Here is a 54,235-nt window from a genome sequence, read left to right as displayed (position 1 = left end):
CGGCGTAGGGCCGGCCGTCCTCGGACATGAAGACGTCGTAGCGCTGGCGGGCGAGGGCGACGAGCTGAGACGCCTGCGAGGGGCCTTTGCCCTTCCCATCCTCATTGATCAGGGCGGGCGGAGGCTCGATGGCCTCGCAGCCGGCGGGGAGCTCGCTGACAGGCAGGGGCATCAGGTTGCGCACGGTGGCATCGGGCGTCACGCCGCCGCCTCCGTGTCGCCCTCGTAGGTGAGGCAGCGGCCGCCACCACCGGGGATCCGGATCGGGGGCCACCCCGGTGTGGCCTTCTGTTCGCGGATGCGGCCGGTGTCCACGCGGCGAGCGTTGAGCTCAGCGACAGTTGGCGTACGAGCGAGGGTTCCGGCGATCTTGCATGCATACGCGTCGGCGTCCGCGGTGACCTCTGCGAACCAGCGGTCGGGGTCATCCTCGGCGAGCCGGTCGAGCCGGGCCTGTTCGGTGACGTGGCGGCGCCACTGCTCGGCCGCCTCGATGATGGCGGCCGCCCGGCGGGGGTCGTCAGCGGAGAGCTGCAGCCACTCGGTACAGCCGTACTCGGGGACGGTCCAGTCCTTGATGTTCGCGGCGAGCGCGGTGACCTGCGCGCTCGCCCACAACGCGGTGGCGTCGGGTGCATCAGGTTCGGGATAGGGCATGCTGGGGGTCTCCTGTTTCTTTGATCGGGACTGGAGACCGGGGCGGGCGGAATTCCTTGGCCGGAGACGCCCGCCCCGGGTGTATCTACTGGTCGGCGAGCCAGCGGGCGTAGGCCTGGCGGACGTAGCCGCGGTAGGACGCCTCGCCCTCATGCCCCATCGGCTGTTCGCCGCATCCCGGCTCGTGGTCTGCTCGGGCGAAGGCAAGGGCAGCGGCTTCGGCGGCCTCCACCGCGTTGGCAGCCACGTCCGGCGCGTAGGTGGCAGCCTCGTCCAGGGCGATGCGGTCGAGCAGCGCCGCTTTACGAAGTCGCTGTTCGCGTTCGGCGGCGGGGGTGCGGCCGCCGGGCCGACCGAGCTGCAGGGACAGCTCCAGGACGTTGTTCATCTCCTTGAGGACCGGCGGGGCGCCCTTGTAGGCGGTCTCGGCGTCCGGCCAGTCCTGGGCGCCTGATGCGGCCGGTGTGCGGTCGATCGTGACGCACTGGCTGTGGTCGGCCGTGATGTACAGGCGGACCCGGTCACCCCCGCGAGCGGGGTAGGGGCGGCTCATGGCGCTGATGTCGAATGCGCCGGACAGGCGCCGGGTGATGGCATCGACGTCGCGGCTGTCGCAGATGATGCGGATGTCGAACACGTCTCTCCTCTTGGGGGTCAGAACGGCAGCTGGTCGTGGGCGCAGGCCGGGCCGGTGCACCAGGGGTCGTGCGCGGCCGGGCGCCGGCGGCGGGTGAAACGTGGGAGCTTGGGGAGCCAGATGAAGGCCAGGGGCTGGAACGGTGCGCAGTGGCAGTCGTCGTAGCCCGGTTCGTCCACGTCGGGGCCGGCGCACGTCACTTCGCCCAGGCCGCCGCAGGTCGTGCAGTCCGGGTCGGGTAAGCGGTGGAGAGCCAGGACGGGCCAGGGGCCAGCCGTCCGGCCGCTCCGGCTGGTGGAGACCCAGGCGGCCCAGTAGTGGATGGCCAGCCGGTGGCGGGCCAGCAGGACCCGGATCGCGTGGTGCAGATGGCGGTGAGCAGGGATGTTCGTCATGCGGCCCTCCGGGTCCTGCGGCGGTGGGCGTCGAGGTGGACGACGGCCGCCAGGGGGTGCGGTTCGCCGGGGGAGGGCGGGACCGGGGCGGGCGTGGGCGGTGTGGGGCGGAAGGCGGCGATGGCGGCCGCGGCGGCTTCGTCGTGTCGGCGGGCCAGGCGGTGTCCGAACAGGCAGACCGGGCCGAGGATCAGGCCGGGGCCGAGGAGGATGCCGGCGGCGAGGAGGTCGGGGTTCACGGACGTAGCTCCCTCATGGTGTGGAGGAGATCGGCGGTGGTTGCGCCGAGGCGGGCGAGGCGGTGTTCGATGGCCTGCCAGGACTCGGGGTCGATGCTCATCAGCGCGCTGATGGCCGCGGGGACGTCGCCGCAGGCGTGGGCGGCCAGGGCGTCGCGGAGGTTGCCTGCAGCCATGAGACTGATGGCGCCGGGCGGCGGAGTGGTGCCGGGTGCGGGCATGGAGGCCTCTTCTCGGGTCAGAGGTTGCCCAGGGCGTTGACGACAGCCGCGGTCAGCTGGTTCACCGGTCCGGCCGCGCCGGTGGAGGCGAGGTAGAAGCCGAACATGATGGCGATGAAGGCGGAGCCGTAGCCGAGGGACTTGGAGCGCAGGAGGAAGCAGAGCACGAGGCCGAACAGGAAGACCATGGAGACGGTCAGGGCCACGGCGGGCCTCCTTTCACGGGAGTTGGGCTGTGGTGGCGGGTGGCGGGGCGGCCGGGCCGGTGTCCTGGCCGGAGCAGTTGCCGGCGGCGAGACCGAGCAGGACGGCGATGAGAGCGAGGTAGAGCGGGCGGCGGATCACCGGGTGCCGTCGCGGTGGAGGCGTGCGGCAGCGTTGTAGAGGTGGCGGCCGACGCGGATGCGGATGCCGTGGCCGTCGCAGCGGCGGCAGGGGCGGCCGCGTCGGGGGCGGCCTTTGCGGTCGGCCTTCATGGCGAAGCCGAGTCCGCGGCACTTGCGGCAGCGGCCGAACGGGCTGGCAGCGCACATCGCCGCGTAACCAAGTGTGACGATGATCAGGCAGGTGACAGCGAGGAGCGTGGGGGTCATCGGGGGCCCTCCAGGGCGGTTTCCGGGGTTTGCGCAGGTGGGGTGCTATGCGCTAGATCGCTGATGGCGGGCGGTGTGGGGTGCTAGCGGGGGTGCTACCGGTAGCAGGTGGCCCTGCTACCGGTAGCGGCGATCGAGGGCTATGCGGTGCCCGGATTTCCGTCACGCTCTGCAATGGCTTTGGTGAGGTCGGCTCGGACGATGCCGCGCCGTGTGGTGCGGGCTCCGTCGTCCGTCGTTCCAGCCACGCCGGTGGTCTTGATGCCGTGCGGCTTCAGCGCGGAGGTGACGTTCTCGCCCTTCCATCCGGCGTAGACGTCCGGCCGTAGCTCGGCGAGACGGGCAGCGATCCGCTCGTTCCACACCCGCTCCTCGCTCGCGGGGACGACGGCTGCGATGTCGGCGAGCAGGTCGTACGACGGCCCCGCAGTTGTCTCGCTCTCCTCCCCGAGGGCGAACCCGGACAGGGTGCCCGCGCCCTTGCGCAGCGCGAGGGCGCGCTGGGCGATGGCGTTGGTGGCCGGGTCGTCCAGGTAGGCGGTGCGCACTACGGTCGGCAGCGGTGCGGCGCCGGCGAGGTAGCCGTTACCGGCGTCGATCTCCGGGCGGAAGGCAGTGGCGCGCACGCCGTTCTTGTAGGCGGAGGTGCCGAGGATCATGTCGTTCTCCACCTGGCCCGCGACCCTCAGGCAGAAGCGGATGGAGACGTTGCCGCTGATGCCGGTAGGCAGCGATTCCTTGTCCGGCCGTTGGGTGGCCAGCACGAGGATCACACCCAGGGCCCGCCCGAGCTTGATGACGAACTCGGCGTCCTCGCCCGCCTGTTTGCCGTAGGCGGAGTGGGCGAAGACGTTCTGGCACTCATCGAAGACGGCGAGCAAGGGCCAGAGCTTCAGGGAGCGCTTGTCGGCGATCTCGCGGGTGATGCGCTTGTCCGGGCACAGGTCCCGCGGCAGCTTCTTGATGGCCGCAGCCCGGCGCATGACCTCCTCGCGCAGCAGCTTGAGGGAGTCGGCCGCGTACTTGACCGACTCGTCGTCAATGCCGGAGACGAACCGGTGTGAGACGCAGGCAAGGGCGTCCAGATCGCCGGTGCCCTTGTTCTCGTGCAGCCATAGCTCCACGCTCGGGTCCAGAGCCGCCCCGCAGGCGAGCACACGCACCGAGGCAGTCTTGCCCTGGCCGGGCTGTGAGCCGATCAGCACGTTGTGCTGGATCAGCGGCACCGACTGACTGCGCCCCCGCGGGTCCAGGCCGAACGGGACACGCTTGAACACATCGTGACGGCGCGCGTTCGCGAGCTGCCATTTCACGATGCCGGTCTTGGACAGGTCCCGGTCGCCGACCCACAGGATCAGCCGCCCCTCGTGCTCGGCCGGGTCGGCCTCCGGCCACACGCAGCCCAGCGGGCGACGCAGACCGGAGGCGAGCCGGGCTCGCCGGTCGGCCACATCGCCGACGGTGACACCGAGCGGGAGGTCGATATCGGCGCGCCAGCCCGGGCCTTCCCGGGTAATTGGGGCGACGAACTTGATGCCGTCCAGGCCCTTGGCGACTGCTGAGGCGATCTGGCCAATGCCGATGGAGGCCATGGCCTTGACCACCATGTCGCTGGTGAGCTTCTGCACCTCAGGCTTGATGACGGCCCGGCTGGAGAGCGGCTTGTCCGCCGGCGCGCCCAGGATGCCGCACCAGCACACCGTCACTGCCAGTACCGCCAGCTGAAGCCATAACGAGGCCCCGTAGACCAGATACAGGGTCAGGGCCAGGAGCACGGGGAGGGTAGCGACGGCAACCGCGCCACGCCAGCGCACCCTACGGTCCCGCTGCCGGGTCAGCTTCAGGTACTCCTCAGCGTTCTCCGCGCTCGCGGCAGCCTGCCGCAGCGGCTCGCTCTCGATGTCGGCGACCCACCGCATCCGCCCGCCGATGATGCGCGCAGCACCCGCCGGGGACCGCCCGATGAGCTTCGCCGCATACAGCGGGGAACGCACCGCGTGGAAAGCAACGGTGTGGCCCACATGCCCGGCCAGCCAGCCCGCGGCATCCGTGAACTCCGCCCGGGACTTCAGCCAGCCAGGCAGAACGTCCAGTCGCTTGGAGTCCCTGATCCGGTCCAGCAGCCCCGGACCCGAGGAGACCGGCGCCAACCGGTCGACCAGCATGGGGCCGGAGTCGTTCGCCTCTTGGGCACCCGGCGCGGCCACCTGCTCCGGCTCGGTAACCCCGGCCGAAGCGCGCGCCCCGCCCTCGTGCTCGTCCGTTTCTGCCGATGGGGCAGGTGCGGATGCTTCGACCGGGGCGGGAGCCGGAGCGGCGGGGCGTTTGGTGGTGATGTCGACGACTTCCGCCGTCTTCTCCTCCGGCGCCTCAACAGGCAGACCGGAAACGTCTATCTCCGTCACGATGGAACTGCTCCTTGAAGTGGGAGTCAGGGGTCCGGCCGGCGCTATGGCAGGCAGGCGGCCGGGCCCCGCGAGTGCAGGGAGGGGCTGATCAGCCCTGGGCCCGCCGGACGCGGAAGCTGCCCACGACGTGCTCCATGCCGCGCTGGGCCATGGCCGCGCAGAAGTCCCGGTAGGCGTCATCCACGCTGTAGCCGCGAGGCCCGCTGACGGTGCCGTGAGCCGCGACGGCCCTACCGTGCACGTAGAGCTCAGCACTCCACTTGTACGTAACGGTGCGCATGACAGATCTCCTTGGATGAACCGAAGGTGGTCAGAGAACGCGCTGGTCTTCGGGATAGGCGCAGGTCACGCACTCCCCGAGCGAGGTGGGGATGCAGTAGCCGGCGTCCTGGCGGCAGGTGGGGCAGGTGCGGCGGGCGAGCATCGCCGCCGCCAGCGCCGCGGCCCGGCCCGGGGTCATAGGACGTACGGGCAGGGCGCGGTCGACGCGGTAGAGGTAGCCCACCTGCACCCCGGTCTTCCGGCGGCGGGAGTGGAACATCACCTGCGCGACAACCGGCTGCCCGCCGGGACGCAGTCCGTGAGCGCGGAGCTGTCGGCGGGTGGCCAGCCCGTCCGGGGCCAGGCGCCACGGGTACGTGGGTATCCCGTGCCGGGCCCCGGTCGGGTCGTAGCACTCGGCGAACGCGGCGGGCATCAGCGGTCTCCGCCGGACGGCACCAAGAGGTCCTGCAGGCCGGCGGGCATGGTGGCCGCGTCGTCGGTGACGAGGTGCAGGCCGTGCCGTCGGTCGGTCTCGTCGTCCTGGAACTGGGCGGTGATCTCGGCACGCTCGGCCTGGAGGATGTCGCGCAGATACCGGGCCTTCGCCGCACCGATCCGCAACGTGGTCCGCAACCGCTCCGCGTTCAGCTCGTCATCGGGCCACGCCGCGGTCTGCTTACGCGCGGTGTCGAGCAGCTCGTCGTCGGTCCGTCGACCGGCTGCCTCATACCGGGCAGCGACCGGTACCCGACCGGTTGCCCGCCGGGGCGCCGACCCAGTCGACTCCGCGACGGCCCGACTCCGCGGCTTCCCAGCGGGGCCGTCGGCCGCCTTGCGTACCGGTCGGACCGGCAGCGGTGCCAGCGGCCGGGCGGCCGAAGAGTCGGCCGACCCGTCGAGCGGCACAGGCGCGGAAACCCGCAGGCCAGCCATCGACCGATCCGCCACGGAGTCGGGCCGGTTCTCTTGCCTCTTGAGGGGTACGGGGCAGGTACGGCCGAGGACCGGGAGCCCCTCGTCGCCGACGGTCCACAGTCGGGCGGTGACCCGTTGCGGGCCGCTGTCGGCGGCCTGCTCGACGACCTCGCCCAGCCCCGCTTCCGCTGCGAGCCGGTCGGCCAGGAGTTGAGCGGTCAGCCCCGGGTTGGCGCCGTGGAGGACGCGCCACGCGGCGACGAACGCCTCCTCCGCGGTGAGCGTCCCGTGAGGGGCTGCGGTGATGAGCCGGTCGGCAACCTGGCACACCTTCCGGTGATGCCGCCGGCGGTGGCGCTCGTGCCGGGCCCGCTCACGCTCCTCCCGGGAGGGTGCGTGGGAGCCGTTCAGGTGCAGCTCCCACATCCCCACCGCGAACAACGACGCGACAGCCAGCACAACACCGAGCCATAGGCCGTAGTCGTGGCTGCCGTGCGCAAAGTTGATCGCCGCGGCCACCACTGCACAGGCCCATGTGGCAGCCCGGTAGCGGCCGGTCGGGCGGTCCTGCCGGGCCGCCTCCGCGGCCCCGAACGTCGCCGCCCACGCCCCGCCTTCGAGCATCGCCGCCAGCAACGCGGCCAGCAGCGGCCCCACACCGGCGGTCGACAGCGCGGTGAACTGCGCGGCCAGAGCCGGAACGATGGCGCAGGCCATAACGATGCCCGTGCACATCAGCGCCCCGTGACCGACGATCCACGCCCGCCAGCCGCGCCACCGCTCAGCGCGGCCGGCCTTGTCCTGCCGCTTCTCACTCCTGGCGGCCGCCCGGTCCGCCCGGTCCTGCTCACGCTCCAGCCGACGGTCTTCGCGCCGCTCCGCCGCCCGCGCGGCCTTGTCGGCCCGATCCTGCTCCCGATCGGCCAGCCGGTCTCGGCGGCGCTGCTCCTGCCAGCTGCTCAGGTCGCTCATGCCGCCACCGCCTCGTGCTCGTCGCACGGGATGGCGACACCGGTCATGTCGGCGTGGTGCGCGGCCTGGAGGCCGGTGAGGTGACCGTGCTCGTCTACCGCGGCGGCGAGGCGAAGGACCCGGTCCCACAGGTGGGCCAGGGCCGCGTCGGCGACTGCCTGAACGGTGGCGTAGTGCATGCCACCCGCCGTCCCGTTCCCGTCCCCGAAGTGCAGTTCCATACCTCGCGCCGTACGCAGGCTGTCGGCGATGAGTTCACGGTCGCTGCTTGCGCAGCGTTCGACTACCCAGGCACGTTCAGGGGTCCACAGGCCCAGCTCGCGCATCCACCGTTCCTGGGCCCGCTCCCCCGCCGCGCACATCGCGAGATAGCGCACGTAGGGAACGCTCCAGTTCCCACAAGTCCTCACCCACGCTGCGAACCCGTCGCCGGGGACTTTGCCGAGGTCATCGCGCACGCCGATTTCGGCGATCGGGATGCCGAACGCCATGTTCAGCACTGCGTGCCCCGCCTCATGGACAGCGAGGGACCGGCGCAGCATCGCGTCGGAGAAGTCCAGGAAGCTGTAGAGGGACTCGGCGACGCCGGTCCACCAGTCGCGGGGTTCGGGCTGGCGGGTGTAGAGCGGGCGGTCGGAGTTGAGGAACCACTCACTCATCGCGCACCCCCGGCGGTGCCGTGTCGCCCGTCCCCGCCGTACGGTGCGGGCTGCGTGTAGTCGGCGCGCACGAGGTCGGGGTCCAGGTCGAGGAACTGGTGTCGCTGCTCGGCCAGCTCGTCGCCGGCCTGCGCGGCCCGCAGCTCCTGCAGCACCTGCTCAAGCGGCACGTCCAGCGCGCTGATCCCGGCGGGCCTTCCGATGGTGGGCTTCATGCCGCCGCCCCCTCGGCCGTGCCGGCGGTGAGACGGCGACGCCCGCCCACGGCGTGGTTCAGGCACGCCTCGCACGCGTTCTCGCCCTCGCGGCGGTGTCGCAAGTAGCCGCGGCGCGTACCGCACGGAGCGGGCTTGCGCTCCGGAACCGTCGAGACCTCAACCGGACGCGAAGCGGCCTCTGAGGAGCTAGCGGACTGGCGCATGCGCCGAGAGAGCTGGTAGCGCTGGTTCGGGGTCAAACCGCCACGGATGCCGAATCGGCTGCTGTGGCTGCGGCCGCCCTCCATCTTGAGGGCGTCAGCCAGGCAGGCCTCGATCACCGGGCAGCGGGCGCAGATCTCCCGCGCCAGGTTGGCGGTCTTGTGGTCCCCCTTCTCGGGGAAGAACAGCTCCGGCTCGACCGCGACGCACAAGGCGCCGGCCAAGCCGGGGTCCGGCGCCAGCTCGAACGCCAGAGTCGCTCCGGAGGGACGCGCCACCAAATGAGCGGTACGCGTACCCCCGATTAATGACGTAGCCATCACCACTCCTGTTCTTGATCGGGACAGGTCTTGGTGCAGCGCGGCCGGAATTCTCTTGGCCGGAGACGACCGCGCGCAGCTAGCTTGAACTACCTCAAGCTATATCACAACCCCTTCGGGGGACCTCGCTCTAGTTCGAGCTGCTGGATACGCTTGCGAGCATGAGCATCGACCCGGATGACCCCCGCCTGCCGTCCGTGCAGATTGCCGACGCGATCCGCAAGGACATCGCTGATGAAGTGCTCAAGCCGGGCCGGAAGCTGCCCACTCACAAGCAGCTGGCGGAGCGATTCGGTGTCGCTACTCAGACCGTGCAGAACGGCCTTCGCATCCTGCGCGAGGAGGGGCTCATCGAGTCCGCCGGCGCGAGAGGAAGCTTCGTCGCAGACAAGGCCCGCCAGCCTGACCGACCGGGCGACCTTGATGCGATCCGAGCCGAAGTCGCGCAGTTGAAGGAGCGCGTTGCCGTGCTTGAGGAGCTTGTACGTCACAAGTGAGGCGCCTGCACGCCTTCCCTCATCCCGCATCAGAAGTGCCTGACTCATCGTCGATTCCTCCCGCCGACAACTCTCAGATGAGTCACCATGACCACACGAGGGCCTGACCCGGACCACTGCCGGACCAACGGCGGACCCCTGCCGGACCAGGCGCGGACACACCCCCACTACTCGTTGCACCCTGAAGGCATGTAGGACACGGGGACACAGGGAGGGCACCGTGGCTGACACCGCGAGCAGGAACGGCCGAGAACCCCGGACAGTGCTTGAACACCTGCTCTGGCAGCAGGACCGCACCTACGAGGAGATCGCCGCGGAGTTCGGCCGCATCGCCGACGGTCTCAACGAAGACGCCACCCTCAGCACCCGCCACTTGCGGCGTCTCGCCAGTGGCGAGCGGGGCAACACCACCCCTGTAACCCGCCGCGTCCTGCAGGCAATGTTCGGCAAGCCGCTGAACGAGTTACTCCGACCGTGGGAAGCAGCAACCTCTGCGGTGGAGCGCACGCCTTCGGGACTGGTGATCGCAGCTGGCCAGCCCGACCCAGACAAGGAGCTGATCACGTTGGCAGCGCGACGGGCAAAAGCATTCGCCCTCACGGCGAACCAGGGGAACCTCACCGGCGAAGTGATGGAGCAGATCCACGAGGATGTTCGCCAACTGGCGACCGACTATCCCCAGCGTCCTCTCTCAGAACTCCTCGGCGACCTGGTCCAGACCCAGGAGACGCTGTACACCCTCCTGGACAGCCGGCAGCGTCCCGAGCAGGCCCGGCAGCTGTACTTCTTGACGGGTGTGACCAGTGGGCTACTCGCGAAGGCATCCCACGATCTCGCCGACCCTCACGCGGCAATGACCCAGGCTCGGGCTGCCTACCTCTGCGCCGAGAACGCCGACCATAACGGCCTCCGCGCATGGATCCGCGGGCTCCAGGCCCTCATCGCCTACTGGGCCGGACGGCTCCACGAGTCCGTGAAGTACGCACAATCCGGAGCCGAATTCGCTGTCCTCAGCCACAGCACAACCTCTGTGTGGCTCCCGATCAGCGAGGCCCGTGCCTGGGCAGCCCTCGGCAACGTCAACCAGACCCACGCAGCAATCCGTCGAGCCGAGGACGCCTGGAACGAGGTCCGCTCGGACGAGGTCGACGAGCTCGGCGGGCTGTGCTCGTTCGGTCGCACGCGCCAGATCTACTACGCGGCGGACGCACTCGCTTGGCTCCCCTCGGAGGCCGGCACCGCTCAGGACTACGCCGCCCAGGCGGTTGACATCTACGCCGACACGAGCGGTCCGGAATGGGCCTTCGGAGACGCGGCCGGCAGCCGGGCCGACCTCGCCATCGCGCATATCCACCTAGGGCAGTTGGAGGGCGCCGACGAGGCGGTGAGCCCGATCCTGGAGCTGGCGCCCGAGAACCGGATCAACGGCATCATCAACAGTGCCATGCGGGTGCACAAGGCCCTCAGCCGCTCGCCGCTCGCCCCCTCCGGAAGCGACCTCCAAGAGCGGATCGAGATGTTCACCCGGACCCCTCTCAGGTCGCTGCCCCGCTGAAGGAGAACCTACGTGCCGTACCCCATCCGACTCGCAGGTGATGCCGTCGTCCTCCGTGACTTCACGATGGACGACGTCGACGATGCCCTGAAAATCGTGGGCGATGACCGGGTGACCACCTGGCTCTCCTTCGATAGCAGAGACCGCCAGGGGACTCAGGCCATGCTCGAAGGCGCCATAAGCCGGGCCCAGGAAGAGCCTCGCAATGAGTACTACCTGGCGATCGTCGCCCCACCGAGCGACCACGTCATCGGCTTCTGCCGCATCGGCCTCAGCGGCGTCCGCGCCGGCAAGCTCGGCTACGCGGTCGCAGCGTCCGAGTGGGGCAAGGGCTACGCAACGGACGCGGCCCGCACGATGATTGACTTCGGCTTCCGCACGCTCGGCCTGCACCGCATCAGCGCCGCCATCGGCCCCGACAACTTTGCATCGATCAAGCTGATCGAACGCCTGGGCTTCACACGCGAGGGAGTCCTCCGCGACCACGTACACACCAATGGAACATGGCGGGACAGCGCCCTCTTCTCCCTCCTTGACGAAGAGTGGGACCAAGCACAGACCCCAACGACCATCAAGGCGTAAGTCACCAAAAGCCAAAAGATCGGGGTGCCTTCTCTTCAGGAGGCACCCGCACGGTTCAGGTGCTCACCAAGCGGTACACCCACCGTCACAACACGGAACGAGTGGGACTGGCAGCAGCTAGACCGGCCCGCGAAAAAATCGTGATGGCACCAACGGACAAGGTTGAGCCGTCTTCATCAATAGATGCCGCCCGCCCAAATACGCTGGCCCTGATTTCAACCCCCGCACGGAGTCGCTGCAACCCTTGGGGGGTCACCAACTCCCCAACGGACGGCTGCTTAATTGGCACACGCACAACCAAAGCAACGCTTGACGGCATAGGCACGACATCATCCGAGGCCGCCAATTGCGCAAGATTCAAAAGCGCAGCGCCATCCTCCAACGCCACCCTCCAAGTTGCGTCAATTAGCAAGAACTCTGCACCAGAAGCAACCTTCTTGAACTGCTCCCTCTTACTTACCGATAGCAGTTCATCCAACAGGCTTTCAGCCGAGGCCAGACTTTTACCCTTCCCTGCAGCCATGAGGGATTTTATCTCAGGGAGCCCTATAGGTGGCGTAGCCGCCAAGTCAGTTCTCACGCTCTCGCGATTGGCAATGGCGTCGATGACCTGCTGGGTGAGAACATTAAGGTCTGCGGGAATGTTATAAAGGAGCTTCTGACTCTCACTCGCCTCCCTTTGCGTAGAAATCTCAGGCGAACCCTTGAAGCCGAGCTTCGCCCCGAGAGACTTCTTCCTCTCAGAGGCTGTTTCTATACTGTCAGGAGATCGCCCTACTCCGTACTGGGCCGCCAAAGTTTGCAGACCTACGGAGTCTACATAGTCACAGATGACTGCCCCAACGCGTGAGGTTGTCCTTTCTCGCAAGAATTCGATCTGTACATCACGCAGACGCATCCTAGCGTTGCGGGACGTAGTCAAAACACCAAACAGCGCAGCCGCGAATCCTGCGACGATAGCAGCGATCAGTGAACTGTCCATATATCGAGCCTAGCTAGTTCACATCAGAGCGGCATCTTGTCCCACCTTGGTGTACGTTCACTCGCCTCTGCGGGATGAACCTCATGAAGTAATTACGGCGCTTCAGCCTGCACTGACGCGAAGCGACTCCGTACACAAGTGCCTTCCCACTCACCCACTCAGGCATCCTTTACGGAGCCTCGCAGGCAGCCCGGTCAGGGCCCACGGACGACTACACGACCCTCAGCGCCGAGCCGCGGAATTGAACCTTCCCATGGATGCGCGGAGGCATTGCCCTCCACAGTCATCTCCCCAGCCTCTCCCCCGCAGGTCAAGGGCATGGTGACGTTGCATCAACCAAGGGCCTTGAGGCCGTGCACCCAGCGGGTGGGATCATCCCCGCGTGTGCAGGGAACAGGACGCCTTCTCGCGGTCGTACGGAACGTCGTTGGGTCCATCCCCGCATACGCGGGAGCAGTCCCGGGGCAGGACGCGTTCGAGCTCGGCGACGGGTCCATCCCCGCGTGCGCGGGGAGCAGACGTTGCCGAACTGGACGCAGGCGTCTTCGTGGGGTTCATCCCCGCATGCGCGGGGAGCAGAGGTTACGACCTCGGCATCTTCCCACGCCCCTCCCGGCTTTCGGCCAACTCCCCAGAGATTCCAACGTAGCGCGCGTCAAGCTGATAGCGGGATGGAGTGAGTATCGGAGGCATCATCGAACAGACTTCGTTCCACGGAACGGAGGCTTCCGGTGCGTGGGCGGTGGGCCCGGTCAACCGGTCACGCCACCCGCCTCTCCCACAAAGGTCAGAGCCACGATCGCGTCTCACTGGCCCAGCCCCTTCTAAGCGCTTGGCCGCAGGTTCGAGTCCTGCCGGGGGCGCTCGTTCAACGTTCTGCGCCTCTCCTCGTCAGGAGGGGCGTTTTTGCTGTTCAGGGGCCTTTTGGCGGGTGTGCCGGGAGGGGTCGGGCCGGGAAGGACCGGGAGGATTCTGCTCAGCCCGCTGACTTTCAGTGCCTGGGTGACGGCGGGACACGGCGCGACGAGGCAGAGGTCGCCGCCGGAGGACCGGGCGCGGCGGGCGGCGGCGACGAGCATTCCGAGGCCCAGGGCGTCACAGGAGGTGACGCCGGACAAGTCGAGGACCAGCCGGCTTCCGGGGCCGGGGGATACGTGCAGAAGGCGCTCACGCAGTCCCGGAACCCCGGCGAGGTTCAGTATTCCGCGGACCGTGAGCACGTGGTCTCGCGGCTCGCCGAAGGGCGGGGAGCGACGGCGCGGTGCGGACACGCGCGCGCCTGCCCCTCGGGGAGCTCCGTCGGGGGTGAGAACGGTTCTGCGCTCTACGGGCACCACGCGCCTCCTCGGAGCCGATCACATCTCGATGCTGCCGAGGGCCGGGGCCTCATGGCACACCCTAGTCCTGCCCCCGCGCCACGAACAGGGCTGGACAGAGCGGCCCTTGAGGCTTGCCGGGCGGTGGGGCGGCTTCGGCGGTCCCGGCGAGAGGATCTGTTCGGCCCGCGCGACGTCGCCGGCCCGTACGGGCCTGGCCATGGTGGCCCGCGCCGCGTCGGGTGCTGCGTCGGGCGGGAGATCCGGCAGGGCGAAGTGATTGTTCTCGCCCCAGGACGGTGATCAGGCCGGGAGGTCTCCGAGGATTCGGCCGTCTCCGGGGATCCGGCGCATTCGTTCGTCGTCCGGGGTGCGTCGCAGTCACCGGGCGAAGCGCCCGCAGCGATCCCACCCGTACTCCGCGGGCCGGCGGCGGGTTCGCCACAGGGCCCTCGCACGCCCACACTCCCGGGGGTCGCCCTGGTCGCGCAAGGTCTGCGAACCGCCCGCCGGAGTAGGGTGGAGGAACCGGGAACACTCCGTACACCGGCCTCCATGCGGGTGTCGTTCCCGGCGAGTCACAACGCCGGGCAGTCGACGACGAGCCCGGGGGCAGGGGCAGGTTCACATCATGGCTGTCACCCTCGACCGCACGACCACCGCTGAGCATCCCCATCCGCTGCCCGCTCGCCTGTCCCTTACGCCCGGGACGGCGCCGGGGCTTCTGGACGGCGCCTGGTGGCCCCGCTCGCGCGACCTCACCCGCGAGCTACCCGCGCTGGCGGAGAGGCTGGACCACTCCTGGGCACGGGTCTCCCGCGTCACGGTGAATCCGGCCTTCTGGCCCGTGATCCCGCGCAAGGTTCCCGTCACCGGACACACGGTGCATGTGGGGTGGTTCGGGAATGAGCAGGACCCGCACAAGCTCCTCCTGCTCTCCCGCACGGCGGACCGCCTGGACCTGCTGATCATCCCGCCGGAGACCGGCCCGGCCGCGGCTGCCCGGCTGATGACTGCCGCGACCACTCCCGGAAGCCTCCTCACCGCGAGCAGGCTGATGGAGGACGAGCGAACGGCCGACGAGGCGACGGACTCACGGAACCGCGAAGAGGAATGGGAGACCGACGGTGGAACCGCCCGGCCGGCAACCCGACCGGGCCGGATCTTCTCCGGCTGGAGGCGGTGAGACATGACGTCCGCACACCGCACACCCAACCCCGCATCGGCGGATCCGGTGCCCCGGGCGGGGCGCGCCGACATTCGCGTCGTCGCCGCGTCCCCCGAGACCGCCCGCCGCGTCGCGGAAGTCCTCCGGCACTGCTTCGACTCCACCGAGCAACGCAGCTACCCAGCCGGCCGCGAAGGCGGCACCCGGCTCCACCTGACCGTGGACACCACCCAGCCCGCCGAGCCCGCGCGGTCCTGGCTGGCGGCCAGCCGGGCTTCGGTGGCCGACCGCCCGCAGGATGACGAGGTCTGAACAGCCCGTGCGCGCCCCTGATCCCGGAGCGCGAAGCTCACGAAAGGGCCGTACCGTTGGTTCATGAGCGTCTTCATCAAGCTGGTGGAAAATCGTCCACCGAAGGAATACGCGAACGATCGTACGGCGGATATTTCCTATGACGACACCGTCGAGGGCGATGCCGAGATCACTTACCAGTACGACGTACTTCCCGGCGGGATCCTGAGAATCCTGCGGGTCGCACGAGGTGAGGAAGCCGTCATCCGTGCCGTCTACGCTCCGGGCCTGTGGTTCCGCGTCGAGGGCCACTGCCGCGGCACTACGGAATAGCGGCCCGGAGAGGACCTGACGAACAATTCTGCGTCAGCGGAGGATGCCCTCCAGGAAGTCGCTGCTCAGGCGGGCCACCGCGCGGACGTCCAGCTGGTAGAGGACGTAGCGGCCGCGGCGGCGGGAGGTGATCAGGCCCGCCTTCTTGAGGACCGACAGGTGGCGGGAGACCTCCGGGGGGCTGATGCCGAGGACGCCGGCCAGTTCGCCCGTGGTGTGCGGGGTGCGGGCCGTGCTGCGGCAGACCCGCATGCGGACGGGGTGGGCCAGGGCTTCCAGGCGGAGTTTGAGGAGGTCGACCGAGGTGGGGGCGGGCAGTTCGGGCGAGCCGACCGGGTAGTGGACGACGGGGCGCCACTGCGGGCGGTGCAGGACCATCAGGTGCGGCCAGCCGAAGTGGGACGGGACGAGGGTGAGGCCCGGCCGCACCACGGGGCCCGTCGCCGTGGCCCGGCCCTCGGCCAGTTTGTCGACGCGGATGCGGCGACCCCCGTCCTCCAGGTGGAGGGCCGGGGAGACCGCGGCGAGCGCCTCGCGGAGGCCCTTGCGGCGCAGCAGCTCCGTCTTGTGCCGGACGTCGGCGGCGAGCCGGGGCTCGACGCGCTGCCAGATGTCCGCGAAGAACGCGTCGTCGCAGTCCTCGAACAGGCGGCGCACCCAGGCCCGTACGGAGGAAGGGTCCTTCAGCAGGCGCTCGGCGAACTCCACCTGCCGGGGGCCGCGGGCCGCGGCCAGTTCCAGGGTGCGGGCGCGCGTGGGCGGGTGGGTGAGCGGTGACGGGCCGCCGGTGCCGTACGAGGCGAGGCAGGCGAACTCCAGGGCGGTGGTGACGAACTGGTCGTCGTCCAGCAGGTCGAGGAGGTCCAGTTCGTCGGCGAGGGTCGCCCCGGGCCTGCCAGGGCCGCCGCGCAGCCCGGCCCAGGGCATGAACAGGTCGGAGAAGGTGGTGCGCCACAGGAAGTCGGCTTCCTGGAGGCGGTCGGCGAGGTCCGGGCGGAGCGCGGCGGCGGTGGCCTCGGCCCAGCCGGCCGTGCCCGGGTGGTGGCCGGGCTCGGACAGCACGTGCAGCGCGAGGCACAACTCGCCCATCGGCGAGGTCTCGAAGACGATCCGTTCGGGGGCCAGGCCGGTGATGTCTATGCTCACGCTCACACCGTCATGATGCCTCCTCGTGCCCGCTACCTGCGCGTTCGCAGGCGAGCAGGCGCTGCTTGCGGGGCAGTCCGCCGCCGTATCCGGTGAGGGCGCCGCTCGCGCCCACGACACGGTGGCAGGGGACGACGATGCCGACGGGGTTGCGGCCGTTGGCCAGTCCCACGGCCCTGGACGCGGCCGGGCGGCCGATGCGGGCGGCCAGCAGGCCGTACGAGACGGTCTCCCCGTACGGGATCTCCTGGAGGGCGTGCCAGACGGTGCGCTGGAAGTCGGTTCCGGCGAGCGCGAGGGGGAGGTCGAACCCGGTGCGGGCGCCGGCGAAGTACTCCTCCAGCTGCTCGCGGGTCCGGGCGAACACCGAGCCCTGTGCGTGCGGTTGCGGGTCGTACGCGCCGAAGGTCTCCTGGGGCGGGCGGTGGCGTTGTCCTTCCATGTAGAGGCCGGTGAGCCGGCTGTCAGTGGCTACCAGCGTCAGGAGGCCGTACGGGCTGTCGATGACGGTGTGGGACCGGTGGGTCATGGGTTCCTCCTGAGGTGCGTCTTGAGGTGCTTCGCGGTCAGGCCGCCGGCATGCGGTTGACCGGGTGGTCGCCCGTCGCCCACAGGTGCTGGACGGCGTACGACCGCCACGGCCGCCAGGCCCGGGACCTGCGGGTGAGGGCCGCGGGCGTGGCGGGCAGGCCGAGGCCCGCCACGGCGAGGCGGACGCCGAGGTCGGTGGCGACGAAGGCGTCCGGGTCGCCGAGGGCGCGCATGGCGATCGTCTCCACGGTCCAGGGGCCGATGCCCGGCAGCGCGGCGAGCTGCTCCCGGGTGCGCTGCCAGTCGCTGCCCGGGCCGAGGTCGAGCGCGGACGACGCGAGCGCGGCGACGAGGGCCGTGAACGTACGGCGGCGCGTGCCCGGCATGGCCAGGGTGGCGGGGTCGAGTTCCGCGAGGGCCCCGGGCTCCGGGAAGAGGTGGGTGAGGCCGCCCTCCGGGTCCTCCACCGGGGTGCCGTGCGCGGCGACCAGGCGCCCGGCGAGGGTGCGGGCCGCGGCCGTGGACACCTGCTGGCCGAGCACCGCGCGGAGGGCGAATTCGGCCGGGTCCACGGTGTGCGGCACCCTGCGGCCGGGCGCGCGGTCGACGAGCGGGGCCAGCAGCGGGTCCTCGCGCAGGAGCCCGTCGACGGCTTCGGGGTCCGCGTCCAGGTCGAGGAGGCGGCGGCAGCGGCTGACCGCGGCGGCCAGGTCGCGCAGGTCCGTCAGGGTCAGCCGGCAGCCGATGTGGCCGTCCGCGGGGCGGAGCGTCGCTATGCCGTGCCCGTGCGGCAGCCGCATCGTGCAGCGGTACGCGCCCTCCCGCCACTCCTCCGTGCCGGGCACGGCGGTCGCCACCAGGTGCCCGAACAGGTTGTCCGGGAAGAGCGGGGCGCGGTAGGGCAGGCGCAGGGACACGGTGCCGGGCGTCGTGCCGGACGTCGTGCCCGGCGTGGTGCCGGTGGCCGTCTCCGGGCGGCCCCGGCCGGCCGCGCGGGTCCGCAGCTCGCTCGGGGAGAGCGCGAAGACCTCCCGCACGGTGTCGTTGAAGGTGCGGATGCTCGCGAACCCGGAGGCGAACGCGACCTCCCCCATCGGCAGGGACGTCGTCTCGATCAGCAGCCGCGCCGTCTGGGCGCGCTGCGCGCGGGCCAGGGCGAGGGGGCCCGCGCCCAGCTCGGCGAGGAGCTGCCGCTCGATCTGCCGGGTGCTGTACCCGAGCCGCGCCCCGAGCCCCGGCACGCCCTCGCGGTCCACCACCCCGTCGGCGATCAGGCGCATCGCCCGGGCCGCCAGGTCGGCCCTCTCGTTCCAGCGCGGCGAGCCCGGGCTCGCGTCGGGCCGGCAGCGCTTGCAAGCGCGGAAACCGGCCTGCTGCGCGGCGGCCGCGCTCGGGTAGAAGGTCATGTTCCGCGGCTTGGGCGGTACGACGGGGCAGCTCGGGCGGCAGTAGATGCGGGTCGTCGTCACGGCGGTGAAGAACCACCCGTCGAAGCGGGCGTCCTTGGACTGTACGGCCCGGACGCACCGGTCCGTGTCGGTGTGCGTGCCGCCGGTGTGCATGCCGCCGGTGTGCGTGCCGCCGGTGTGCGTGTCATCGCTGTGCGGCGGCTTCCCCGCCACCATGACGTCGTTGCGCATGCCGCCAGTATTGGCAGAGGTCACGGCCCCGATCCGGCGGAAATCCGACATCCACGTCGGAGGTGTGCTGTGCTTCAGTGGGGCCAATGTTTCCGGTGTTGCCAGTGATTGTTGGGGGGACGTGGAGATGCGTGGGACGAGTACGGAAGCACCCTTGCGGGTTCCCGTCGGGGACGACGCCCACCGGTGGGTGACCCGGGCCGCGTGCCGCCGCGTCCTGTTCGTCGTGCACAACGTCACCTCCGCCACCCGGCTGCTGGACGTGCTGCCGCTCTTCCGGGACGACCTGCGGGTGCAGCTCCTCGTGACGTGCACCGGGTCGTCGCCGTTCCTCGCCGGAGTGCCGGAGCTGCTGGCCTCCGTGGGGCTGCCCGTACTGCCGTGGGAGCAGGCCAAGGAGACGCCCGTCGACCTGGCCGTGTCCGCCAGCTACGGCGGTGAACTTGAGTTGATACGCGGGGATTTGGCCGTGCTCTCACACGGCGTTGGCTACAATAAGAGGTTGGCCACACCGGACACCGGACACCGGACACCGGACACCGGACACCGGACGCCCGCTGCCCCTGCCCCCGTCTTCGGGCTCTCCCCCGACTGGCTGCTCCACGACGGCCGCCCCCTCGCCGCCGCGACCGTCCTCTCGCACCCCGAGCAGCTCGACCGCCTGCGCGCCGCCTGCCCGGAGGCGGCCGGCACCGCCGTCCTCGCCGGTGACCCCTGCTACGACCGCATCCTCGCCGCCCTCCCCCACCGGGACCGCTTCCGCCGGGCCCTCGGCGTGGCCCCCGGCCAGCGGCTCGTCGTCGTCAACTCCACCTGGTCGCCCGGCTCCCTCTTCGGCGACGACGACTCCGAGGGCGATCTGCTGCCGTCCCTCCTGCCGCGGCTGGCAGCCGAGCTCCCCGCCGACGAATACCGCACGGCCGCCGTCCTCCACCCCAACATCTGGCACGGCCACGGCCCCGGCCAGATACGGGCCTGGCTCGACCGGGCCCGCCGCGCCGGGCTCGCCCTCGTGGACCCGCTGGAGGACTGGCGCCAGGCGCTGATCGCCGCGGACTGCGTGATCGGTGACCACGGCTCCGTCACGTACTACGCGGCCGCCATCGGCAGGCCCGTCCTCCTCGGCGCGTTCCCCGGCGGTGCCCTCGACCCGGACTCGCCCGTCGCGGCCCTCGGGCGGGCCGCGCCGCGGCTGCGCCCGTACGACGGGCTGCGCGCGCAGGTCGACCGCGCCGTCGACCGCCACGACCCCGGCCGCTTCCGCGCCCAGGCCGAGCACGTCAGCTCCGCGCCGGGCCGCTCCGCCGCGCTCCTGCGCCGCGCGTTCTACGGCCTGATCGGCATGACTGAGCCCGCCGGCCGCCCCGCGCTCCTCGACCCGCTGCGGCTCCCGTCGTACGCGCCGGCCGAGCGCACGGCGCCCGTTCGTGTCCTCAGCAGGCTGACCGACGCCTCCGGTGCTCCGGAGATCGCGGTGGTGCGCTGCACGGCGGACGACGGCGTGCACGACGGACCGGACGGGCTCCCGGATTCCGGCGGCTCCGACGGCTCCGACGACATCGGCTGGGACGCCCACACCTCCGTCCACGAGGACACCCCCGATCCGGGCCGGCTGCGCGTCGCGGACGTGATCGTGCGGTACGCGGCGGCCGACGACCCGCGCGTCGGGCCGCCCGCCGCTTGGACCGCGGAGGTTCTCGGCCGGCACCCGGGCTGCGCGCTCGCCGTGTACGTGACGGGGCCCGGGCGCTGCACCGTCCGCACCCGTGGCGGCGACCTGCTGCAGCTCGCCGCCCGCCCCGGCGCGGACGGCCGGCCCGACCTGTGCGACCCGGCGGCCCACGCCTCCGCCCTCCACGCCTGGCTCGCGGGCGGCAAGTCCGTGGAGGAGGCGGTGGCGAGCGGCATCACGGTGGTGACGGGGAGGGTGCGGCACGGTGTGGACGTCGAGCGGGTCGACGGCGGCCTGGCCGTGCAGGGCCTGGCTGTGTAGGAGGACGTGGCGTTGGTGCCCGGCCCGTGCCCATGCCGGTGTCTGCGCATGCCGCCGGACCCTCGGCGTCGCGGCAGTTCGCCGTCGCGGCGGAACAAATCCGGCACCGCCGGCCGCTGCCTGCACCGCACCCACGGAACACCCGGCCGCGGACCAGCAAGCCCGGGGCCTGCGCATGCCGCCGGACCCCGCCGTTGTGGCACTTCGCCGTCGCGGCGGAAAAATCCAGCACGGCCGACCGCATCCTCCACCGCAACGCCGCAACGCCCGGCCGCGGACCAGCAAGCCCGGCGCGCACGCCGCCGGACCCCCGCCATCGCGGCACTTGGCCATCGCGGCGGAAAAATCCAGCACGGCCGACCGCATCCTCCACCGCAACGCCGCAACGCCCGGCCGCGGACCAGCAAGCCCGGCGCGTACGTATCCCGGTGCCTGCGCACACCGCCGGACCCCCGCCATCGCGGCACTTCGCCATCGCGGCGGAAAGGATTCGGCCCCGCCCTCAGCCCACCCCCCTCTCCCGCAAGAGTGCTCCCGTGCGGGATGCGCCCGCCGTGTCGCCCGCCTCCTCGTACAGCGAGCGGGCCAGGTGCAGGTGGCGTACCGCGTCGGCCGGGGTCGCGGCGCAGTGGGCGCGGAGTTCGGCGGCGTCCGCCTGTTGCAGGACGGCGCCTTCGGCCGCCATGACGGCGAGTGCCTCGTCGAGGGGCGTACGGGCCGCGGCGGGGTCGCCGGCGGACAGGTGGGTCTCGCCGAGGCTCATCCGGACGCGGGCCTCGTTGTAGAGGTCTCGGGCGGGCAGCGCCCGGAAGCGGGCGAGGGCGTCCGTCAGTTGTGCCAGGGCCTCGGCGTGGCGGCCCTGGCCGCGCAGGGCCCGCCCGAGGTGGTGGGCGAGGAGCGCGTCGGCGCGCGGTACGTCGGCCGCGCCGTCGCCGCCCGGAGCGATGCCGTCCAGGACGTGCCGGGCCTGCCGGAAGTGCTCCTCGGCGGTCTCGTACCGCCACTGCCGCAGGCAGAGCAGGCCGAGCGACTCGGTGGCCGTGGCGCGGCCGCGGTGGTGGCCGGCGCGCTCGTCGGCCGCCGCGGCGGCGGTCAGCTGGGCCTCGGCCTCCGCGTACCGGCCGAGGCCCATGTACCCGAAGGCGAGCTGGGTCCGCATCCGGCCCTCCGCCCGCGGGTCGCCGATGCCGGCGGCGCAGCGGCGGGCCGCCTCGACGCCCCGCAGGTGCGTGGCCACCCACTGGTCGTGGAAGCCCAGGCGCAGGTGCAGGCCCCACGTGGCCTCGCACAGTTGCCAGGCCTCCTCGTCGAAGCCGTACTCCTCCGCGGCCCGTACGGCCTCGGCGAGGTTGGCGCGTTCGCGCCGCAGCACGGCCAGGGCCGCGCGGGCCGCCTCCGTGGTGCGGCCGGCGGGGCCGTCGCCGCCCTGCGTGCGGGCGTACGCGGGGCCGAGGTGCCACCGGCCGGGGACGACGAGGGCGTCGGCGCGGGCGGCCAGCCGCAGGTACCAGGTGACGGTGCGGCGCACGGCGAGGGCCGTCGCCCCGCGGCCGTCCTCCTCGTGGGCGCGGCGCTCGGCGTGGAGGCGGACGAGGTCGTGGAAGCGGTAGCGCTCCTCGCCGGTCTCCTCCAAGAGGTGGGCCGCGGCGAGGGTTTCGAGCAGGCGGCGCGCCTCGGCCTCGCCGGTGTCCGCCGCGGCCGCAGCCGCCCCGGCGGGGATGTCCGGCCAGGGGCGCAGGGCCAGCAGCCGGTAGAGGCGAGCGGCGTCGGGGGCCAGGTCGCGGTAGGAGAGGTCGGTGGCGAGGAGGGCCGGTTCGACCGGTGAGTCACCACCCTCAGACGTAACAGGGGTAATGGGGGTAACAGCGTCATCAAGACCATCAACATCATCAGGCATTCCTGGAGCCTGTCCCCGCCCGCTCCCCCTCAAGCCCGCGACCGCCGCCGCGAATTCACGCTCCAGGCTCTCCCAGCTCAGCTGCTCCCGCACCTGCACCCGGGCCCCCGTCTCGCACAGCGCGAGCGGTATGCCCCCGCACCGCGCCGCCACGGCCTCCGCGTGCGTGCGCTGGCCGGCGACGCGCTCCGGGCCGGCGATGCGGGTGAGCAGCAGGAAGGAGTCGGCGTCGGACAGCGGGCCGACCCGTACGACCCGCGCCCCGTGGTCACGAACCAGCTCGGGCAGCCGGTGGCGGCTGGTGACCAGCACGAGGGAACCGGGCGAAGCCGTCAGCAGCGGGCCCAGTTGGGAGGCGCTGTGGGCGTTGTCGAGCAGGACGACCATGCGCCGGCCCGCGGTGCGCTCGCGGTAGAGGTCGGCCTGGCCCTGCTCGTCGGCGGGCATCCGGTCCGCCGGCACGCCCAGGTGGTGCAGGAAGCGGACGAGCACCTCGGACGGGGTGACGGCGGTGGCCGCGGCGGATCCGCGCAGGTCGGCGTAGAGCTCGCCGTCCGGGAAGCGGGCGGCGAGGGCGCGGGCGCAGTGCACGGCCGCCGCGGTCTTGCCGACGCCGGCGGGGCCGACGAGCAGGGCCATGGGCGCGGCCATGCGCGCGGCCGTATGCGATGCGGCGCTGTCGCCCGTGCCACCGCCCGTGCCACCGCCCGCACCGCCACCCGCGCCGCCGTCCTGCCCGTCCAGCAACGCCGTGACCGCCGCCAGAGCGTCCTCGCGGTCGGTGAAGGCCGACGTCAGCGGCGGCAGCATCCGCGGGCGGGCCGCGCCGGGAGCCGTCGCGGGTACGGCGGTGGCCGCCGCCAGCCACTCGCTCTCGCGGAGCCAGGCGGCCAGGTCTCGGGCGAAGCCCGGCTCGGCGCGGGCCTGTTCGATCAGCAGGGCGGCAAGTGCCCTGCGTCCGCCGTCATCGGTGGGCGCCGCGGGCGGCCCGTCGCCCCCGTCCCTGCCCCCGTCCTCGCCGTCGACCCCGTCCCTGCGCCAGGCCCGGCGGGCCAGGCCGGCCAGGCCCTCCGCGGTCCGCCGCCCCAGCTCCCCGGCCGCACCCGACAGCGCTCCCGACGCCGCCGTGTCGACGGCCGCCAGCACCGCCGTCATCGTGAACGGATCCACCGCACGCCTCCCCCGACTCGCCCCGCCCCACAGACCCGACCACGCTAGCGGGAAGATCACCTGCTGGGGAGAGCGACTCCGCACGCGAGCCCCGGGAGAGCAACTCCACGCCGGAGCAGGGAAACACCCGAAACACCCCCGCAAACACAGCGTGGCGCCCGCGACGGAAATCGGGGGCGCCACACGGAAGCGGCCCGGGGCGGGGGCACCCCGAATCCGCTGGTTTTTCTCCTGCGTCAGTCGATGACGCAGACGTTGCCGGACGCGGGGTTCAGCAGTCCGACGATGTCGATCGTGTTGCCGCACAGGTTGATCGGGATCTGGATCGGGACCTGGATGACGTTGCCCGAGATGACACCCGGGGAACCGACGGCCGCCCCCTTGGCGCCGGCGTCGGCGAGCGCGGTACCGGTGATACCCGCGAGCGCCGCGCCCACGGTGGCGGTCAGGGCAGCCGTTTTGACGATTCGTGACATGCGGAGACACCTTTGCTGCTTGATCTTGCTCGGTCGTACTGGGAGGCACCCGGCCGTGACGGCCGGGGTGTGCTTTTCAACGCCCCGTACTCGCAAAGGTTTCGTCCGTGGTGCGGATGGGTGACCGGTTTTCTCCTCTCCGGGCGGCCCTGTCCGTGTGCCGGTCCGTGCCGTGGCCACGGAGAAATCCGCGGCGCTTACCCGTACCCCTGCAGTCATTTCGGCAGGTCGTCGGTCTAATGCGCTGTGCGGGCGGCCTCGGAGGCGGCCGGTGTCGCGGATAGGAAAAGCCCTACAAATGCGGTTCCGCAGAATTACCCGTACGGCCCAATGCGGCGGCTTCCGTAATCCGCGCCCGCCGCCCTACCCCCGCTCCGCCGCCATCCGCACCGCGAAGGCCGTCAGCTCCTCGCACCACCCCGTCGTCAGCCGCGCCGCGGCCGCGGTCCGGGACGCCCGGTCCACCAGTTCGCGGATGAGGCGCTCGGCGATGCCTCGCTCCTCGCGCTCCAGGAGGATCTCCCGCAGCAGTTCGGCGTCCCAGTCGTACTCCGGGCCGCCGTCGAGGAAGCCGCGCAGCCGCCAGGCGGCGTGCAACGAGCGGGCGTAGGCGTCGTAGGCGGTGTCGAGGTCGGGCCGGTCGGCGAGGGCGGCGCCCAGCCGGAGCGGGTGCCGCAGGGCGTACCAGCCCGCGCTGCAGCCGCGGTCGCATCCCGATATGCACCGCCCGGGCCACGGGTCGTCGAGGTACTCGGCCGCCATCGCCTCGTGGGCGTACGTGCCGATCACGCGCTCCACGCGCATCTCGTCCCAGATCTGCCAGGCGGCGGCGGGCAGCCGCGCGGCGAGCCGGTCGGCGAGCGAGAGGGCGAGGTCGCCGGCCAGGGTGGCGGTGGACTCGCCGAAGCGGCGGGCGTCGCCGGCCCAGCCGTTGCGCTCGTGCTCGGCGGCGCGGCTGACGTGCAGCGTGGGGATGCCGCGGCGCAGGGCGGCGTTGTCGCGCACGTCGCTGCGGATGAGGGTGCAGGTGTCGAGGAGTTCGAGGGCGGCGGCGGCCTCGACGGCGGCCGGGGCGTCCGCGTCGCCGCCCCCCGCCAGGTAGCCGGTGAGGAGGATGACCGGGCGGACCCGGTCGGCTCCCACGGCGACGAGTTCGGCGAGGGATTCGACGACGCCGGCGCCCCGCGCGTCGGCGGTGCGCCAGCGACGGTGCTCGTCGTTGAGGAGGCCGCGCAGCCGTTTCTCGACCTGGTCGAGCATCCCGGCGCGCTGGAGCTGGGGGACCGGCTCCTGGGGCGCCACCGCGCGGGGCGGCCGGGGTTGCGTCGTCATCGTGTGCCTCCCTGGATCGGTTTCGGTCCTGCGACCGACCCTGCCGGGCGGGCGCCCCGCCCGGGGCGGCGGAGCCTGACCGGCCAGAAGACTGCCCACAGGAGCGCTCGGGAAGCGACGGTTTCCTGCCATACCGGAATGCGTCATCCCTCCTGCTTCATGGCGCTCTCGCCGCCCTCTCCCGGCCGCTGGGACGGCCCCAGGAGGCGGCTTGCGGCCCGTGCGCGCGTACGAGCGTGGTGCGCGTGTGGCTCATAATCGGCTGTCCCCGACCGGCCGGCCTGGGCCGATTCCCCTCAGCCCCCCCCATGCCGGTCGTATCATCCGCCGATTCACCCGTGTGACCTGCGAGAGAGCCGCCTCCACGGACCGTCAACTTCAGGCCAACACCGTGCGGGTGCGGGCCGGTGCGGACGATGATGGCGCCGTCTGTACAGCGCGCCGAGCGCGCGGCTGTTGCGGCGCGGAGCGTCGCCGCATCCGGTTCAGGGCGCGTGTCGGCACGGCTGCCATGCACCGCCGGGTGGTGCGAACGTGCGTGCCTGCGGTCGCCGGGCGGGGAGAGTGCTGCGGGATCGGGCCCATGCGTGCGGAGCCGTGTCCCCGCACCACCCGAAGCGGATCGGGCCGGCGGCTGGCCTGGCGGCTGCCGGCGCGGCGGTTCCGGCGGACGGTGGATAGCCTGGTCGCACGAGCGACGGGTCGCACGACAACGAGGGCGACACGACGGCACGACGACGAGGACGAAGAGGAGGCCGGCGGACCGCATGAGCACGACCCGGCCCGGTACGGTCACCGAAGGCCCGCCCCCGCGGACGCGTCCGCCCGGGCGGCGGCCCGTGGCACGCGGGCAGGGCGCGGTCGTCTGCGCGGTCTCGCTCGGCGGGGGCGCCGGGGCCGCGGCCCGCTACGGCGCCGGGCTGCTGTGGCCCGCCCCGGCCGGCGCCTTCCCCTGGACCACCTTCCTGATCAACGTCGTGGGCTGCGCCCTGATCGGCGTGCTGCTGGCGGTGATCGGCGAGCTCGCCGCGCCGCACCGGCTGCTGCGGCCGTTCCTCGGCACGGGCGTGCTCGGCGGCTTCACCACCTTCTCGACGTACGCGGTGGACATCCAGCGGCTGGCCGAGGGCGGGCACGTCGCGACGGCGCTCGCCTACCTGGCGGGCACGCTGCTCGCCGCGCTGGCGGCCGTGTGGGCGGCCGCGACGGCGACGCGGGCGGTCCTGCTCCGCAGGAGCGGGCGATGAGGCCCGCCGGCAGGGCGCTGCGCCTGACGGTCTTCCTCGGCGAATCCGACCGGTGGCACCACCGGCCGCTGTCCACCGAGATCGTGCACCGCGCGCACGCCGCCGGGCTCGCCGGCGCGACGGTCTTCCGCGGGACCGAGGGCTACGGCGCCTCGTCCGTCGTGCACACGGCGCGGCTGCTCTCGCTGAGCGAGGACCTGCCGGTGACGGTGGTGATCGTGGACGCCGAGGAGCGCGTACGGGCGTTCCTGCCGGCCCTGGGGGAGGTCACCGGGGAGCGGCTCGTCACGCTGGAACCGGTCGAGGTCCCGCGGCTCGGGCGGCCGGCGCCGGCCGCCCCGGAGGACGGCGCGTGAACTGGCTCCTCGTCGTCGCCGGCGCGATGGCCGGCGCGCCCCTGCGCTACCTCACCGACCGTGCGGTCCAGGCACGTCACGACTCGGTCTTCCCGTGGGGCACGTTCACCGTGAACGTCGTGGGCAGCCTGATCCTGGGCGTCCTCACCGCCGCGGCCCCGTCCCCGCTGCGGCTGCTCCTGGGCACGGGCCTGTGCGGCGCGCTCACGACGTACTCCACGTTCTCGTACGAGACGCTGACGCTGGCCCGCGAGGGCGCGCGCGGCTACGCCGTGGCGAACGCGGCGCTGAGCGTGGTGTGCGGGCTGGGCGCGGCGTTCGCGGGGGTGGCGCTGGGGCGGGCCTGGTGGGGCTGAGCTCCCCTCACTCCCGTTCTTCTTCCCCCTCCCCCAGCCCCAGGTGCTCCAGCAGCACCGCCCGCAGCTCCCGGGCCGCGCGCGGCGGGGCCACGTCCTTGCGGTGGGCCAGCGCGACCGTGCGGCGCATGCGGGTGCCCTCGAAGGGCGTGACGCGCAGGCCCGAGCGGGCGGCCACCATGCCGGGCACCACGGCCAGGCCCAGGCCCGCGCGGACGAAGCCGAGGACGGCGTCCATCTCCCCGCCCTCGACGGTGAAGGACGGTTCGAAGCCGGCGGCGCGGCAGGCCGTGGTGGTGATCTCGCGGAGGTCGTAGCCGCGGCGGAACATCACCATGGGCAGGCCCTCCAGGTCCGCCACGCGCAGGGCGCGGCGGCGGGTGGGCGGGGGCTCGCCGGGGGCGGTGACGACGACGAGGTCCTCGCGCAGGAGCTCGGTCGTGGCGAGGGCCGGCGCGCCGACGGCCAGCGGCGTGATGATCAGGGCGAGGTCGAGGCCGCCGGCGGCGAGGGTGCGCACGAGGTCCTGGGAACCGCCCTCGTCGACGACGAGCTCGATGCCGGGGTAGCGGGCGTGGTAGGCGCGCAGCACGTCGGGGACGAGGCTCGCGCACAGGCTGGGCGGGGCGCCGAGGCGGACCCGGCCGCGCCGCAGCTGGGCGACCTCCTGGACCTCGCGGCGCGCGGTCTCGGTGTCGGCGAGGATCTGCCGGGCCAGCGGCAGCAGGGCCTCGCCGGCGTCGGTGAGGGTGATGTTGCCGCGGGCGCGCTGGAAGAGCTCGGCGCCCAGCTCCCGTTCGAGGGCCCGGATCTGCTGGGAGAGGGAGGGCTGGGCCACGTGCAGCGCCTCGGCGGCCCGGGTGAAGTGACGGACTTCGGCCAAGGCCGCGAAGTAGCGGAGCTGCTGGAGTTGCACGGTCAGCAGCATAGATAGGCGGAGCCTATGGAAACCAGCTTCATCATGTCTTGGACGGATCGCCCGGGGGCTGCCTAGCGTCTGGTGCCATGGCACTGGCGACCCGGACGGACCGTCCTCCACGTCCTCCGTCCCTCATCGGCTCCGTGTGGCGGTCGACCGTCGGCAAGAAGGCGGTCATGGCGGTCACCGGCGTGATCATGCTGGCGTATCTGGTCGCCCACGTGGTGGGCAACCTGAAGGTGTTCTTCGGCGCCGGGGAGTTCAACCACTACGGGCACTGGATCCGCACCATCGGCGAGCCGTTCCTGCACTACGAGTGGTTCCTGTGGATCGCCCGCGCCGGCCTGGGAACGGCGGTCGTGCTGCACGGCGTGGCCGCGTACCAGCTCAGCCGCCGCGACCTCGCGGCCCGCCCCCGGAAGTACGAGCGCAAGCGGCCGCGCGCGAGCTACGCGACCCGCACCATGCGCTGGGGCGGGGTGATCCTGGCCCTGTTCATCGTCTGGCACATCCTCGACTTCACCACCCTGGACGTGAACCCCAACGCCCAGGAAGGGCGCCCGTACGAGAACCTCGTCGCCTCCTTCGACCGCCCGGTGGTCAGCGCCTTCTACATCGTCGCGATGCTCGCCCTCGGCCTGCACGTCCGGCACGGCTTCTGGAGCGCCGCGCAGACGCTGGGGGCCAACGCGCCACGGCGCGACCGGGCGCTGAAGTTCCTGGCCAACGCGCTGGCGCTGGTGCTGACCTGCGGCTTCATCGCCGTGCCCGTGGGCGTCCTGACAGGAGTCGTGAGCTGATCATGCCTGACACACCCGACGTTTCCGACTACACGCACTACACGACCGGCGAGCCCGTCACCGACACCGCCGCCCCCGCCGGGCCCATCGCCGAACGCTGGGACCGCCGCCGCTTCGAGGCCAAGCTCGTCAACCCCGCGAACCGGCGCAAGCACACCGTGATCGTCGTCGGCACCGGGCTCGCGGGCGGCGCCGCCGGGGCCACCCTCGCCGAACAGGGCTACCACGTCGTGCAGTTCTGCTACCAGGACTCGCCGCGCCGCGCCCACTCCATCGCCGCCCAGGGCGGCATCAACGCCGCCAAGAACTACCGCAACGACGGCGACTCCGTGCACCGCCTCTTCTACGACACCGTCAAGGGCGGCGACTTCCGGGCCCGCGAGTCCAACGTCCACCGCCTCGCCCAGGTCTCCGTCGAGATCATCGACCAGTGCGTCGCGCAGGGCGTGCCCTTCGCCCGCGAGTACGGCGGGCTGCTCGACACGCGCTCCTTCGGCGGCGTGCAGGTGTCGCGGACCTTCTACGCGCGCGGGCAGACCGGCCAGCAGCTCCTCCTCGGCGCGTACCAGGCGCTCAGCCGCCAGATCGACGCGGGCAACGTCGAGATGCACGCCCGTACGGAGATGCTCGACCTGATCGTCGTCGACGGGCGGGCGCGCGGCATCGTCGCCCGGGACCTGATCACCGGCGCCGTCAGCACGTACCTCGCGGACGCCGTGGTCCTCGCGAGCGGCGGCTACGGCAACGTCTTCTACCTCTCCACCAACGCCAAGAACTCCAACACCACCGCGATCTGGCGGGCCCACCGCCGCGGCGCGTACTTCGCGAACCCCTGCTTCACCCAGATCCACCCCACCTGCATCCCGCGCTCCGGCGACCACCAGTCGAAGCTGACGCTGATGAGCGAGTCGCTGCGCAACGACGGCCGCATCTGGGTGCCGAAGGCGAAGGGCGACACCCGGCCGCCGGGCGAGATCCCCGAGGCCGAGCGCGACTACTACCTGGAGCGGATCTACCCCTCCTTCGGCAACCTCGTCCCGCGCGACATCGCCTCGCGCGCCGCGAAGAACGTCTGCGACGAGGGGCGCGGCGTCGGCCCCGGCGGGCAGGGCGTCTACCTGGACTTCGCCGACGCGATCCGGCGCATGGGCCGCGACGCCGTCGAGGCCAGGTACGGCAATCTCTTCGAGATGTACGAGCGGATCACGGCGGAGGACCCGTACGAGGTCCCCATGCGGATCTACCCGGCCATCCACTACACGATGGGCGGCCTGTGGGTGGACTACGACCTGCAGACCACGGTCCCCGGCCTCTTCGCGATCGGCGAGGCCAACTTCTCCGACCACGGCGCGAACCGGCTCGGCGCGTCCGCCCTGATGCAGGGCCTCGCCGACGGCTACTTCGTCCTGCCGTCCACCATCAACGACTTCCTGGCCCGGCACCCGCACGACGCCGTGCCCGCGGACCACCCCGCCGTGACGGAGGCCGTCGCGGAGGTGACGGACCGGCTGCGGCGCCTGCTGGCCGTCGGCGGCGACCGCACCCCGGACTCCTTCCACCGCGAGCTCGGCGAGCTGCTGTGGGACGAGTGCGGCATGGCCCGCACAGACGCGGGCCTGCGCAAGGCGCTCGGCCGCATCCCCGCCCTGCGCGAGGAGTTCTGGCGGCGCATCAGGGTGCCGGGCACGGGCGAGGAGCTCAACCAGTCCTTGGAGAAGGCCAACCGCATCGTCGACTACCTGGAGCTCGCCGAGCTCATGTGCCTGGACGCCCTCCACCGCACGGAGTCCTGCGGTGGCCACTTCCGGGAGGAGAGCGCCACGCCGGACGGCGAGGCGGCCCGCAAGGACGAGGAGTTCTCGTACGCGGCGGCCTGGCAGTTCACGGGGACGGGCAGCGCGCCGGTCCTCCACAGGGAAGCCCTGACCTTCGAACACGTCCACCCCACCCAGCGGAGCTACGCGTAATGGACCTCACCCTGCGCATATGGCGCCAGCGCACCGCCGACGAAGCGGGCGCCATGACCACGTACCGGGTCACGGGCATCAGCGAGGACATGTCCTTCCTGGAGATGCTCGACCACCTCAACGAGGAGCTGATCCTCGCCGGGGACGAGCCGGTCGCCTTCGACCACGACTGCCGCGAGGGCATCTGCGGGGCGTGCGGCATGGTCATCAACGGGCAGGCGCACGGCCCCGAGCGGACCACGACCTGCCAGCTGCAAATGCGGCACTTCAGCGACGGCGACACCATCGACGTCGAACCGTGGCGCGCGGCGGCCTTCCCGGTCGTGAAGGACCTGGTCGTGGACCGGTCCGCGTTCGACCGCATCATCGGCTCCGGGGGCTACGTCTCCGTCCCGACGGGCTCCGCCCCGGACGCGCACGCGACGCCCGTCCCCAAGCCGGTGGCGGACCTCGCCTTCGAGCACGCCGAGTGCATCGGCTGCGGCGCGTGCGTGGCCGCCTGCCCGAACGGCTCGGCGATGCTCTTCACCTCCGCGAAGGTCGTCCACCTCAACGTCCTGCCCCAGGGCGCGCCCGAGCGGGAGTCGCGGGTCCTGGGCATGGTGGACGCCATGGACGACCAGGGCTTCGGAGGCTGCACGAACACCGGCGAGTGCGCCACCGCCTGCCCGAAGGGGATCCCGCTGCAGTCCATCGCGACGATGAACCGCGAGTACCTGCGGGCCTCGCTCAAGGGCGGGCGCCGGCGCTGAGCGGGCGCCGCCCCGCGGCCGGGCGGTGGTCGCGGGTGCGCAGGTGGAAGGCGGCGGTGCCCAGCAGCCACATCGCCGCGAACCAGGCGGGGCCCAGCAGCAGGTGCCCGTACGGGGTGTCGTGCGAGAAGCCCGCGGCCACGCTCACCTGCGTGGGCCCGTACTCGGGCAGGGCCTGCACGCCGCCCTTGGTGGCGCCGGGGTTGCTGATCGGGTTCTGCAGCATGGTGTCGAGCAGGCTGGTCATGATGATGACGAACAGGCCGGCCAGCTCGTTGCGCAGGAAGGCCCCGAGGAGGATGCCGATCCCGCCGTAGCCGACGCCGGCCGTGAACACGCCGGCCATGAGCAGCCAGGGCCGGACCGGGTCCCAGTACCAGCAGATGACGGCCGTCGCGTACGCGGAGATCAGGGCCGCGGCGAGCACCATCGCGCCCACCTTGGCGACGAGCAGGCAGACGCGCGGGTAGCCGGCCAGGACCAGCCGGCGGTCGAAGGCCAGCGACTTGAACGTCGTCATGAACATCATGAAGCCGACGATCAGCGTGACGGCGTTGATCGCGCCGGAGACCATCGTCAGCCGGTTGCCGTCGACGGTCAGGTGCCGCCCGGTGGCCCGCAGCAGGAAGCCGGTGGGCGCGGAGGCGACGAACCAGTGCTCCATCGTCAGCCAGAACGGGATGTAGAAGACGACGAGCACGAGCGCGAAGCGGTTGCGGGTGTGCTCCAGCAGGGCGAAGGCGGCGGCCGTGGCGAAGCGGCGTCCCGGGGTGTCCATCCGCTCACCCGCCGCCCCGGCCGGGCCGCCAGCTCGCCGCGACGCCGTCGTGCAGGCGGTAGAGGGCGTCGAGCCGCTCGGTGTCCCAGGCGAGGTGGGAGACGACCAGGATGCAGCGGCCGCGGTCGCGCAGGCGGGTGGCGACGCTCCAGAACCGCAGGTAGGTCTCCCAGTCGAAGCCCTGGTACGGCTCGTCGAGCAGCAGCACCTGCGGGTCGTGCATGAGGGCGAGCGTGAGGTTGAGCTTCTGGCGGGTCCCGCCGCTGAGCACGGCGACGCGGGAGTGCCGGTACCCGGAGAAGTGGAGCTCCTCCATCAGCTCCTCGGCGCGCCGCGTGCTCCCCAGCCCGTAGGCGACCTGGAAGTAGCGCAGGTGCTGCTCGACGGTGAGGAAGTCGTTGAGGACCGTCTCCTGGGGGCAGTAGCCGAGCCGGCCCCGGTGCTCGACGGCACCGGAGTCGGCGGCGGTCTGCCCGCACAGGATGCGCAGCAGCGTCGTCTTCCCGGCGCCGTTCTCACCGACGATGCCGGCGAGGGTGCCGGGGCCGAGTTCGAGCGAGACGCCGCGCAGCACCCGCCGGGCACCGTACGACTTGTGCACCCCGCTGACGCGCAGGGCGTTCGGGGGTGCATACGGTGCGGACACGTCTGTCCAACGACGGACGCGGCGCCTCGTTGCGGACGGGATCGGCGAACGGACCGGCGGACGGGCCGGCGGACGGGTCAGCGGGCGCCGAAGACCTGGGTCCAGCGGGGACCGCCCGGCGCCTGGTTGACGCCCACGCCGATCTCCTTGAAGGAGCAGTTGAGGATGTTCTTGCGGTGGCCGTCGCTGTTCATCCACGAGTCCATGACGGACGCCGGCGTCTGCTGCCCGTAGGCGATGTTCTCGCCGTACGTGCTCCAGTTGTAGCCGGCGGCGGTGATGCGGTCGCCGGGGCCCTTGCCGTCGGGGTTGGTGTGGTCGAAGAAGCCGCGGGCGGCCATGTCGTCGGAGTGGCCCTGGGCCGCCCTGTCCAGCGTGCTGTTCTCGGTCAGGGGCGAGCAGCCGGCCTTGGCGCGCTCGGCGTTCACGAGGGCCGTGACCTGCTGGCCGAGGGAGCCGCCGCCGGGGCCCGCGGCCTTGGGGGCGCTCTTGGCCGGGGCCGCGCTCTTCGCCTCGGGCGAGGGCTTCGCGGCGGCGGACCGGCTCGGCTCCGGCGCCGAGGACGAGGGCGAGGCGGAGGCCGACGCGGACGCGGACGGCTTGGCCGACGCGGACGCGGACGCGCTCGCCGACGGGGACGGCGAGGCGCTGGGCGGCAGCGCGGCCGTGCTGGCGTCGAGGGCCTGCACCCGGTTCTGCGCCGTCTGCCCGTCCTTGGCCGAGACGCTCTTGCCGTCCGAGGAGTCGGTGAAGAGGTAGAGGCCGCCGCCGGCGAGGACGGCCAGGACGGCGGCGCCGGCCGCGGCCCGCCGGGCGGTGCGGGGGCGGCTCGCGCGGTGGCCGCGGCTGCCGTCGCCATGGCCGTTGCCCGCGCGGCGGCGGCCGGCGCGGGTGCCGCCGGTGGCGGCGTGGGAGGAAGCCTGGGAGGAGGCGGCCGGGGAGGCGTGGCCCACCTGCTGCGTCCGCAGCATCGCGCCGCCGGGCCACCAGCCCAGCAGCGCCGCCCCGACGGGCACCAGTCCGAGGCCGACGAGCAGCCCCTCGGCCGGGACCAGCGCCGACAGCGCGCCGGCGCAGCGGCCGCAGCCGCGCACGTGGCGGGCGACGCGCTTGCGCCACAGGGCGGACGGAGCGCCGTCCCAGGAGGCGACGACGTCCCCGAGCTGCGGGCAGAGCGGATGCGCGGCGAGGGCCCGTACGACGCCGCGGGCGGTGTCCAGCTGGGCCTTGGTGCGCTGGATGCGGACGGCCGCGTGCTGCGGGGTCATCTCCAGGGCGGTGGCGACCTCGGCGCGCGTGAGCTCGCCGGCGGCCTCCAGCCACCACAGGGAGAGCACGGTCTGCTCGTCGTCGTCGAGCCAGCGCGTGGCCTCGGCGACCTCCTTGCGCTGCCCCTGCAGACCGAGCCGGACGATGGTGAGGTCGACGAAGTCCGCCTCCGGGTCGGCGACCTCGGCAACCTCCTGCAGGCCACTGACGGGAGCCTCCGGGCGCTCCCGCCAGTGGCTGCGTATCTGGTTCATGGTGATGGCGACGAGCCAGGAGCGGAACGCGGCCGCGTCCCGCAGCTCGCCCAGGCCGTTGATGACCCGGAGCATGGTCTCCTGGACCACGTCGTCCACGTCGGCGTGGCCGCCCAGGGCCCGGCCGACGATGTTGTAGACGAGCGGCAGGTGGGCGGCGACGAGCTCGTCCTGTGCCGCCGTGTCCCCGGCTCGCGCCGCCTCGACCACGGCCACGCTCTGACTGTTCACGCTCCGCCACCCTTCTCCGGCATTCCGTTTCGGGAGTCGATCCGTTCGGTCCGACACATAGGAGATGCGGATGGGGCGCGACGATAACAAAAACTGCTCGGAAAACTTTAAGCGGACCGGACAAATCCTTTTATGTGCCGCTGTGTTCGCCGCGCTCCAGGAATTCGGCGAGCATGCCCGGAGTGGCCGTTTCCGCGAAGCCCGCGGCGGTACCGGCGGGCATGTCCCGGATGCGGTATCCGTCCTCTCCCGCGGCGACGGCGGCGGTCGCCGTGACGAGGCCCGCCCGGCGCGAGAACGGGGTGTCCGTGAAGGTCCACGCCAGCACGGCCGAGCGGTCCAGCGCGACCGTCTCCCGGCCGAACGTGCCGGAGCGCACGAACAGGAAGCGGCCCCGGAGGCCGTGCCCGAGCCCGCGGTAGGCGTCGCGCGCCAGCCCGTACGCGACCGGTGCGGCCAGGACGAGCCAGCCCGCCGCGCAGTACAGCAGGACGGGCGTCAGGAGCGCGCCCAGCACGGCCAGCGCGACGGCGGGCGGCAGCACGCACCACGCGAAGGCCCGGACGACACGGCGGCGGAGCGCGGCCCGCGGGTGGGCCGTCAGCCCGGCCGGGGCGAAGGGCTCGCCCAGCACGCCGTCGCACACGCGCAGCGCCTCGCCGCGCGAGGCGGGCGGCAGGACGACGCTGCGGCGGCGGTTCTCCTCCTTGTCGCCCAGGCCGCCCGCGACGGCCCGGACGCTCGCGCCGCCGCCCGCGCGCAGCAGGAGCGGCTCGCGCAGGGCGACGCCGCGCAGGCGGGCACGCTCGATGGACACGGACCGGGTGGTGAACAGGCCGTGGCGGACGCGCAAGGTGGCCGCGTCGGTCCACTCCAGGCGGTAGTTCCACCAGTTCTCGGCGTAGAGGGCGACCGCGCCGACGCAGCCGAGGGCGGTGACGGCGAGGAGCGCGAGCGGGATCGTGAGCCACAGCGCGCTGTTGCCGAAGTCCTCGAAGGCGCGGCGCACGAACCCGATGCGCCACGGCTGGACGCCGATCCCGTCGAGGACGCGCCAGACGGTGCCCGCCGCGGCGAAGACGCCGCCGACGACCCAGAAGGTCAGCGGTGCGTAGCGCAGGCGGCGAAGGTCGGTGGTGGCGAGCACCGGGTCGTCGGTGCGGCCGGCGCCGGCGCGGGCCAGGAGCTCGGCGCGCAGGCGCACCGCTTCGGGGCGGGCGAGGGCGTCCAGGGAGAGCTCGCCGCCCTGCCCGCCGCCGCCCGTGCCGGCGCGCAGCACGGCCAGGCCGAGGAGGCGCTGGACGGGGTTCGCCGTGATGTCCACGTTGCGCACGCGGTGCAGGGGGATCGCGCGGACGCTGCGGGTGAACAGGCCCGTGCGGAGCTCGATGGCGTCGGCGGTGACGCGGTAGCGGGTGCGGCGCCAGGTGATGACGCCGGAGGTGGTGACGGCCGCGAAGACGGCGCCGATCACCGCGAGGGTGATCCACGCGCGGGTGTCGAGCCGGCCGCCGGTGGCCAGCGCGGTGAGGGCCAGCGAGCCGAGGGGGGCGCCCATCCAGGTGCAGTGCACGGCGATCGTACGGGGGTCGAGCGTGCGCCACGGCTGCTCGCCGGGGCGGGGGCCGCCGGCCGGAAGGCCGCTCATCGGAGAGTCGCTCATGCGGCGTCACCCTCACCGGGCGCGAGGCGGGCGGCCTCGGTGATGCGGGCCGCTATCCGCTCCGCGTCCTCGTCCGACACGCCCGTGATGCGGACGTCGCCGGCCGTGGAGGCGGTGGTGACGGTGACCGTGGCGAGGCCGAACGCGCGCTGCAGCGGGCCGCGCACGGTGTCGACGGTCTGGACGCGGGAGAGCGGGGCTATGCGCCGCTTGTGCAGCAGCCAGCCGCCCGCCGCGTAGACCGCGCTGCCGCCGACCTCCCAGGCGTGGATGCGGCAGCGCAGGCGCGGCATCGCCAGGACGTAGCCGGCGGCGGGCAGGACGAGGACGCCGAGGAGCAGCGGGCCGAGCCACGGGAGGGCGCCGGGGAAGAAGAGCAGGGAGAGGACGAGGAGGGTGACGGCGGTCAGCAGCAGGGGGCCGGTGACCGTCAGCCAGGCCTGCACGGTCCACCAGCGGCGGGCGCGAGGGGCGACGCCGTGGCGGGGCGGCCTGAGCCTGATCGTCGTCTGTCCGTGTCGTGCCATGGCCGCGTCGCTCCCCGCTCCCGCTTTTCCAAGTCAATTGTATTGAGAATAAGCTATAGCAATACGAGCGACTTGGAAAGGTGGGGTGGTGGGCGTGCCCAAGCGCGTGGACCACGAGGAGCGGCGCCGGGCGATCGCGGAGGCCCTGTGGCGCATCGCGTGCGCGCGGGGGCTGGACGGGGCGAGCCTGCGGGACGTCGCGGCGGAGGCGGGGATCTCGCTGGGGCAGCTGCAGCACTACTTCTCCAGCAAGGACGAGATGCTCGTCTTCGCCCTCAAGTACCTGGGCGGGCTGGCGGAGGAGCGCATCCGGGCGCGCCTGCTGGGGTTTTCCGGGCCGCCGTCCCCGCGGGACGTCCTGCGGGAGACGGTCATGGAGATGCTCCCCCTGGACGACGCGAGCCGCACCGGGAACCTCGTCCAGATCGCCTACTTCGTACGGGCCCTGCACGACGAACGGCTGCGCGGGCACGCGAAGGAGGGCGTTCCCGCGCTGCGGGCGTTCTTCGCGGACCGGGTGCGGGAGGGGATCTCGGCGGGCGAGGTGGACACGTCCCGCGACGCGGACGCGGAGGCGATGCTCCTGATCGCCCTGACGGACGGCCTGACGACGCAGGTCCTGATGGAGACGTGCGGTCCGGAGGAGGCGGTGTCCTTGCTGGACGGGCATTTGGACCGGCTGTTCACGGCGTGACGGGGGGTGGGGCGGTTCGGCACCGCCGGCCTCCGCCGCTGGGCTGATCGCCGTCGCGGCGGAAGAAAGTGCCCGGCAGGGCAATGCGAGGTGGCGCGCCCGCGTCTCCCCCGCCGCAACAGCGCGCAGCCACCGCAGTGGAGACCGGTGGTGCCGCACCGGGCGGACAGGGCGGTCCGGCACCGCCGGAATGCGCCGTAGGGGTTGCGCGCCGCCGCGGCGGAAGGAAGTGCCCGGCCGGGCCATGCCAGGTGAAACGGCCGCCTCTCCCCCGCCGTCGCGGCGGAAGAAAGGCGCCCGGCACGGCAGTGTGAGGCGGCGCCCCGCGCCCCCGCCCCGGGGCCGCTACGGCCTGCGCGTGGCGCGGTTGCGGCCGCCCGGGCCCGGGGAGAGGGACGCCGCGAGTTCGTCCAGGGCGTCCAGGAGGAGTTCCGAGCCGCGGACGGCCACGCTCTCCTCACCCTCGTCCGCGCGCCACGCGGCGAGCGCCTCCCGCGGGGCCGTCCAGTCGAGGGCGCGGCGGTCGCGGATCGCCCCGGCCGCCGCCGGCAGCGCGGCCTCCAGCGCCGCGGCAAAGGCGGCCGCGCCCTTCGACGGCTCCGCCCCACGGTCCGGAAGGTGAGCCTCCATCAGCATCGTGGCGCGGCCCAGCGTGGCCAGCGCCGCCTCCGCGGCCCGCTCGGAGCTGCGGGAGAGCCCGCGGTGGCGCACGGGCTCGGTCAGGGCGCGGCCGGCCATCTCCTCCCAGGCCGTACGGGCGGCCCGCGCGTCCAGGAGGGCTTCCCGTACGCGCCGCGGCTTGCGCTCCTCCGGCCGGGCGAACGCGCCGAGCACGGCGAGCGCGTAGTGCCCGTTGGCGGTGAGCCAGTCGGCGAGCCGGTCGCGCAGGCGGGGCGTCTCCCAGGTGGGGAAGAGCGCGTACGCGGCCATGGCGAGGAGTCCGCCGAGCAGGGTGAGGGCGACGCGCGCCTCGATGGTCTGGGACCAGCCCTCCCCCGCGATGCCCAGCAGGAAGACGACGTAGGCGGCGATGCAGGCGGAGGTGACGCTGTAGCCCGTGCGCATCAGCAGGTACATGAGCCCGACGCACAGCACCGCGAGCCCCGCGCACACCCACGGCCCGGGGTGGGTGAAGGCCATGAGCGCGCCGGCGACGGCCACGCCGACGACCGTCCCGGCGAACCGGGCGACGCCCCGCGAGTAGGTCTGCCCGAAGTCGGGCCGCATGACCATGACGGAGGTCATGGGTGCCCAGTAGGCGTGCCCCCACGGCAGGGCGGTGCCGGCGGCGTAACCGGCGAGCACCACGGCGGCGACCCGCACCGCGTGCCGCCCGACCGGCGAGGACCAGCGCGCCTCGCGCCGCAGGGCGTGCAGCGCGACGGGCACGAGCCGCGGCACGGACGGCCGCAGGAGGTGCCGGTGTTCGCGGCCGCCGCCGCGCGCCGAGGTCCGGCGCACGGGTTCGTCGGTGGCGTCGACCGCGTCACCGAGGAGCGCCATCAGGCGCAGGGCGGAGCGCCGCGCGGCGCCGTGGAGGACCGGCCCGGTGGCGGGCACGGTGAGGACGGCGGTGGCCTCGTCGGGGAGTTTCACGGGCTTGCCCCACCGGATGGCGCGGGCGACCGCGTCCAGCACGGTCGCCGCCGCGCCCAGCAGGTCCCGCGCGCGGTCCCGTTCGGGGCCCTCGGCGGGGGCGCCGAGGACGGGGTCGGCGAGCGCGGCGAGGACGGGCCGCAGCCGTTCGGCGACGCCGCGCGGCCCGCCCAGCTGGCGGGGCCGGCTGCGGGCCTGGCGGGGCGTCAGCTCGGCGGCCTCGCGGGCGTCCATGAGCGGCTGCGGGTCGAAGAGGGCCCGCGGATCGTGCCGGAGCCTGCGCGCGTAGTCCGCCTCGGCGGCCAGCGCGTCGGCGAGCGCGTCCCGCTGGACGCCCCAGGGGCGGACGGGCAGCAGCACGATGAGGGCCGCCTGCACGAGCCCGCCGACGGCGATCAGCCCGGCGTGGTGCAGCGCCCCCATGACGGAGGTCGGCAGGGTGACGGTGACGAGCATGACGGCGATGGTCTGGGTGGCGACCAGGCCGGAGACCGGCCCGACCGCCCAGGCCATGCCCGCGAGCAGCGTCCAGACGGTCAGCAGGGTGCCGAAGACGACGGGGTCGAAGGCGGCCACGTAGCCGAGGAACGTGCTGACGGCGAGGCCGGTCGCCACGGCGAGCGCCAGCACCGGCCGGGGCCGCCAGCTGCGCTGGAACGTCACCAGGCCGGCGGAGAACGCGCCGAACGCGGACGACACGGCGAGCGCCGGGGTCCCCAGCCACAGGGTGACCCCGACGACGATCGCCACGCCGAGCGCACCACGGGCGGCGACCACGGGCGTCAGCTTGGTGCGCTCGATCGTCAGCCCGTCGCGGGCGGCGTTCCGCAGCGCGCTGGACCAGGTCATGGCCTGAGCTTACGTTCCGGACCAGTGCGTTCCGCGCAGCGGGGCGGGCTCAGCGGTGGCTGGGGAAGCCCAGGTCCACGCCGCTGTCGGCCGGGTCGGGCCACCGGGTGGTGACGACCTTGCCGCGCGTGTAGAAGTGGACGCCGTCGTTGCCGTAGATGTGGTGGTCGCCGAAGAGGGAGTCCTTCCAGCCGCCGAAGGAGTGGTAGCCGACCGGCACCGGGATGGGCACGTTGATGCCGACCATGCCCGCCTCGACCTCCAGCTGGAAGCGGCGGGCCGCACCGCCGTCCCGGGTGAAGACGGCCGTGCCGTTGCCCCACGGCGAGGAGTTGATGAGGGCCAGCCCCTCCTCGTAGGACTCCGCGCGCAGCACGCACAGCACCGGGCCGAAGATCTCGTCGCGGTAGGCGTCTGCCTCGACCCGCACCTTGTCGAGCAGGGACAGCCCGATCCAGTGCCCGTTCTCGTAGCCCTCGACGGTGAAGCCGGTGCCGTCGAGGACGACCTCGGCGCCCTGGGCGGCGGCGCCGTGCACGTACGAGGCGACCTTGTCGCGGTGGGCCGCGGTGATGAGCGGGCCCATCTCGGAGGACGGGTCGTCGCCCGGCCCGATCTTGATCTTCTCGGCGCGCTCGCGGATCTTCGCCACCAGCTCGTCGCCGGCCGAGCCCACCGCGACGACCGCGGAGACGGCCATGCAGCGCTCGCCGGCCGAGCCGTACGCGGCGGAGACGGCGGCGTCCGCGGCCGCGTCGAGGTCGGCGTCGGGCAGCACCAGCATGTGGTTCTTGGCGCCGCCGAGGGCCTGGACGCGCTTGCCGTGCTCGGTGGCCGTGCGGTGGATGTGGCGGGCGATGGGCGTGGAGCCCACGAAGGAGACGGCGGCGACGTCCGGGTGTGTCAGCAGCCGGTCGACGGCCGTCTTGTCGCCGTTGACGACGTTGAGGACGCCCTCGGGCAGCCCCGCCTCGGCGGCCAGCTGCGCGAGGAGGATCGCGGGCGAGGGGTCCTTCTCGCTGGGCTTGAGCACGAAGGTGTTGCCGCAGGCGATGGCCAGCGGGAACATCCACATCGGCACCATCGCCGGGAAGTTGAAGGGCGTGATGCCCGCGACGACGCCGAGCGGCTGGCGGATCGCGGCGACGTCCACGCCGCCGGACACCTGGGTCGACAGCTCGCCCTTGAGCTGCGTGGTGATGCCGCACGCCAGCTCGACGATCTCCAGGCCGCGGGCGACCTCGCCGAGCGCGTCGGCGTGCACCTTGCCGTGCTCGGCGGTGATCAGCTCGGCGAGCTCGGCGCGGTGGGCGTCCAGCAGCGCGCGGTAGCGGAAGAGGATCGCGGTGCGGGCGGCGAGGGAGGACGTGCCCCACGTCGCGAAGGCGGCCTTGGCGGCCGCGACGGCGGCGTCCACCTCCTCCGCCGAGGCGAACGCGACCCGTGTCGTCCGCACGCCCGTCGCGGGGTCGGTGACCGGCCCGTACGTGCCGGAGGCGCCCTCGACGGCCTTGCCGTCGATCCAGTGGTTGACGGTCTTCATCGGTCGGCCTCTCCTACGTCAAAGATAGCGGCGGCGGGCGGCGGCTTCGCGCTCGTACTCCTCCCGGGCCCGGCGGGCCGCAGAGCGGGTCGCGACCCCGGCGACAGGCACATCCCACCACGCCTGGGCAGGGGGCGCGCCCGGCACTGTGTCGGCTGTTTCGGTCTCCACGTAGACACATGTGGGGCGGTCGCAGGCGCGCGCCTCGGCGAGCGCCGCGCGCAGCTCGCCGGCCGTGCGGGCGCGCAGCACGTGCATCCCGAGCGAGGCGGCGTTGGCGGCCAGGTCCACGGGGAGCGGGTCGCCCGTGTACGTGCCGTCGGCGGCGCGGAAGCGGTACGCGGTGCCGTGGCGCTCACCGCCGACGGCCTCGGACAGGCTGCCGATCGAGGCGTAGCCGTGGTTCTGGATCAGCACCACCTTGATCGGGACGCCCTCCTGCACGGCGGTGACGAGCTCGGTCGGCATCATCAGGTACGTGCCGTCGCCGACGAGGGCCCACACCGGGCGGCCGGGCTCGGCCATGGCGACGCCGATCGCGGCCGGGATCTCGTAACCCATGCAGGAGTAGCCGTATTCGAGGTGGTACTGGCGGCGGGAGCGGGCGCGCCAGAGCTTGTGGAGGTCGCCGGGGAGGGAGCCGGCCGCGTTGATGACGATGTCCGTCTCGTCGGCGAGGGAGTCGAGGGCGCCGAGGACCTGGGCCTGGGTGGGGCGCGCCGTCTCGTCCCGCGCGGTGAACGCCCGGGTGACGGCCTGCTCCCACGCCTGCTTGCCGGCCGCGTACTCCTTCTCGTACGCCTCCGGGACGCGGTGGCCGGCCAGGGCTTGTGTCAGCGCCTCCAGGCCGGTGCGGGCGTCCGCGACGAGCGGCAGGGCGGCGAGCTTGTGCGCGTCGGAGGGGGCGATGTTGAGGTTGACGAAGCGGACGCCCGGGGCGGCGAAGAGGGTGTTCGAAGCGGTGGTGAAGTCGCTGTAGCGGGTGCCCGCGCCGATGATCAGGTCGGCCGTGCGGGCCAGGTCGTCGGCGGCGGCCGTGCCGGTGTGGCCGATGCCGCCGACGTCGGCGGGGTGGGCGTGGTGCAGGGAGCCCTTGCCCGCCTGAGTGGAGGCGACGGGGATGCCGGTCGCGTCGGCGAGGGCGCGCAGCGCGTCCTCGGCCTCGCTGTGGTGGACGCCGCCGCCGGCGATCAGCAGGGGGCGGCGGGCGGCCCGTACGGCTGCCGCGGCCGCGGCCAGCTCGGCCGGGTCGGGGGCGGGGCGGCGCACGTGCCAGACGCGCTCGGCGAAGAACTCCTCCGGCCAGTCGTACGCCTCGGCCTGGACGTCCTGCGGGAGGGCGAGGGTGACGGCGCCGGTCTCGACGGGGTCGGCGAGGACGCGCACGGCCTGCAGGGCGGCGGGGATGAGCGCCTCCGGCCGGGTGATCCGGTCGAACCAGCGGGAGACCGGGCGCAGGCAGTCGTTGACGGACACGTCGCCCGCGCCCGGGTGTTCGAGCTGCTGCAGGACCGGGTCGGCGGGGCGCGTGGCGAAGGTGTCGCCGGGGAGGAGCAGGACGGGGAGGCGGTTGATCGTGGCGAGGGCGGCGCCGGTGACGAGGTTGGTGGCGCCGGGGCCGATGGAGGTGGTGACGGCGTGGGCGGAGAGGCGGTCGCGGTGGCGGGCCCAGCCGACGGCCGCGTGGACCATGGCCTGTTCGTTGCGCCCCTGGTGGTACGGCATGGCGTCGCCGGACTCCAGCAGTGCCTGCCCGATGCCGGCGACGTTGCCGTGGCCGAAGATGCCCCAGCAGGCGGCGATCAGGCGCTGCCGCCGGCCGTCGCGCTCGGTGTACTGGGCGGCGAGGAAGGCGATCAGGGCCTGGGCGGTGGTGAGGCGGCGGGTGGTGGTCATCGGGGGCCTCCCTCGTGGCCGTCGCAGCCGTTGTGGCCATCGCGGCCCTGGTGACTCTCATGGCCCTGGTGACTCTCATGGCTCTCATGGCCCTCGTGGCCCTCGTGGAGCGGCAGCCTGGGGTCGACGGGCTGTCCGGGCCAGGTGTCACGGATCCAGGCGTGGTCGGGGTGGTCGCGGATGAGCCACTCGCGCTCCGCGCCCGGGCCGGCCATGACGTTGAGGTAGTACATGTCGTGGCCGGGCGCGGCGATGGAGGGGCCGTGCCAGCCGTCGGGGATGAGCACGGCGTCGCCCGTGCGGACCTCGGCGAGCACGTCGGTTCCCTTGTCGCGCGAGGGGGTCACGCGCTGGTAGCCGAGGCCGGGGGTGCCGGCGGGCCCGTCCGCGATCTCGAAGTAGTAGATCTCCTCCAGCTCGGACTCCTCGCCCGGGTGGTGCTCGTCGTGCTTGTGGGGCGGGTAGGAGGACCAGTTGCCGCCCGGAGTGAGGACTTCGACGGCGATGAGCTTGTCGCACTCGAAGACGCCGGCGGCGGCGAAGTTGTTGACCTGGCGGGAGCAGGTGCCGGTGCCGCGCAGTTCGACGGGGACGGCTGAGGCGGGGACGTGGCGGGCGGGCAGGACGCGCGCGCAGCGGGCGCCGGCGAGGGCGAAGCGGCCCCCGGCCGCCGAGGTGAGGGTGGCGGTGGTGTCGCGCGGGACGTAGGCGAAGTCGGTGGTGGAGGCGAAGACCCCGGCGCGCCCGCGCAGGGCGAAGGACAGCCCGCCGGTGGCGACCGTGCACCCGCCGCTGAGCGGCAGGACGACCCACTCACTGGAGCCGGTGGGGAAGGTGTGGGTGCCGCCGGGGGGAAGAGTGAGGACTTTGAGGGAGGAGTGCGCCCAGCCGGCGTCCTCGGGCCGGATGTCGAGGTCGTACGGGGCGCCGGCGCCGGTGCCGGCCGGGAGGTGCCGGGCGGGGAAGGCCCCTCCCCGCTCGTGCCCCTCCCGAGGGCGGGGCTCCGCTGGTCGGCTCATGGTGGCCTCCTCGCACGTCGGGCAGGCCTGGATCGGCTGCGTCCGTTCCCCGGAGGGTAAGGGATCAAGCAACGCGCCGACAGGGGTCGTCCGTGGCTCACCGCGGCATGAACCCCTGCCTCACAGTGGCGTGATCCCGTGCCTCACGGCGGCGCGATGCCGTGCCTCACAGCGGCATGAAGGCGTCGAGTTCGCCGTCCAGGGAGAGGACGAGGCCGCTGTCCACACCGTAGAACCAGCCGTGCAGCCGCAGCGTGCCCTCGCCCAGGCGGCGGCGGACGCACGGGTAGGTGTGCAGCCGTTCGAGCTGGGCGCGGACGTTGCGCTGTCCGGCGGCGTGCAACCCGGGGTCGGCGGCCTCGTGCCGGGCGGTGTCCGGGAGCTCGTGGCCCGCGTCGCCGGGCAGCTGGGTGGTGAGCCAGTGGTCGACCGCGGGCAGCGCGGAGAGGTCGTCGCCGCGGGTCCGGGCGCCGACGGCCCCGCAGTGGGAGTGGCCGCAGACGATGATGTCGGGCACGCGCAGCACGTCGACGGCGTACTCGATGGTGGCCGCGTCGCCGCCGGGCCGCACGTGGCTGTAGGCGGGGACGGCGTTGCCGGCGGTGCGCAGTTCGAACAGGTCGCCGGGGCGCGCGCCGGTGATCAGGGAGGGGATGACGCGGGAGTCGGAGCAGGTGACGAAGAGGGCCATGGGCGACTGGCCCGCGGCCAGGGCGCCGAACTCCGCGCGGCGGCCGTCGCGGTCGATGCGCAGGCGCAGGGAGCGGGCGTGCTCGATGAGGGGCTGCACGGTGTTCACCTACCTATCGCGGGGACGGGATGCGGGCGGTCCCGGGGAGGTCGCCGGGGCCGGTCGTACGGGCCGGGGCCGGGCCGCCGGGCGTCAGTTCGCGGGCGAGGAGGCACTCCTCGGCGAAGGCCAGGGCGCGCAGGTGGTAGGTGCGGGCGGCCCAGCCCAGGCTGATGTTGTGCCCGGCGTTCGGCTGCCGGTCGAAGACGACCCGCGGCGAGGCCAGGTGGGCGCGCATGGAGGCGATGGTGTCCTCGTCGTGGTGCCACCAGCCCTCGTGCTCGGCGAACGTGAAGCGGACGGGCACGCGGACGCGGGCGGCGAGGCCGGGGAAGGCCTGCGCCCAGCGGGGCGCCTCCTGGGCCTCGCGCGGGGGCATCGGGGTGACCAGGGGCTTGGCGGCGCTGAAGGTGCCCGGCGGGTAGAGGCCCAGACGGCCCCAGTGCAGCGGCCAGGTCTTGACGCCGTGGAAGTCGTCGAGGCGGGCGGGGTCGACGGCGTAGCGGTGGCTGATGCCGGAGATGTCCAGCCCGAGGAAGGCGGCGCCGCGCGGGTCCGCGGCGGCGTGGAGGGCGAGTTTGCCGCCGTAGGAGTGCGCCATGAGGAAGATGCCGGCGCCGGTGTCGTGCTCGGCCGCGTAGGAGGCGAGGGCGTTGTGCAGGACGTGGGACTGCTCGGAGAGCGTGGCGCCCTGGGGGAAGTTGGGCTCGGACAGGCCGTAGCCGGGCCGGTCCAGCGCCAGGACGGCGTAGCCCAGGCCGGCGGCGAGGTTGAGCAGGGACTGCCCGCAGTGGCTGAGGCCGTGGAAGTAGCCGGCGCGCATGCCGCCGCCGTGGACGGCGACGACGGTGGCGCGCGGGGGCGCCTCGGGCAGGGCGATCAGGCCGGACAGCGGGATGCCGTCGGCGTCGAGGACGATGTCGCGGACGCGGACCGCGGGGGCGGTGTCGGTGAGGTTCACGATCAGTCCAGGCCGCGCACGATGTGGGGCTCGTGGCCCGGGTCCTCGTCGTCGCCCGCGAGCCACGGAAGGGGGCGGGCCTCCTCCGGTGCGGGTGCGGCGTCGGTGCGGCGGGCGTTCATGCGCAGTTCTCCTTCGGGCGGTGCGGGCTGACCGGTGCGAGAACGTCGAGGGCGTCGAAGAGGGCTCTGCGGGCGCGGGCGCGCAGCAGGCCGGTGCGGGTGCTCCTCGCCGTGGTGGTGGCCATGAGTGCTTCCGGGTGGGTGGCGGCAGGGGACGAAAACGCCGGACGCGGCGGCCCGGGGGAGGCCGCCGCGTCCGGCGGGTGAACGGTCTGCGGGGGTTCAGTCCGTTCGGTCGATACGGCGGAGGACTGCCGTCCTGCGGCCCCTTGAGCCGGGGCCGCGAAGCGGCAGTGACCTACTTGCCGTAGGGCTTGCGGGCGCGGGCCTCGCGCAGGGCCTCGGCCCACCAGACGAGCTGGTCCAGCTGGGTCTTGGCGGCGACGGACGTGCCCGCCTCGTCCTTCGGCTCGCCGTTCTCGTCGAACTGCTCCCAGGCCGTGTGGAAGCTGATCTGCTCGCGGATCGTGACCGCGTGCAGCTCCGCGAAGATCGGGCGCAGCTGCTCGGCGGAGCGCAGGCCGCCGGAGAGGCCGCCGTAGGAGACGAGGCCGACCGGCTTGGCCTGCCACTGGGTGTAGTGCCAGTCGATCAGGCTCTTGAGCGAGGCCGGGAAGCTGTGGTTGTACTCGGGGGTGACCACGACGAAGGCGTCGGCCTGCTCCAGGCGCGGCGTGATCTTCGACAGGGTCTCGGTGACCTCGGCGGAGGGCTGGTGCGAGATCACGTACGGCAGCTCGTGGTCGGCCAGGTCGATGAAGTCGACCTCGAAGCCGCCGTGCGCCTCGGCCTTCTTGGCGAACCAGTTCGCAACGGTCGGGCCGAAGCGGTTCTCGCGGACGCTGGCCATGATGACGGCGAGCTTCAGGGGGGTCTGGGACACGGATCTACTCCTCGTGGAAGGGAACAACAGAAAACAGGGGTGAAAAAGCGGAAGGCGGAACGGAGAAGGGCGGCAGTGCGGGGAGCGCGGAATTCCGGGCTATCGCGCGCTGCCGGATCCCGCTTCCAGCGCGCTGAAATAGACCTGTTCGCTCCGGGCCCCGGTGAAGGCCGTGGTTCCATCGAAGACGAAGTGCGGTACGGCGTGCGTGCCGAGCCCCCGCACCCGGGCCAGTTCGGCCCGCAGCACCTCGGCCTCCACGGGGGCGGCCGTCGCGGGCAGGCCGGCCTCGGCGGCCAGCCGGGCGAGGGTCGCCGGGTCCGAGATGTCGGCTCCCTCGGTGAAGTACGCCCGGAACAACCGCTCCGCGACGGCTTCGCCGTGTCCCTCGGCAGCGGCGCCGGCCAGCAGCCGGTGCGCTTCGAAGGTGTTGACGTAAATGGCGCGCCCGAAGTCGAGCACCAGGCCGTCGCGGGCGCCCACGGCCGCCATGTGGGCGGTGAGCTCCCCGGCCCGGTCGCCGAAGTCCCGCCGGTGGATCTCGGTCAGCGGCACCCCTTCGGCCGGGGCGCCGGGGGCCACCTGGAAGGGCAGGAACGTGACGTCCGCCTCGCCGCCGGCCGCTCGGTAGCGCCGTACCGCGGCCTGGAAGCGGTGGAATCCCAGATAGGAATGGACGCAGGTCAGGTCGAGTATCAGCTCGACGCGCCGGCGAGCAGTTCGGTGCGTGGCCATGCGTCGATCATCGGGTGCGCGGAGCGCACCGCTCAAGCCGGGAAAGGGGAGTTGACAAGGAATTGCCATTGCCCGGATGTTTCTCACACCGGGCGGGCACCGGGGCCGTCAGATTCCGAGGTGGGCCAGGGACGGATGGCGCGGCCCCGCGAGCCACACCGGGTGGAATTCCATGCGGCTGAGCCGCCATCCGTCGTCCGTGCGGACGGCCTCGGCGGTGTAGTGGCCGCCGACGGAGAGGTGTTCCGTCGTCCGGGGCTCGTCGTGGTGGGAGTGCGTCGCCAACTGGTGCGACCTGACCGCCGCCCGGTCGCCCGTCACCTCGACGACGCAGTTGGTGCCGATGTGGTGGGTGCGCGCCCAGCGGGCCTTGGCGGTGCGCTGGAACGCGCACAGGCCCGTAACGCCCCGGTGGTCGCCGACGGGGAAGACGAGGCGGACGTCGTCGGTGAAGACCGTGCGGAACCACGCGTCGTCGTAGGACTCCTCGTCGACGGTGTCGAGGGCGACGACGTAGCGGTCGAAGAGCTCCCTGATCTCCACGCGGTCGGCCAGGGAGCGCAGTTCGGCGCGGAGCGCCGCGACCTCGCGTTCGAGGGCGGATTCGGGGGAAGCCATGTTCTCCTGCTCTGTCGGAAGGGCCGGGAGGCGGCCGGCCGTGCGGCCGCCTCCCGGCGGGCGGTCAGCCCCTGGCGGCGCGGCGGCCGCCGAGGTAGTAGGCGCCCGAGACCACCGCGGCGCCGGCGGCGACGACCGCGAAGGTCGGCTGGATCCCCAGCGCGTCGACGATCGGCTGGGTGATCAGCGGGGAGATGAACTGACCAAGAAACAGCGCCGTGGTCAGGAATCCGGCGTAGCGGGCCCTGGACTCCGGCGGGGCGTCCGACAGCACCCAGTTGTTGAGGTTGGGCATCAGCGAGCCGAGGCCCGCCGCCATGAAGAACATGCCGACGACGAGCACCGCCACGTTCGGGGCCAGGAAGAGGACGGTGTAGCCCAGGGCGATCGCCAGGAAGGAGAGGGCGACCAGGGTGTACTCCCCCGCGAGCCGCCGGATGAACGCGAACCGCAGCGCGACCATGCCGGTGCAGAACGTCTGTACGGCGATGATGGCGCCGGACACCACCGAGCTGCTGCCGAAGTGGTCCTCCACCAGGAAGGGCACCTGGACGGGGACGGAGTAGAAGGCCACCTGGCCCAGCATCATCGCGCCCAGCGCCGCCAGCACCGGGCCGGGTATGCCGCGCTTCCGGGCGGGCGCGGCGGCGTCCTGCCCCGGGGCGGCCGCGACGGCCGGGACGCGCTTGGGGAGGAACAGCAGCGCGGGGACCACCAGCACCATGCCCAGCAGGTAGAGCAGGAAGACCACGTGCCAGTCCAGGCCGGCCAGCAGCCCGCCGCCGAGCAGCAGGACGACGCCGCCGAAGGCGCCGGCGGCGGTCTGCCGGCCGAGCAGGCGCTGCCGCTCGCTGCCCTCGTAGAGGTCGGCCACCAGGGCGACGCTGCTCGTCATGATCAGGGAGACGCCGACGCCGAGCACGGCGCGGCCGGCCAGAATGCTCACCAGGTCGGGCAGGTAGGCGCCGGAGCTGCCGCCGACGCCGAACGCCAGCATGCCCGTGATCAGGGCGTTCTTCTTGCCCATGCGCTCGACCACGCCACCGGCCAGCGGGGCGAACAGCACGATCGCGAGCGCGTGCGTCGTGGTGATCATCCTGGCCAGCAGGTCCACGTGGGCGGTGCCGGCGAACGCCTCGCGGATCCCGGGGATGGCCGGGGCGACCGTCGCCCCCGCCATGATGGTCAGCGTGCCCACCAGGACGAGCGTGGCCGCCTGCCCCGCCCCTCCCGGCCGGGTCGGCGCAGGCGTCCCGGACGACTGCTGGGTGGTGATACTCATTCAGTTTCTCCTCGAAACCTCGGTACAGATGTGGTGCTTTCCGGCCGCCGGCCGTGTTCGTCCCCCGGGTGCCGCGGTGCCGGTACCGCCGCGCCCAAGGGTGGCGGACGCGGACGGGGCCCTCCGGGCCGGGTGGTCCTACGCCTCAGGACGGCGGCCCCAGACGGAGAACTCCAGCGTCGTCACGTCCCGCGCCGCCGGGTCGTCCAGCCCCGCGACGAACGCGGCCAGGTCCTCGGCCGAGACCAGGCCGTTCTCGACGAGCCCGGGCCCCTGCAGCTTCATCCGCAGGCGCATCAGGTCGTTGTCGGCGGCGTGCTGGCCCGGACCGAGCGGGGTGACGTGCAGGCCGATGGAGGTCAGCCCGGCCCGCGCGAGGGTCGAGGGGAGCCTGCGGCCCCAGTGCATGTCGGCGCCCTTGGCCTTCCAGCCCTGCAGATAGGCGTCGACGAGGGCCCGGCCGGCCGCGGTCGGCGCGTGCTCGCTGGGCAGGAAGTAGAAGTCCTCCAGGAGGATCCAGCCGCCCGGCGCCAGCCAGCTCACCGCCCGCTCCAGCGCCGCGGCGGGGTCCGCCAGGTGCTCGAACACGGCCCGGCCCAGGATGAGGTCGAACGAGCCGGGCGCGAAGTCCGCCTCGGCGATGTCGAGGTTCCGCACGGTCAGGTTGGCGGGCCGCTCGGCGGCGAACTGCTCGGTGTCGGTGTCGACGGCGAGCACGGTGCCCCGGTCGGCGCGCCCGGCCAGCCAGGCCGCCATGGAGCCGGCCCCGCAGCCGACGTCCAGGCAACGCCATTCCCGCTGGATGGGCAGCTTCTCGATGATGGCGGTGGTCTGGGGGTCGTAGATCTGCTCCCAGAGGGCGTTGAGGGCGTGCTCGACCGCGCGGTCGTCCGCCTTGGGGCCGGAAGGCTTGGTCATGTGGTGGTCCTGTTCACTGTGTCTGCGGTCTCTGCGGTCTCTGCGGTGCCCGCGGAGCCGGCGGGCGCGGCGTCGATGTGGGAGGCGACGGTGCACACGAGGTACTGCGGCGGCGCGACTTCCAGGCGGGCGATCTCCGCCTGTCCCTCGCCGATGCGGGGGTCGGCCATCCAGGAGCGGTAGGCGACCTCGCTCACCCACATCGGGTAGTTGACGAAGGCCGCGCCGTCCTCGCTGAAGTGGGGCGTGGCGGAGATGAAGCCCGGGAAGGAGCGCTTCCACTCGCCGCTGTCCGCCAGCAGCTCCATCAGCGCCCGGGCCGAGTCGCCGCCGGCCAGGTGGCGGGTGGCGACGGCGACCATGCCGGGGTCCGCGCCCGCTGCCGGCCCCTCCAGGCCGGGGGCTTCGGTGCCCGCGAACACCGTCGCCTCCAGCACGCCGGGGTGGTCGGCCAGGGACCGCAGCACGGCCGCGGCCGGGTTCTCCTGGAAGAACTCCCGGTAGTGCGTTTCGCTCTCCCACTGGCCCCGGTTGACGACCGTGGTCCCGTCGACGCTGACGTGCGTCCGCGCGGAGACGAAGCCGGGGGTGTGCCGCACCCACGCGGTGACCTCGCGGGTGATGCTCTCGACGAGGGCGGCGGCCGTCCGGGGGGAGTCCGCCTTCAGGGTGCCGAAGGTGACCCAGCCGACCTCGGGCGCGGAAGCGCCGACTGCTGTCATGGTGTAACTCCGTCGGTCTCGAAGGGTGGTGCGGGCCGGTGCGGCGGCGTCCGCCGCCGCCCGCGGCTCAGCGGAAGGCCTCGACGTTCTCGTCGACCCACTGCCGGAAGGTGCGGGCCGGCCTGCCCGTCACGTCCTGGACCACCGTGGAACCCACCTCGTTCTCCTTGGTGAGCATGGCGAAGTAGTCCAGCGCGCCGTCGGCGTACGAGGGCGGCCAGCCGCTGTCCACCATCGCGCTGCGGGCGGCCTCGTGCTCGACGTCCTGCCAGCCCAGCGGGCGGCCCAGCGCCTCACCGATGAGGTGCACCTGCTCCTCCTGGCTCAGCGCCTCGGGGCCGGTGACCAGGTACTTCTGTCCCGCGTGGCCGTCGGTGAGGAGGGCCTCCACGCCGACCGCCGCGAGGTCGGCCTCGTGGACGGAGGTGCGGGTCGCGGCCCCGTACGGGAAGCGCACGACGCCGTCGCCGCGGATCTGCCCGGCGAAGCCGAGGGCGTTGGCCATGAAACCGGTGGTGCGCAGGAAGGTCCAGTCGAGCCCGGTCTCCTCGATGAGCTCCTCGAGGTAGGCGTGGCAGTTGTTGTCCACCCGCTCCAGGCCGATGTGGACGCCCACGGAGGAGACCAGGACGATGCGCCGGGCCTGTGCCTCGATCTTCTTCAGCACGGCCGGAGCGGTGTCCACCGGGAGTGTGAAGAACGGCCACATCCAGAAGACGCCGTCGACGCCGTCCAGGGCCGCGTCCAGGCTGCCGGGGTCGGCGAGGTCGCCGTGGAAGAGCTCCACGCCCTCGGGGAGCTTGGCGATGCCCGGGTCCCCTTCGAGCACGAGCGCGCGCACGGTGGCGCCCCGCTCCTGGAGGCGGCGCACGACGTGCGGGCCGAGGTTGCCGGTGGCGCAGGTGACCAGAACGACGTTCTGGGAGGTCATGGTGGGTTCCCTTTCCCGGTGGGATCAGCGGTGGGGTCAGCGGTGGGCGGCGGGGCGGGCCGGGGCGGCGCTCCAGCTGCGCGGCCCAGGAGTGCGCGGGGTGCGTTCGGGGCGGGTCCACCGGGCGGTGGCGCGGTGGTGGCGGGCCAGGTCGTCGGGGTCGGCGCCGGCGGCGGTGCGGGCGAGGAGGACGGCCGTCAGGGCGGCCAGTTCCTCGGGGCCGGCGCTGCCCTTTTCGATGCGGATGAAGAAGTCGCTGCTCATGGGGGCTCCTTCCGTCACTGCGGCGGGTTGCCGTGCTTGCGGGAGGGCAGGTCGGCGTGCTTCTCGCGGAGCATGGCCAGGGAGCGGGCGAGGATCCGGCGGGTCTCGCGCGGGTCGATGACGTCGTCCACCAGGCCGCGTTCGGCGGCGTAGTAGGGGTGCATCAGCTCGGCCTTGTACTCCTTGATCTTCTGCCCGCGCACGGCCTCGGGGTCGTCGGCGGCGTTGATCTCGCGGCGGAAGATGACGTTGGCCGCGCCCTCCGCGCCCATGACGGCGATCTCGTTGCTGGGCCAGGCCAGGGCGAGGTCGGCACCGATGGAGCGGGAGTCCATGACGATGTAGGCGCCGCCGTAGGCCTTGCGCAGGACCAGGGAGATCCGCGGGACGGTGGCGTTGCAGTACGCGTAGAGGAGCTTGGCGCCGCGGCGGATGATGCCGTTGTGCTCCTGGTCGACGCCGGGGAGGAAGCCGGGGACGTCGACGAGGGTGACGAGCGGGATGTTGAAGGCGTCGCAGAACTGCACGAAGCGGGCGGCCTTCTCGCTGGACTCGATGTCCAGGACGCCGGCGTAGGAGGCGGGCTGGTTGGCGACGATGCCGACGACGCCGCCGTCGATCCGGCTCAGGGCGCAGACGATGTTGGTGGCCCAGGCCGGGTGCACCTCGAAGTACTCGCCGTCGTCGACGATCTCCTCGATGACGGCCCGGATGTCGTAGCTGCGGCCGGGGTCGTCGGGGACGAGGTCGAGGAGGGAGTCGGTGCTCCGGTCGGCGGGGTCCTCGGTGCGGGAGACGGGGGGCAGTTCGCGGTTGTTGGAGGGCAGGAGGGAGAGGAGGTAGCGGACCTCCTCCAGGCAGGTCTCCTCGTCGTCGTAGGCGAAGTGGGAGACGCCCGAGGTGGCGGAGTGGACGTCGGCGCCGCCGAGGCCGTTCTGGGTGATCTCCTCGCCGGTGACGGCGCGGACGACGTCGGGGCCGGTGATGAACATCTGCGAGGTCTCGCGGACCATGAACACGAAGTCCGTCAGCGCCGGCG

At 72.7% G+C, this 54,235-nt stretch carries 60 protein-coding genes (1 of these 60 cut by a window edge); 14 read left to right on the top strand and 46 right to left on the bottom strand.

Translation table 11 applies throughout. The features are described 5' to 3' along the window. From ACOTKD_RS03835 to ACOTKD_RS03760, 16 genes are all read right to left on the bottom strand, one after another. Positions 1-202, bottom strand: the beginning of a protein-coding gene (locus ACOTKD_RS03835; RefSeq protein ID WP_424887436.1) for an ATP-binding protein. 1,694 nt of this gene lie to the left of the window's left edge; 202 of the gene's 1,896 nt are visible here — the first part of the coding sequence; it begins with the start codon at positions 200-202; its stop codon lies beyond the left edge, outside the window. Then, the gene (locus ACOTKD_RS03830) at positions 199-657 is read right to left on the bottom strand and encodes a hypothetical protein (protein ID WP_424887435.1); all 459 of its coding nucleotides are present in this window, start codon (positions 655-657) and stop codon (positions 199-201) included. Before ACOTKD_RS03830 ends, ACOTKD_RS03835 begins: the two co-directional genes overlap by 4 nt. A gap of 85 nt (positions 658-742) precedes the next feature. Beyond that, positions 743-1,294: a hypothetical protein gene (locus ACOTKD_RS03825; RefSeq protein WP_424887434.1), complete on the bottom strand. Its 552-nt coding sequence runs from the start codon at positions 1,292-1,294 to the stop codon at positions 743-745. A 17-nt stretch (positions 1,295-1,311) separates the two neighbouring features. After that, positions 1,312-1,689 carry a hypothetical protein gene (locus ACOTKD_RS03820; RefSeq protein ID WP_424887433.1) on the bottom strand — a complete coding sequence of 126 codons (378 nt, stop codon included), beginning with the start codon at positions 1,687-1,689 and terminating at the stop codon, positions 1,312-1,314. Next, on the bottom strand, positions 1,686-1,928 hold the full coding sequence (locus ACOTKD_RS03815) for a hypothetical protein (RefSeq protein ID WP_424887432.1): 243 nt from the start codon (positions 1,926-1,928) through the stop codon (positions 1,686-1,688). The genes ACOTKD_RS03820 and ACOTKD_RS03815 overlap by 4 nt, the downstream gene beginning before the upstream one ends. After that, entirely contained in the window at positions 1,925-2,104 is a 180-nt protein-coding gene (locus ACOTKD_RS03810; protein ID WP_424887431.1) for a hypothetical protein, read from the bottom strand. Before ACOTKD_RS03810 ends, ACOTKD_RS03815 begins: the two co-directional genes overlap by 4 nt. A gap of 62 nt (positions 2,105-2,166) precedes the next feature. Next, positions 2,167-2,355, bottom strand: a complete 189-nt coding sequence (locus tag ACOTKD_RS03805; RefSeq protein ID WP_424887430.1) for a hypothetical protein — start codon at positions 2,353-2,355, stop codon at positions 2,167-2,169. A gap of 13 nt (positions 2,356-2,368) precedes the next feature. Then, positions 2,369-2,494, bottom strand: a complete 126-nt coding sequence (locus tag ACOTKD_RS03800; RefSeq protein WP_424887429.1) for a hypothetical protein — start codon at positions 2,492-2,494, stop codon at positions 2,369-2,371. Beyond that, the gene (locus ACOTKD_RS03795) at positions 2,491-2,742 is read right to left on the bottom strand and encodes a hypothetical protein (protein WP_424887428.1); all 252 of its coding nucleotides are present in this window, start codon (positions 2,740-2,742) and stop codon (positions 2,491-2,493) included. Before ACOTKD_RS03795 ends, ACOTKD_RS03800 begins: the two co-directional genes overlap by 4 nt. Positions 2,743-2,882: 140 nt before the next feature. Then, positions 2,883-5,147 carry a cell division protein FtsK gene (locus tag ACOTKD_RS03790; protein WP_424887427.1) on the bottom strand — a complete coding sequence of 755 codons (2,265 nt, stop codon included), beginning with the start codon at positions 5,145-5,147 and terminating at the stop codon, positions 2,883-2,885. A gap of 91 nt (positions 5,148-5,238) precedes the next feature. After that, a complete protein-coding gene (locus tag ACOTKD_RS03785; protein ID WP_424887426.1) occupies positions 5,239-5,430 on the bottom strand; it encodes a hypothetical protein in 192 nt (63 codons plus the stop codon). Between the two features lie 30 nt (positions 5,431-5,460). Continuing rightward, complete coding sequence (locus tag ACOTKD_RS03780) at positions 5,461-5,847, bottom strand: RRQRL motif-containing zinc-binding protein (RefSeq protein WP_099200470.1); 387 nt, start codon at positions 5,845-5,847, stop codon at positions 5,461-5,463. After that, a complete protein-coding gene (locus tag ACOTKD_RS03775; RefSeq protein ID WP_424887425.1) occupies positions 5,847-7,301 on the bottom strand; it encodes a DUF2637 domain-containing protein in 1,455 nt (484 codons plus the stop codon). Before ACOTKD_RS03775 ends, ACOTKD_RS03780 begins: the two co-directional genes overlap by 1 nt. Next, the gene (locus tag ACOTKD_RS03770; protein WP_424887424.1) at positions 7,298-7,960 is read right to left on the bottom strand and encodes a hypothetical protein; all 663 of its coding nucleotides are present in this window, start codon (positions 7,958-7,960) and stop codon (positions 7,298-7,300) included. Before ACOTKD_RS03770 ends, ACOTKD_RS03775 begins: the two co-directional genes overlap by 4 nt. Continuing rightward, positions 7,957-8,175 (bottom strand): hypothetical protein, encoded by a 219-nt coding sequence (locus tag ACOTKD_RS03765; protein WP_424887423.1) that lies wholly within the window; start codon positions 8,173-8,175, stop codon positions 7,957-7,959. The genes ACOTKD_RS03770 and ACOTKD_RS03765 overlap by 4 nt, the downstream gene beginning before the upstream one ends. Beyond that, entirely contained in the window at positions 8,172-8,657 is a 486-nt protein-coding gene (locus tag ACOTKD_RS03760) for a WhiB family transcriptional regulator (RefSeq protein ID WP_424887422.1), read from the bottom strand. The genes ACOTKD_RS03765 and ACOTKD_RS03760 overlap by 4 nt, the downstream gene beginning before the upstream one ends. A gap of 203 nt (positions 8,658-8,860) precedes the next feature. Between ACOTKD_RS03760 and ACOTKD_RS03755 the strand changes: the two genes are divergently transcribed. The 3 genes from ACOTKD_RS03755 to ACOTKD_RS03745 all read left to right on the top strand — a co-directional run bounded on the left by ACOTKD_RS03755 (position 8,861) and on the right by ACOTKD_RS03745 (position 11,333). Then, positions 8,861-9,196 (top strand): GntR family transcriptional regulator, encoded by a 336-nt coding sequence (locus ACOTKD_RS03755; RefSeq protein WP_240003502.1) that lies wholly within the window; start codon positions 8,861-8,863, stop codon positions 9,194-9,196. Positions 9,197-9,416: 220 nt separating this feature from the next. Beyond that, entirely contained in the window at positions 9,417-10,751 is a 1,335-nt protein-coding gene (locus ACOTKD_RS03750; RefSeq protein WP_424887421.1) for a hypothetical protein, read from the top strand. Between the two features lie 12 nt (positions 10,752-10,763). Next, complete coding sequence (locus ACOTKD_RS03745) at positions 10,764-11,333, top strand: GNAT family N-acetyltransferase (RefSeq protein ID WP_424887420.1); 570 nt, start codon at positions 10,764-10,766, stop codon at positions 11,331-11,333. 85 nt (positions 11,334-11,418) lie between these two features. Here the strand turns inward: ACOTKD_RS03745 and ACOTKD_RS03740 are convergent, their stop codons facing one another. After that, a complete protein-coding gene (locus ACOTKD_RS03740; RefSeq protein ID WP_424887419.1) occupies positions 11,419-12,315 on the bottom strand; it encodes a hypothetical protein in 897 nt (298 codons plus the stop codon). Between the two features lie 824 nt (positions 12,316-13,139). Continuing rightward, positions 13,140-13,535: an STAS domain-containing protein gene (locus ACOTKD_RS03735; RefSeq protein ID WP_424887418.1), complete on the bottom strand. Its 396-nt coding sequence runs from the start codon at positions 13,533-13,535 to the stop codon at positions 13,140-13,142. A gap of 727 nt (positions 13,536-14,262) precedes the next feature. Here ACOTKD_RS03735 and ACOTKD_RS03730 point away from each other — a divergent pair. From ACOTKD_RS03730 to ACOTKD_RS03720, 3 genes are all read left to right on the top strand, one after another. Further along, a complete protein-coding gene (locus ACOTKD_RS03730; RefSeq protein WP_424887417.1) occupies positions 14,263-14,817 on the top strand; it encodes a DUF5994 family protein in 555 nt (184 codons plus the stop codon). Between the two features lie 3 nt (positions 14,818-14,820). Beyond that, on the top strand, positions 14,821-15,111 hold the full coding sequence (locus tag ACOTKD_RS03725; protein WP_424887416.1) for a hypothetical protein: 291 nt from the start codon (positions 14,821-14,823) through the stop codon (positions 15,109-15,111). A gap of 63 nt (positions 15,112-15,174) precedes the next feature. Further along, the gene (locus ACOTKD_RS03720; protein ID WP_424887415.1) at positions 15,175-15,423 is read left to right on the top strand and encodes a hypothetical protein; all 249 of its coding nucleotides are present in this window, start codon (positions 15,175-15,177) and stop codon (positions 15,421-15,423) included. Between the two features lie 33 nt (positions 15,424-15,456). Here the strand turns inward: ACOTKD_RS03720 and ACOTKD_RS03715 are convergent, their stop codons facing one another. From ACOTKD_RS03715 to ACOTKD_RS03705, 3 genes are read right to left on the bottom strand one after another with little or no spacing between them, the layout of a single operon-like run. Further along, positions 15,457-16,569, bottom strand: coding sequence for a DUF5937 family protein (locus ACOTKD_RS03715; RefSeq protein WP_424887962.1), 1,113 nt, complete (start codon positions 16,567-16,569; stop codon positions 15,457-15,459). A 10-nt stretch (positions 16,570-16,579) separates the two neighbouring features. Then, a complete protein-coding gene (locus ACOTKD_RS03710) occupies positions 16,580-17,098 on the bottom strand; it encodes a methylated-DNA--[protein]-cysteine S-methyltransferase (protein WP_424887414.1) in 519 nt (172 codons plus the stop codon). Between the two features lie 37 nt (positions 17,099-17,135). Further along, positions 17,136-18,662, bottom strand: a complete 1,527-nt coding sequence (locus ACOTKD_RS03705; protein WP_424887961.1) for an AlkA N-terminal domain-containing protein — start codon at positions 18,660-18,662, stop codon at positions 17,136-17,138. Positions 18,663-18,867: 205 nt separating this feature from the next. Between ACOTKD_RS03705 and ACOTKD_RS03700 the strand changes: the two genes are divergently transcribed. Further along, entirely contained in the window at positions 18,868-20,733 is a 1,866-nt protein-coding gene (locus ACOTKD_RS03700; RefSeq protein WP_424887413.1) for a hypothetical protein, read from the top strand. A 502-nt stretch (positions 20,734-21,235) separates the two neighbouring features. Here the strand turns inward: ACOTKD_RS03700 and ACOTKD_RS03695 are convergent. From ACOTKD_RS03695 to ACOTKD_RS03685, 3 genes are all read right to left on the bottom strand, one after another. Beyond that, positions 21,236-23,800, bottom strand: a complete 2,565-nt coding sequence (locus tag ACOTKD_RS03695; protein ID WP_424887412.1) for a tetratricopeptide repeat protein — start codon at positions 23,798-23,800, stop codon at positions 21,236-21,238. Positions 23,801-24,036: 236 nt separating this feature from the next. Next, positions 24,037-24,276, bottom strand: coding sequence for a chaplin (locus ACOTKD_RS03690; RefSeq protein ID WP_120759077.1), 240 nt, complete (start codon positions 24,274-24,276; stop codon positions 24,037-24,039). A 363-nt stretch (positions 24,277-24,639) separates the two neighbouring features. Next, the gene (locus ACOTKD_RS03685; RefSeq protein ID WP_424887411.1) at positions 24,640-25,608 is read right to left on the bottom strand and encodes a polyprenyl synthetase family protein; all 969 of its coding nucleotides are present in this window, start codon (positions 25,606-25,608) and stop codon (positions 24,640-24,642) included. Between the two features lie 767 nt (positions 25,609-26,375). Here ACOTKD_RS03685 and ACOTKD_RS03680 point away from each other — a divergent pair. From ACOTKD_RS03680 to crcB, 3 genes are read left to right on the top strand one after another with little or no spacing between them, the layout of a single operon-like run. Beyond that, complete coding sequence (locus ACOTKD_RS03680; protein ID WP_424887410.1) at positions 26,376-26,855, top strand: fluoride efflux transporter FluC; 480 nt, start codon at positions 26,376-26,378, stop codon at positions 26,853-26,855. Continuing rightward, positions 26,852-27,211, top strand: a complete 360-nt coding sequence (locus tag ACOTKD_RS03675; protein ID WP_424887409.1) for a DUF190 domain-containing protein — start codon at positions 26,852-26,854, stop codon at positions 27,209-27,211. The genes ACOTKD_RS03680 and ACOTKD_RS03675 overlap by 4 nt, the downstream gene beginning before the upstream one ends. Continuing rightward, positions 27,208-27,567, top strand: coding sequence for a fluoride efflux transporter CrcB (crcB, locus tag ACOTKD_RS03670; RefSeq protein ID WP_424887408.1), 360 nt, complete (start codon positions 27,208-27,210; stop codon positions 27,565-27,567). Before ACOTKD_RS03675 ends, crcB begins: the two co-directional genes overlap by 4 nt. Positions 27,568-27,574: 7 nt before the next feature. Here crcB and ACOTKD_RS03665 read toward each other — a convergent pair whose 3' ends face one another. Continuing rightward, complete coding sequence (locus ACOTKD_RS03665; RefSeq protein ID WP_424887407.1) at positions 27,575-28,483, bottom strand: LysR substrate-binding domain-containing protein; 909 nt, start codon at positions 28,481-28,483, stop codon at positions 27,575-27,577. A gap of 89 nt (positions 28,484-28,572) precedes the next feature. Here ACOTKD_RS03665 and ACOTKD_RS03660 point away from each other — a divergent pair, with 89 nt between their 5' ends. The 3 genes from ACOTKD_RS03660 to ACOTKD_RS03650 are packed head-to-tail and all read left to right on the top strand — an operon-like array spanning position 28,573 to position 32,005. Further along, on the top strand, positions 28,573-29,286 hold the full coding sequence (locus ACOTKD_RS03660) for a succinate dehydrogenase cytochrome b subunit (protein WP_424887406.1): 714 nt from the start codon (positions 28,573-28,575) through the stop codon (positions 29,284-29,286). 2 nt (positions 29,287-29,288) lie between these two features. Further along, a complete protein-coding gene (locus ACOTKD_RS03655; protein ID WP_424887405.1) occupies positions 29,289-31,253 on the top strand; it encodes a fumarate reductase/succinate dehydrogenase flavoprotein subunit in 1,965 nt (654 codons plus the stop codon). Beyond that, complete coding sequence (locus ACOTKD_RS03650) at positions 31,253-32,005, top strand: succinate dehydrogenase/fumarate reductase iron-sulfur subunit (protein ID WP_424887404.1); 753 nt, start codon at positions 31,253-31,255, stop codon at positions 32,003-32,005. Before ACOTKD_RS03655 ends, ACOTKD_RS03650 begins: the two co-directional genes overlap by 1 nt. Here ACOTKD_RS03650 and ACOTKD_RS03645 read toward each other — a convergent pair. From ACOTKD_RS03645 to ACOTKD_RS03625, 5 genes are all read right to left on the bottom strand, one after another. Next, positions 31,983-32,783 (bottom strand): ABC transporter permease, encoded by an 801-nt coding sequence (locus ACOTKD_RS03645; protein WP_424887403.1) that lies wholly within the window; start codon positions 32,781-32,783, stop codon positions 31,983-31,985. The two genes, ACOTKD_RS03650 and ACOTKD_RS03645, sit on opposite strands and share 23 nt — an antisense overlap. 4 nt (positions 32,784-32,787) lie before the next feature. Beyond that, entirely contained in the window at positions 32,788-33,429 is a 642-nt protein-coding gene (locus ACOTKD_RS03640) for an ABC transporter ATP-binding protein (protein ID WP_424887402.1), read from the bottom strand. Between the two features lie 77 nt (positions 33,430-33,506). Beyond that, positions 33,507-35,183, bottom strand: coding sequence for a sigma-70 family RNA polymerase sigma factor (locus ACOTKD_RS03635; protein ID WP_424887401.1), 1,677 nt, complete (start codon positions 35,181-35,183; stop codon positions 33,507-33,509). Between the two features lie 130 nt (positions 35,184-35,313). Next, positions 35,314-36,846 (bottom strand): PH domain-containing protein, encoded by a 1,533-nt coding sequence (locus ACOTKD_RS03630; RefSeq protein WP_424887400.1) that lies wholly within the window; start codon positions 36,844-36,846, stop codon positions 35,314-35,316. After that, positions 36,843-37,373 (bottom strand): PH domain-containing protein, encoded by a 531-nt coding sequence (locus ACOTKD_RS03625; RefSeq protein WP_030366378.1) that lies wholly within the window; start codon positions 37,371-37,373, stop codon positions 36,843-36,845. Before ACOTKD_RS03625 ends, ACOTKD_RS03630 begins: the two co-directional genes overlap by 4 nt. A gap of 94 nt (positions 37,374-37,467) precedes the next feature. Here ACOTKD_RS03625 and ACOTKD_RS03620 point away from each other — a divergent pair, with 94 nt between their 5' ends. After that, on the top strand, positions 37,468-38,067 hold the full coding sequence (locus tag ACOTKD_RS03620; protein ID WP_424887399.1) for a TetR/AcrR family transcriptional regulator: 600 nt from the start codon (positions 37,468-37,470) through the stop codon (positions 38,065-38,067). 345 nt (positions 38,068-38,412) lie between these two features. On the opposite strand, the gene ACOTKD_RS03615 is transcribed toward ACOTKD_RS03620, so the two are convergent. The 16 genes from ACOTKD_RS03615 to ACOTKD_RS03540 form a co-directional block, all read right to left on the bottom strand. After that, on the bottom strand, positions 38,413-40,512 hold the full coding sequence (locus tag ACOTKD_RS03615) for an FUSC family protein (RefSeq protein ID WP_424887398.1): 2,100 nt from the start codon (positions 40,510-40,512) through the stop codon (positions 38,413-38,415). A 49-nt stretch (positions 40,513-40,561) separates the two neighbouring features. Next, a complete protein-coding gene (locus ACOTKD_RS03610; RefSeq protein ID WP_424887397.1) occupies positions 40,562-42,055 on the bottom strand; it encodes a CoA-acylating methylmalonate-semialdehyde dehydrogenase in 1,494 nt (497 codons plus the stop codon). Positions 42,056-42,073: 18 nt separating this feature from the next. After that, positions 42,074-43,951: a 3D-(3,5/4)-trihydroxycyclohexane-1,2-dione acylhydrolase (decyclizing) gene (iolD, locus tag ACOTKD_RS03605; protein ID WP_424887396.1), complete on the bottom strand. Its 1,878-nt coding sequence runs from the start codon at positions 43,949-43,951 to the stop codon at positions 42,074-42,076. Then, a complete protein-coding gene (gene iolB, locus ACOTKD_RS03600) occupies positions 43,948-44,970 on the bottom strand; it encodes a 5-deoxy-glucuronate isomerase (protein WP_424887395.1) in 1,023 nt (340 codons plus the stop codon). Before iolB ends, iolD begins: the two co-directional genes overlap by 4 nt. A 166-nt stretch (positions 44,971-45,136) precedes the next feature. Continuing rightward, the gene (locus tag ACOTKD_RS03595; RefSeq protein ID WP_424887960.1) at positions 45,137-45,760 is read right to left on the bottom strand and encodes a carbonic anhydrase; all 624 of its coding nucleotides are present in this window, start codon (positions 45,758-45,760) and stop codon (positions 45,137-45,139) included. Positions 45,761-45,773: 13 nt separating this feature from the next. Continuing rightward, a complete protein-coding gene (locus tag ACOTKD_RS03590; protein WP_424887394.1) occupies positions 45,774-46,721 on the bottom strand; it encodes an alpha/beta hydrolase in 948 nt (315 codons plus the stop codon). Between the two features lie 118 nt (positions 46,722-46,839). Beyond that, positions 46,840-46,968: a hypothetical protein gene (locus ACOTKD_RS03585; protein WP_424887393.1), complete on the bottom strand. Its 129-nt coding sequence runs from the start codon at positions 46,966-46,968 to the stop codon at positions 46,840-46,842. Between the two features lie 173 nt (positions 46,969-47,141). Next, the gene (locus tag ACOTKD_RS03580) at positions 47,142-47,726 is read right to left on the bottom strand and encodes an NADPH-dependent FMN reductase (protein WP_424887392.1); all 585 of its coding nucleotides are present in this window, start codon (positions 47,724-47,726) and stop codon (positions 47,142-47,144) included. Between the two features lie 99 nt (positions 47,727-47,825). Further along, entirely contained in the window at positions 47,826-48,461 is a 636-nt protein-coding gene (locus tag ACOTKD_RS03575) for a DsbA family oxidoreductase (RefSeq protein ID WP_424887391.1), read from the bottom strand. 108 nt (positions 48,462-48,569) lie between these two features. Continuing rightward, positions 48,570-49,079, bottom strand: coding sequence for a nuclear transport factor 2 family protein (locus tag ACOTKD_RS03570; protein WP_424887390.1), 510 nt, complete (start codon positions 49,077-49,079; stop codon positions 48,570-48,572). 64 nt (positions 49,080-49,143) lie between these two features. Further along, complete coding sequence (locus ACOTKD_RS03565) at positions 49,144-50,361, bottom strand: MFS transporter (RefSeq protein ID WP_424887389.1); 1,218 nt, start codon at positions 50,359-50,361, stop codon at positions 49,144-49,146. 138 nt (positions 50,362-50,499) lie between these two features. Continuing rightward, positions 50,500-51,279: a class I SAM-dependent methyltransferase gene (locus ACOTKD_RS03560; protein WP_424887388.1), complete on the bottom strand. Its 780-nt coding sequence runs from the start codon at positions 51,277-51,279 to the stop codon at positions 50,500-50,502. Further along, positions 51,276-52,001 (bottom strand): hypothetical protein, encoded by a 726-nt coding sequence (locus tag ACOTKD_RS03555; RefSeq protein WP_424887387.1) that lies wholly within the window; start codon positions 51,999-52,001, stop codon positions 51,276-51,278. Before ACOTKD_RS03555 ends, ACOTKD_RS03560 begins: the two co-directional genes overlap by 4 nt. Before the next feature lie 67 nt (positions 52,002-52,068). Then, the gene (locus ACOTKD_RS03550) at positions 52,069-52,932 is read right to left on the bottom strand and encodes an NAD(P)H-binding protein (protein ID WP_424887386.1); all 864 of its coding nucleotides are present in this window, start codon (positions 52,930-52,932) and stop codon (positions 52,069-52,071) included. Between the two features lie 36 nt (positions 52,933-52,968). Next, complete coding sequence (locus ACOTKD_RS03545) at positions 52,969-53,196, bottom strand: acyl-CoA carboxylase epsilon subunit (RefSeq protein ID WP_424887385.1); 228 nt, start codon at positions 53,194-53,196, stop codon at positions 52,969-52,971. A gap of 14 nt (positions 53,197-53,210) precedes the next feature. Next, positions 53,211-54,235, bottom strand: a 1,025-nt coding sequence (locus ACOTKD_RS03540; protein ID WP_424887384.1) for an acyl-CoA carboxylase subunit beta, incomplete at its 5' end; no start/stop codon positions are given.

Source organism: Streptomyces sp. XH2 (assembly GCF_049725035.1).
Classification (GTDB): Bacteria; Actinomycetota; Actinomycetes; order Streptomycetales; family Streptomycetaceae; genus Streptomyces; species Streptomyces roseoverticillatus.
This window is presented reverse-complemented; position numbering and strand designations above follow the sequence as displayed.

Bases quoted from the DNA above. Each gene is read 5' to 3' on its own strand.
- ACOTKD_RS03575 (WP_424887391.1), bottom strand. From the start codon at position 48,461: ATGGCCACGCACCGAACTGCTCGCCGGCGCGTCGAGCTGATACTCGAC.
- ACOTKD_RS03630 (WP_424887400.1), bottom strand. From the start codon at position 36,846: ATGAGCGACTCTCCGATGAGCGGCCTTCCGGCCGGCGGCCCCCGCCCC.
- ACOTKD_RS03655 (WP_424887405.1), top strand. From the start codon at position 29,289: ATGCCTGACACACCCGACGTTTCCGACTACACGCACTACACGACCGGC.
- ACOTKD_RS03720 (WP_424887415.1), top strand. From the start codon at position 15,175: ATGAGCGTCTTCATCAAGCTGGTGGAAAATCGTCCACCGAAGGAATAC.
- ACOTKD_RS03765 (WP_424887423.1), bottom strand. From the start codon at position 8,175: ATGAAGCCCACCATCGGAAGGCCCGCCGGGATCAGCGCGCTGGACGTG.
- ACOTKD_RS03780 (WP_099200470.1), bottom strand. From the start codon at position 5,847: ATGCCCGCCGCGTTCGCCGAGTGCTACGACCCGACCGGGGCCCGGCAC.
- ACOTKD_RS03785 (WP_424887426.1), bottom strand. From the start codon at position 5,430: ATGCGCACCGTTACGTACAAGTGGAGTGCTGAGCTCTACGTGCACGGT.
- ACOTKD_RS03680 (WP_424887410.1), top strand. From the start codon at position 26,376: ATGAGCACGACCCGGCCCGGTACGGTCACCGAAGGCCCGCCCCCGCGG.
- ACOTKD_RS03710 (WP_424887414.1), bottom strand. From the start codon at position 17,098: ATGACCCACCGGTCCCACACCGTCATCGACAGCCCGTACGGCCTCCTG.
- ACOTKD_RS03685 (WP_424887411.1), bottom strand. From the start codon at position 25,608: ATGACGACGCAACCCCGGCCGCCCCGCGCGGTGGCGCCCCAGGAGCCG.
- ACOTKD_RS03770 (WP_424887424.1), bottom strand. From the start codon at position 7,960: ATGAGTGAGTGGTTCCTCAACTCCGACCGCCCGCTCTACACCCGCCAG.
- ACOTKD_RS03705 (WP_424887961.1), bottom strand. From the start codon at position 18,662: ATGCACACCGGCGGCACGCACACCGACACGGACCGGTGCGTCCGGGCC.
- ACOTKD_RS03725 (WP_424887416.1), top strand. From the start codon at position 14,821: ATGACGTCCGCACACCGCACACCCAACCCCGCATCGGCGGATCCGGTG.
- ACOTKD_RS03775 (WP_424887425.1), bottom strand. From the start codon at position 7,301: ATGAGCGACCTGAGCAGCTGGCAGGAGCAGCGCCGCCGAGACCGGCTG.
- ACOTKD_RS03830 (WP_424887435.1), bottom strand. From the start codon at position 657: ATGCCCTATCCCGAACCTGATGCACCCGACGCCACCGCGTTGTGGGCG.
- ACOTKD_RS03550 (WP_424887386.1), bottom strand. From the start codon at position 52,932: ATGACCTCCCAGAACGTCGTTCTGGTCACCTGCGCCACCGGCAACCTC.
- ACOTKD_RS03810 (WP_424887431.1), bottom strand. From the start codon at position 2,104: ATGGCTGCAGGCAACCTCCGCGACGCCCTGGCCGCCCACGCCTGCGGC.
- ACOTKD_RS03615 (WP_424887398.1), bottom strand. From the start codon at position 40,512: ATGACCTGGTCCAGCGCGCTGCGGAACGCCGCCCGCGACGGGCTGACG.
- iolB (WP_424887395.1), bottom strand. From the start codon at position 44,970: ATGAGCCGACCAGCGGAGCCCCGCCCTCGGGAGGGGCACGAGCGGGGA.
- ACOTKD_RS03795 (WP_424887428.1), bottom strand. From the start codon at position 2,742: ATGACCCCCACGCTCCTCGCTGTCACCTGCCTGATCATCGTCACACTT.
- ACOTKD_RS03625 (WP_030366378.1), bottom strand. From the start codon at position 37,373: ATGGCACGACACGGACAGACGACGATCAGGCTCAGGCCGCCCCGCCAC.
- iolD (WP_424887396.1), bottom strand. From the start codon at position 43,951: ATGACCACCACCCGCCGCCTCACCACCGCCCAGGCCCTGATCGCCTTC.
- ACOTKD_RS03645 (WP_424887403.1), bottom strand. From the start codon at position 32,783: ATGGACACCCCGGGACGCCGCTTCGCCACGGCCGCCGCCTTCGCCCTG.
- ACOTKD_RS03545 (WP_424887385.1), bottom strand. From the start codon at position 53,196: ATGAGCAGCGACTTCTTCATCCGCATCGAAAAGGGCAGCGCCGGCCCC.
- ACOTKD_RS03730 (WP_424887417.1), top strand. From the start codon at position 14,263: ATGGCTGTCACCCTCGACCGCACGACCACCGCTGAGCATCCCCATCCG.
- ACOTKD_RS03565 (WP_424887389.1), bottom strand. From the start codon at position 50,361: ATGAGTATCACCACCCAGCAGTCGTCCGGGACGCCTGCGCCGACCCGG.
- ACOTKD_RS03690 (WP_120759077.1), bottom strand. From the start codon at position 24,276: ATGTCACGAATCGTCAAAACGGCTGCCCTGACCGCCACCGTGGGCGCG.
- ACOTKD_RS03610 (WP_424887397.1), bottom strand. From the start codon at position 42,055: ATGAAGACCGTCAACCACTGGATCGACGGCAAGGCCGTCGAGGGCGCC.
- ACOTKD_RS03740 (WP_424887419.1), bottom strand. From the start codon at position 12,315: ATGGACAGTTCACTGATCGCTGCTATCGTCGCAGGATTCGCGGCTGCG.
- ACOTKD_RS03660 (WP_424887406.1), top strand. From the start codon at position 28,573: ATGGCACTGGCGACCCGGACGGACCGTCCTCCACGTCCTCCGTCCCTC.
- ACOTKD_RS03650 (WP_424887404.1), top strand. From the start codon at position 31,253: ATGGACCTCACCCTGCGCATATGGCGCCAGCGCACCGCCGACGAAGCG.
- ACOTKD_RS03585 (WP_424887393.1), bottom strand. From the start codon at position 46,968: ATGGCCACCACCACGGCGAGGAGCACCCGCACCGGCCTGCTGCGCGCC.
- ACOTKD_RS03555 (WP_424887387.1), bottom strand. From the start codon at position 52,001: ATGACAGCAGTCGGCGCTTCCGCGCCCGAGGTCGGCTGGGTCACCTTC.
- ACOTKD_RS03700 (WP_424887413.1), top strand. From the start codon at position 18,868: ATGCGTGGGACGAGTACGGAAGCACCCTTGCGGGTTCCCGTCGGGGAC.
- ACOTKD_RS03675 (WP_424887409.1), top strand. From the start codon at position 26,852: ATGAGGCCCGCCGGCAGGGCGCTGCGCCTGACGGTCTTCCTCGGCGAA.
- ACOTKD_RS03570 (WP_424887390.1), bottom strand. From the start codon at position 49,079: ATGGCTTCCCCCGAATCCGCCCTCGAACGCGAGGTCGCGGCGCTCCGC.
- ACOTKD_RS03560 (WP_424887388.1), bottom strand. From the start codon at position 51,279: ATGACCAAGCCTTCCGGCCCCAAGGCGGACGACCGCGCGGTCGAGCAC.
- ACOTKD_RS03755 (WP_240003502.1), top strand. From the start codon at position 8,861: ATGAGCATCGACCCGGATGACCCCCGCCTGCCGTCCGTGCAGATTGCC.
- ACOTKD_RS03820 (WP_424887433.1), bottom strand. From the start codon at position 1,689: ATGACGAACATCCCTGCTCACCGCCATCTGCACCACGCGATCCGGGTC.